The organism is Acinetobacter marinus, from assembly GCF_900096915.1.
Lineage (GTDB): Bacteria > Pseudomonadota > Gammaproteobacteria > Pseudomonadales > Moraxellaceae > Acinetobacter > Acinetobacter marinus.
In genome coordinates this window covers 56,971-114,641 of the sequence record NZ_FMYK01000005.1, presented here as the reverse complement: position 1 = coordinate 114,641, position 57,671 = coordinate 56,971, and the positions used below count along the sequence as shown (strand labels likewise).

Here is a 57,671-nt window from a genome sequence, read left to right as displayed (position 1 = left end):
TCCCATTGACCATTATTCGGTAATGAGGTCGCCGTATCTAAAGGCGTAGCAGGTGTGAAATTGGCAGGAATGACGCCCAATTGTTTTTGCTTGGCGATCCGTGCGTTACGAATCACATCATAGCCGACATCATAGACACCTTTGTATTTCTCACGATAGCTACTTGGTGCTTGGATTGGCCAATGCGGAGCGGTGTAGGCAGCATAGGCGAAGAAAGGTTGCTTTGATGCTTTATTGCTTTCTAAGAAGCCGATGAGTTTGTCGGTATAATAATCAGTTGAGAAAAAGTCATCGGGTAAATCAGAAACTGGCACCTGCACACCATCTTCGGTATAGGTGGCATTGCGTGCATAGCCTTCAGGCGTATGCTTAAAGTGCAAGTCATATCCTTGTAATAAGGTAAATGAGCGCTCAAAACCACGCGCTTTGGCATTGGTTTCAGGGGTTAAGCCGAGATGCCACTTGCCACTGATATAGGTATGGTAGCCATTGTCTTTTAAGACTTCGGCAAGCGATAACGAACGCTCGTTGAGATAACCCTCATAGCCTGGTTGACCCTGTAAATGTGCAGGCAATAACTCTGCCATTGAGCCAATACCCGCTTGATGGTGATCTGTTCCTGAGAGTAATTGCGATCGTGTTGGCGAGCAGGTCGGTGCGGTATGATAATCTGTCAACAAACGCCCTGCATTGGCAAGTGCATCTAAATTCGGCGTGCTGATTTCACTACCAAAGGCGCCAATGTCGGAATAGCCTAAATCATCCGCCATGATAAATAGCACATTCGGTTGCGACTTGGCTTCGGTGTGCTGATCGTTATCTTTGTTGTCATCATCATTACATGCTGATAATCCCAGACTGAAAAAAGCGATGGATACGCTGAGAAATAACGTTTTTTTATACATTGTGCTTTGACCTATAATTTATGGTCTGGCAAGCATAGAAAAGTCGGCTCAGCTTGAGAAATAATTAAAACTTCAAAACAAATCAATGAAATGGATAAAGCAGATGGATCGTGTAAATGAATTGAACTCTTGCCAGTTCACAAGTGCAAAAATCGAATATGATGAAATGCGCATGATCTGGATTTCATCAAACTGGGCAAGTTGCTAAGCTAATTCAAAATGTCAGAGATTAAATATCATGTCAGACACACCACATTATGCACGTATGGCAAAAGCCATCGCCTATATCCAAGCCAATGTTCAAGCACAACCATCACTTGAGCAAATCGCCGAGCAAGTCCATCTCAGTCCTGCGCATTTTCAGCGGGAGTTTAGCGAGTGGGTCGGCACCAGTCCAAAACGATTTTTGCAGTATCTCAGTTTGGATTATGCCAAAAGCCAACTGCGTCAGGACAATGCGCAGTCGGTATTGGATACGGCGTATGCGACTGGTCTATCAAGTCCAAGTCGTCTGCATGATTTATTTGTGCAGATCGAAGGCATGACTCCTGCGGAGTATAAACATGGTGGGAAACACTTGGACATCGCCTATCAATTTGCCCAGACTTTGTTTGGCGAGGTGCTGATCGGGTCAACAGCAAAAGGCATTTGTCATTTAACCTTTATTCAAGATCGAGAGAATGCACTACAACAGTTCATTGCGCAATTTCCCAACGCACAGTTTGTGGAGCAAGCAACAGAGTTTCATGGGCAAGCCTTAGCGATTTTTAAGCATGAAAATCGGTCAATTGAGCAGATTAAACTGCATCTGAAAGGCACGGATTTCCAGCTGAAAGTCTGGTCGAGTTTGCTCAAAATTCCGATGGGCGAAGTGGTGAGTTATGGCGAGATTGCGCATGATATTGCGCAAGACAAGGCAGTGCGTGCGGTCGGTTCAGCGATTGGGCGTAATCCTGTGGCGGTGTTGATTCCGTGTCATCGGGTGATTCAATCTACGGGCGGATTGGGCGGTTATCGTTGGGGGACAGATCGTAAAACGGTGTTGATCGGTTGGGAAGGAGTGCAAAAGCATGCTTCTTGATCAAGGATGTTGAAAAGTGCATGATAAATTAAACTCTATCAGGTATAAGCCTGTTGCTGATATGGTTGGGTATGTCAGCTGCAGAGTATGTGGTATGTTCTAAGTTCTAACACATACATTTCGTAGATGAGATTTTATGTGAAGAGTATATAGTTTTTAAAAGATGAGGGCTTTAAATTTGAATTAAGTTAATTTACAGTATGTATTCTTTTTTACACTTTGCTCATATAAAACTATAGGCATAAGTTAACTTATAAGTTAATATCATGACAATCAAACTGGCTCCATTAGAGTTTTCAGGTCATCCTGGACCAATAAAGCTTTTTAATGTTACTCCTTTATCATGGAAAATTTTTAAGTGTTTTTCTGATGAACATCCTGAAAGTAATTTTCATGATGATATAAAGGAATTACCTGCTAGTGAGAAAAGTAAAGCCCGAACTTTGTTTTGGACTTTAGGTCAAAAATGTGAATCTGGAACTCCTCTAGTTGATATGTATCATGGAGATCTCTTACATCAAGCATGTGAATACTCTTATACAAATCAAAAAGGGGGACATGTAGTAGATAAAATATGGCGAATTCGCCAAGGCGATTTGCGTTTATATTTTATTTACCTTTCAGATAAACGTATTGCTTTATTACATTTATGGGAAAAGCGACAAGATAAGCTATCTTCTTCTGAAGAAAATAAACTTCAAAAACTTGCGGAAGCAGTAGCTAAATCTGAAGATAATCCCTAGAGGTTAATATGACTACAAAAATTACCAATAGTTTCGATGACATTGGCGATTTTGATTTTTTTGATTTCTCTGATGTTGATCCTGTTGAAGTCAAAAAAGGAGCTATTGCTAATGACTTATGCGCATTAATAGCTCATGAACATCTTTCTCGTGCCAAACTTGCTAAGAAGTTAAAATGGAAGCCTAGCCGTTTAACAAAAGTCCTTTCTGGTGAACAGAATCTTACGGTTAAAACTATTACCGATATTGCTGTGGCATTAGAATATGATTTTCGTCTTTGTTTCCATAAAGCTTACGAAACTGTTGAATTACAGCCTTGGGAAAAGAAATTAAGATCTCTTCCTAGAGTTGTTGAACAAAAAACCTCATCTAGTAACTTTCTAATTTGGCAACTACAAACATGTGATGAAGTTGAAGAAGATATTAAAAGTGATAGAGCTAAAGATTTATATATTTCTGTAGCTGTTCCAATTCATTCTAGAAGCACTGTTAAAACAATTAATGTTCAACCAGTAGTTAATCAGTTGGAAAATAAAGCCCATTCTCTTAAAGATTTTATTTTCGATCCCTCAGAAAAAATGGTAGTTCAAAATGTCTAAAAAAGATAAAGAATCAATTTTAAAAATTAGTGAAAATCATCAAACTATTTATTGTGATCATTTATTCAGATTCGCATTAGGGCCAATTGTATCTAAATTAGATTTTGGGATGTTAATTGAACGAGGTGATTCTGAAGAACCTGAAATCACAACGACATTAATTGTTCCAACACCACATTTATTAGATGCTTTGCCTTTAATTCTACAGCAAAGTCAGAATCCTGAGATAAAAGGTGAGTTGGCAGCAAAACTGAAACAACTTTTAAAGAGCTATGAGTAGAACTGATTTCTTAGTTTTCCTGAAATTTACCTAATACAGCTTAGAGAAAAGGTACTGACTTCACCACTGATTTCAGTATCTTTGTCAATCATCACTACACGACAATGGTCACTTGTTATATCTCTCCTAACTCTTAAAACAGTTATGATGTATTTTGCTTCGCTCAACATGGAGTTACAGCATGAGCAACATGACGCTGTTTGAAGATGTTATTGATTCTACAAAGAATTATCTGCCCTATGACGGCACGGTGCTGTACTTTGGCAAAATCATGTCTGAAACCGAAGCAGATCATTATTTCCAGTGTTTATTCAATCAGATCGAATGGAAACATGATGAAGCGGTGATCTACGGCAAACGGCTGATTACCAAGCGCAAAGTCGCATGGTACGGCGACCATGCCTTTGAATATACCTATTCAGGTGTGAATCGTTATGCCTTGGCGTGGACAGAAGAATTGTTGGCATTGAAGCAACGCATCGAAGCCATCACAGGTGAAACTTTTAATTCGTGTTTATTGAATCTGTACCACACAGGCGAAGAAGGTATGGCGTGGCATAGCGATGGCGAAACTGACCTCAAGAAAAATGGCGCAATCGCTTCACTGACGCTCGGCGCAGAACGAAAATTTTGCTTTAAACATAAAACCACAAAAGAAAAAGTGGAATTACTCTTGGCACACGGCAGTTTACTGATCATGAAAGACACCACGCAAAGCCACTGGCTACATCGACTCCCACCGACCAAGAAAGTCCAAGATGCACGGATTAATCTGACCTTTCGGACAATTGTGGAAAATTCATAAAAAGCTGTGGATAACTTCTTATTTATACACAATATGTTTATTCACAAACAGCTATCCACATTTTAGTGCGAAACATCATTTAAAAAACTAGTTTTGCCACTCGTTATTACATTGACGGCATTTCCACTGCTTTTGATCTTGCATAAAGTTTTGCATGGTGATTTTAAAATCAGGCAAGACACGCCAAAATAACACACCTGAGACCAGACAGATCAGAAAGACGATGATGGTGGCACTTTGTAGAATCATGCCCGCATCTTTACCGATCACCAAAAACACGATACTAATCAATACCAACACCACTAAAAGCAAAATGCTTGGCACAAGCACCAGCAGACTTTTTGGGATATTTGGACGAGGTCCAGCGGCGGAGGCCACAGGCATAATTTTGGTACTTTGGCATTTTGGACAGCGGTAATTCATAATCTTCTCTGTGTGCTCAAATTCAATGCAATAAATCGATTGCGGTTAAAAAGTCAATTTTTTTGAGGTGAGGGCAGACGCTCGAATTTCAAGGTGCTGATGCATGATTCCTGCTGGGCAGAAGGAAAATAACTGTCTATTCAGGGGGTTGTAATCGCTGCTTTGGGAAAACGGCTTTAAAGATCGAACCGATTTGCGCTTGGGATTCGATTTCTAGATAGGCTTCATGTTGCGCCAAGACATGTTTTACGATGGCAAGTCCTAAGCCTGTACCACCAGTTTCACGACTGCGACCGCTATCGACACGATAGAAGCGTTCAGTCAAACGTGGAATATGCTCAGGGCTAATGCCGATCCCTGTATCTTGCACCGAGAAGATAGACACGTCGCCACGATCTTGCCAAGAGATGGTGATGTCGCCATTGTTCGGGGTGTATTTGATGGCGTTGGTGACCAAGTTGCCAAAAGCACTGGCAAGCTCTATATCCGAGCCGATGATGTCATTGTGACTTTCGAGATTGAGATGGACAGAATGCCCAAATTCGGTGTTGTAGCCTTGTGCATCATCAAATAGCTGATTCATTAGCTCTGCCATATTGACGATTTGATTTTTACTTTTTGAAGATTCATTTTCAAGGCGAGAGAGAAGAAGTAAGTCATTGACCAACGCATTCATACGGCGGGCTTGTTGATGCATCTGATCAAAGGCACGGCGCCAGCGCTGTGGCATATCGTCATTATCTGACAAGGTTTCGATATAGCCACTGAGTACCGTCAGCGGGGTGCGCAGTTCGTGCGAGATATTATCGACAAAGTCTTTACGCATCTGCTCAAGTTTGCGAATATGGGTCACATCATAGGCGACCAGCAAACGACTTTCATAACCAAAACGAGTGAGCTTGACTTGGATAAAGCGTCCTTCTTGGAAAGCCGATTGCAAAATCAGACCATTGGGATGATCTTCAACATGATTAAAATATTTAATAAATTCAGGATTACGCAGAATCGTCAGCACTTGACGGCGACGATCACCCAATTTTAAACCGAGCAGACGTTCGGAAGCTGGATTCCACCATTCTAGACAATGTTCTTCATCGATCAGCACCACCGCTTCTTCAAGTGCCATGAGTGAGGATTGTGCTCGATCAATCAGTCCGACCATTTCCGCTTGGAGCGTGCGTTCACGGCGCTGTGCCCGATAAACGTTGAATAATAATGCACCCCACACCCCAGAAAGTTCGGGTGGAGCTTCATGCGAATGTTGGCTAATCCATTGATTGACCAGATATAAGGAGCGAAACTGTAGCGCAAAGAAAAACATTAAGCCAAGTGCAATGAACAGAATAAAGTGTCCGATGCCCAGTCCGATCAACCCTGCGATGATCAGGATCAGAATCAGGCGTCGAATATCTTCGGAGATATAATTTTTTAAGGCACTATATTGTTCACTGCTCGGTTCATCGTGGATGTCATCTGGCAAAAATGAAGAATCGCTCATGCAGTTATTAGCCTACGGCAATATCAGTTCGGGTCGAAAAACGGTAGCCTGTGCCTCGAACAGTTTGTACATAGCGATCTGCGGCGAAAGGCTCAAGCACTTTGCGCAAACGGCGAATATGTACATCAATGGTACGGTCTTCGATATAGACATTACCACCCCAGACTTGATCAAGTAGCTGGGCACGAGTATAGGCACGTTCAGGATGCGTCATAAAGAAGGCAAGCAAGCGATATTCGGTTGGTCCCATCTCTAGACTGGTGCCTTCAAAGCTGACACGTTGGCTGACAGGATCAAGCAATAATCCATTGACGTCAATGCTTTTTTCGCCTTTTAGGGCATTTGAACGACGCAGAACGGCTTTGATGCGAGAGACCAATTCACGGGTCGAAAAGGGTTTGGTCATATAATCATCGGCGCCCGCATCCAGACCTTGCACTTTATGGTCTTCTTCACCACGTGCAGTGAGCATGATCACGGGAATTTCCAGCAAACTTTCATCCCGTTTGAGGCGACGGCATAGATCGATGCCACTGACGCCATTCGGTAGCATCCAGTCCAGCAAAATCAGCGCTGGACGTTGATCAACGATCATCTGATGGGCTTGTTTGGCATCGCCCGCTTGTTGGCATTGAAAACCTGCCATATCGAGTGCGGTATGGATCATTTCCCGAATGGGTAACTCATCATCGACGATGAGGATGTATTCATCTTTCACAGTATTAACCTATTTTATAGTGTGGCTCACGGTCAATCGATGTCGTCCAAAAAACGTCTTGCGAATTGCGCCGAAGCCTTGTTGTTTATGACAGGTATATTACAAAGCGAGAATATGACAATATTATTGCAAAAGGGCAGATTTATACAATGAATTTGCCCGAATATGTAATTAAACAATTCATGATAATGATTTTAATGGATTTTCGAGCATTCACGCTCAATCTGCAGTGTTTTGAAAATGCTGATAAATCCCCAGATAAACCAAACTACATGCTTCCAATACTTCCTCAAAAGGTTGTTTAAAATCGCTAAGTACCCAGCGCATGGCAATGTGAATCACATAGCCGTTTAACCCAGAAGCGATGAGGTTAAATTGCGACTTATTCGCTTGTTGGTCAGGAAAAACTAGGTTGAGAAAATCAAACATGGTGCGATCAAAACGCACATGCGACTCACGGATGGTATCGCCGTGCAATTCATTGACCAGCATCGCATCGACGAATAAAACGCGTGCTTTACGAGGGTCATCTCGAAAGGTGTTGAGCAGGGCAGATAATCCTGCATTAATCATCGGTTTCAGCTCTGGCGTATTTGCCATTACAGCGTTGATAATATTGTGCTGCAGTTCATCGATGAGCGTCAGATAAACCACTTTGAACAGCTCTTCACTGCGTTTAAATGATTCGTAAAAATAACGCTCGGTGAGCTTGGCTTCTTTACAAATATCTTTCACCGTTACTGCAAAAAATCCATGCGTACCATAGGCTTGTAGGCCCGCAGCGATTAATTTTTCACGGCGAATGGTTTTACGTTCTTCTAGGGATAAGCCTTTGAATTGACGAGATGCGGTGGTTTTATTTGGCTTTTTTTTCGGTGAGGCAGTGGGTGACAGTTCATCAGGCAAATCAGCAGACAAACGGTTTTGCTCGGCAGTCTGGTCGAGGTTTTTGTCACGATTTTGGTCGAGATTTTTGTCAAGAATCTGATCCATGGGCTGTGAAGTAGATGGCTTGACTGATTTTGAATTCATGGACTGCCTTGAATCTAAAAGTAAAAAAGAAATGCAAGTGGCACATTATACACGCTGGTTATAATATTGCATTGACAATCAAAATTGTCAAAAGTAAAGTGCATTGAGCTGTCGATTTGATTGCTGTAATTATTCACACGGTAATCAAGCACAAGACACCAAAATTTATACGCTTTACAACGATCGCAAAAAGGTCATGGAATAGGGATACATCATGAAAAGTTTTCAAAATAAAGTGGCAGCCATTACAGGGGCAGGTTCGGGTATCGGTCAACAATTGGCAATTTTATTGGCGAAACAAGGCTGTCATCTCTCGCTCAGCGATGTCAATGATCAAGGGCTTGCAGAGACAGTTGAACAGGCGAAACAATATGGCGTGCGCATTACTTCAAAGCATGTTGATGTTGCCGATCGTGAACAAGTCTATGCGTGGGCAGAAGACACTGTACAAAATCATGGTTCGGTGAATCTGATTTTTAATAATGCAGGTGTGGCATTGGCGGCGACCGCTGAGGGTGCAAGCTATGAGGAGCTTGAGTGGATTGTGAATATCAATTTCTGGGGCGTGGTCTATGGTACCAAAGCCTTTTTGCCTCATCTTAAAGCCAGCAAAGACGGTCATATTATTAATATCTCGAGTCTTTTTGGTTTGATTTCACAGCCATCACAGTCGGCGTACAATGCCACCAAATTCGCTGTACGTGGCTTTACCGAATCGCTTCGCCAAGAATTGGATATTCAAAATGTTGGGGTCAGTGCGACCTGTGTGCATCCAGGTGGTATTCGTACCAACATCGCAAAATCTGGGCGCATGAGCGACAGTCTAAAAAGTATCGGCATGGATCCAGTTCGTTCGGCAAAATCATTTGATAAATTGTTGCGTTGCCCACCTGAAGTGGCTGCACAAACCATCTTGAATGCGGTCAAAGCCAATAAGCCACGTGTCTTGATTGGTAATGATGCCAAGATTTTGGATGGTTTACAGCGCATCTTGCCAACGGGCTATCAGACCGTATCTCGCTTTGCCACCAAACTCTCGAAAAAACTGTAATGGCTCAGTTTTAGCGCAACAGTTTAGCTCAACAGCTCGAATTCAACAGCGTTGAGTGAATAGTTTGATTGAGCCGATGCCATGATGTGTTATCAAGTGACATGAAGAATAGCGCCTGAATTTGAATTCAGGCGTTATTTTTTTAGAGATCACATGGATGAAAATTTAGCATAAGAATGATTTGTAAATAATTCTCAATTATGTATGCTAGAGCATCATACTATGTACAATAATTCGGGGATTTTTATGTTGAAGTTTGCGCAGATCAAACCGCTTTTGATGGGATCGACGCTACTAGCGCTAAGTGCGGCTGCATCAGCACATATGCTGTGGCTGGCACCAGCTGAGAATAATCAGACACTTGCCTATTATGGCGAGTTTAGTGCGGGAGAGCTTGAAAATCAGACTGGCGCATTAAAAACCTTTAACACTGCCAAAGCACAACAAGGCAAAAAAGAATTGACTGCCAAAGTTGAATCGGATCATTTGCTCTACGCCACGACAGGTGATCAAGATGTGCGTGTCAGCCAAGATATGCTCTATGAAGACACCTTGATTAATTTCTTGGCAAAAACAGGACGCCAAAATAGCCAAACCAGTATGGAAATGGAAATTGCTCCTGTCGCTACAAATGCCAAGCAATTTACCGTGATTTTTGATGGCAAGCCGTTGGCGGGTCAAGAGGTAGTGGTCTTTGCGCCGAATCGCTGGTCGAAAACCTATTATACCGATGACAAAGGGCAGTTTAGTGTAGAGACACCGTGGACTGGACTGTATGTGATCGAAGCGGGTAAAGCGATTGAACAAGGCGGTAAATATCAAGGCAAAGCCTACAAAAGCCGTTATATCGTCTCGACATTGAGCTTTGAAATTCAATAATTTGTCTGATTGATTTTGACTAAAAGCACTACACGCAGGCATTGGCGATTGACCTAGCTGCCAGTCGCCAAAATTTGCTACACTGCAACAAATCTTCAGAATAATTTTTAAGCTATGCATTGTCCATTTTGTGATGCCGCAGACAGTAAAGTCATCGATTCCCGCCTTGCTGCACAAGGGGCGCAGATTCGTCGTCGCCGTGAATGTATCAAATGTGGTGAACGCTTCACCACCTTTGAAAGCTATGAAGTGGTGATGCCTCGGGTGATCAAATCCAATGGCAAAAATGAGCCATTTGATGAGCATAAACTGCGCCGTTCGCTGATGCACGCCCTGCAAAAACGTCCTGTGACCCAAGAGCAAATCGAAGAAACCCTGTCCAATATTCAACAGCAAATTCGCCGTCTCGGTGAGCGTGATGTCAAATCGTCGACCATTGGTGAGATTGCGATGCAGTTAATTTTTGAGCTCGATCATGTGGCGTACGTGCGTTTTGCTTCGGTCTATCATGATTTTCAAAACTTAGATGCGTTTCGTCAGCAGATCGAAATGATGCAATTGCGCAAGGATAGTGAATTATAATTCTCATCCATTTTCTCGAGAGAAAGCCACGCTATAAAATCAAATGCTCAAAGTTCCTCCCTTTTTAAGGGGAGGTTAGGTGGGGTTGAAAACTGAATTTTGAGACAGCTTTTGTATTGTGAAATGTTAGAGGAAAAAAGTTTAGACCTTCATCCAAGCGTTAATTTTTCATGGATATGTTTTCATCGATAACTTTTGTGCAGCAAAGACCACCAGCACAGCACAGAGACATAAGCTCAATGTCAGCCAGACGATCGATGTCCAGCCTTGGGCTTGCCAGAACCAACCGCCCACTGTCCCTACGATACTTGAGCCGACATAGTAAAACAGCAAGTAAATCGAGGTGGCATGACCTTTGTAGTGCTTCGCCAGCAAGCCGACTTGGCTACTTGCCATGGCATGCACAAAGAAGAAGCCTGTGGTAAAGAGTCCAATCCCAATGATAATGCACCAGAGTTGATGGATTAAAGTCATCAGAATGCCGAGAATAATCAAGCCCAAACCCAAGTAAAGCACCTGAAAACGTCCAAGCCGATCCGCCATATAGCCCGACATGCTCGACGATAAGATGCCAAAACTATAGACCAAGAAGATCAAACTGATTTGTGTGTAACTCAAGGAAAATGGCGCTTCACCCAAGTAAAAAGTCAGATAATTAAACAGGCAGACAAAGACGCTGGTACTTAAAAAGCCCAAACTATAAATCAGCAACATGCGTTTATTACACAGATGCGTCCACCACGCATGCAGGTGTAGTTGCAAGTTGATGCCTTTTTGCGCCACAAAGTTTTTTGATGCAGGCAAAAGATAATAAAAGCCAATACAGCACAGCAGACTCATTATTGCCAAGATCGACAGTGCATAGCGCCACGAAAAATACTCCGCCATGATCCCGACACTGACTCGCCCCATCATGCCACCAAAGGCAGTCCCTGCAATATATAGCCCCATGGTTTTGGCAAGATGCCCAGGATGAATTTCTTCGGCAATCCACGCCATCGCCACCGCAGGCACACCGCCTAAGACAAAGCCTTCAATTGCTCGCATCAATACCAATGCATGCCAGCTTGGCGACCATGCGCAGACCAAGTTGAGTACTGCAGCACAGCCCATAGAGCACAGCATTAAGCCCTTCCGCCCTAAAGATTGCGAGAAGGCGCTGGACAGCACAATGGAAAATGCCAAGAAAAACGTGGTAATCGACAAGGACAGTGCACTGCTTGCAGGGCTAATCTGAAAGCTCTCAACAAAAATCGGCAATAAGGGCTGCACACAATAGATCAATGAAAAACTGGCAAAACCCAATAAGAATAGTGCAATGCCAGCACGATAAAATGCCGACTCACCAAAGCGGATGCCGACAACGTCGTCTGCATCATTGTGTGCGATCATTGGCGAGCTTTGAGTGTTGATGGTTTGATTCACAGGTTTTCAGCATGTTGTATCGTGATGAGATAATTTAGCAAGTCTGGTTGTATTTGTATAATATATTCAAATCCACATCTCTATATCTAAAATATATGGAACTGCGTCATATCCGCTATTTTATCGAAGTGGCTGAAGCCAAAAGTTTTAGTCAAGCTGCCAAGAATCTAGGCATTAGTCAGCCACCACTGAGCATGCAAATCAAAGATTTGGAAGAAGAAATCGGTGCATCACTGTTTGTGCGTCATGCGCATGGGGTGAGTCTGACTGACGCAGGCAAAGCATTTTTACAGCAGATGCAACCGCTACAGCATCAACTCTTGAGCGCAATACAGCAGGCAAAACATGTCGCTGATGGACAAATCGGTGAATTACGTTTAGGTTTTACAGGCACATCGATGCTCAATCCGTTGGTGGTTGAGGCGATTCGCCATTACCAACAGCTTTATCCAGAAGTACAACTAAAGCTCAAAGAAGCCAATTCCATTGTGCTGATCGAAGCGATTCGTCGCAATGAATTGGACATTGCCATTCTGCGTCCGCCTGAACGTGCGCCAGTTGACATTCGACTACAACATTTATTGACCGAAGCCATGGTGGTGGCTTTGCCAGTGAATTTTCCACATGATGCCGACGTAATTGATTTATTGTCGCTAAAAGATCAGCCCTTTATTTTGTCCCCGCAAAATGTCAGTGCAGGTTTATATGATGCGATTATTGCAGCATGTCAACGTCGTGGTTTTCAACCGATGATCGGGCAATTTGCCCCGCAAATTGTTTCGATGCTGTCTTTGGTGGCAGCCAATCTTGGGGTGTCATTGGTGCCAGAATCGACGCAACATTTGAATATTCGTGGGGTAAAATATTGCACTTTAAGCCCTGCGATTGCACAAGTGGATTTGGCGCTGGCGCATAAAATGCAAGATTATCGTCAAACTGCGGTAAACTTTGCCAGTGTATTAAATAGCTTATGTCATAATGCGATGCACAGCGAGTCGGATACGATTGCATCGTCATTCACGATATGATTCTGGCTTATTCAGCTTTTTGTTTAATTTTTCATTGAATGGTTCCCTCACACTATGTCTAATCAAGATGCACGTTGGATGCGTGAAGCGTTACACCTTGCACGATCGGCACAATATCGCACTCGTCCAAATCCTGCGGTGGGTTGCGTGATTGTCAAAGATGCTCAGATCATTGGTCGTGGAGCAACTGCGCCAGTTGGTGGTTCGCATGCCGAAGTATTTGCATTGGCACAAGCAGGCGAGCATGCACAAGATGCAACAGCTTATGTGACCTTAGAGCCGTGTGCGCATTATGGGCGGACACCACCATGTGCAGAAGCATTGGTCAAAGCGAAAATTGCTCGTGTGGTGATTGCCACGCTTGACCCTAACCCATTGGTCGCAGGCAAAGGACAGCAGATTTTAGAACATGCTGGGATTTACACGACTGTCGGCATTTTAGAAAAAGAGTCTTTAGAATTAAATCAAGGCTTTATGAAGGTCATGTCGGGTGGCTTGCCCTATGTACGCTTGAAAGTTGCAGCGAGCCTCGATGGACGAACTGCAATGGCATCAGGTGAATCGAAATGGATCACAGGCGTTGAAGCTCGGCAGGATGTACAGCATTGGCGGGCGATCAGTGGTGCGGTGATGACGGGTGTTGATACCATTCTTGCTGATGATGCACAGCTCAATGTACGTCAATTGATGGACACTGAGACAGGCGAAAATATTGACTTAGCGCAAGTGGTACAGCCCTATCGTGTGGTGTTAGATCGACAAGGTCGCCTGCCACTCAGTGCACAGTTACTCAATCAGCCAAACACCGTGATGGTGATGACGCCATATCGAGCAGAACTTGAAGCATTGGGTGTGATACAATTGCCCGTCCAATCGTTGTCTGTACTATTGCAAACCTTGAAATCGCAATACCAAATCTATGATGTGTTGGTTGAGTCTGGTGCAACATTGGCAACCAGTTTCCTGCGTGATGGTTTGGTCGATGAGCTCATTCAATACATCGCACCAAAATATCTCGGACAATCTGCACGTGCTTTGAACCAATTTGACTTCGATGCAATGCGTCAAAGTGTTGATTTTGAATTGTTTGATGTGAAGCAGATTGGAAGCGATGTACGTTTGCGCTTAAGACCAATTGTGAAAATACCTGTTTAATTTACTCCCCCCCTTAATTGATGACTTGTTGTTGCTATGACCGCTGAAGTTTCCGTATATCACAAACGTCGCCATGCTGCCCGCACCACGGATGAATATCTATTTCATCAGTTGGTGCCTTATTTGGGGAATAAACGGCGTTTATTGCATTTGATTTTGGAAGCACTGGAGCTAACAGGCACGCTTCAGCCGAAAAAAGGCAAGTCTGCGCCGATCTTTGCCGACTTCTTTGCAGGCAGTGGCGTGGTGTCACGTCTAGCACGCCAAAATGGCTATCGTGTCATCGCCAATGACTGGGAACCTTATAGTCACGCCTTAAATCATGCGGTGTTATCATGTGTTGAAGCACCTGAGTTTAAACAATTGGGTGGCTATCAAGCTGCGATTGACTATTTAAATCGCTTACCTGCGGTCAAAGGCTGGGTGACGCACAATCTCTGTCCTCGTGATGATGATGTCTACGATCCGAGTCGAGATCGACTATTCTTCAAACGTCGCAACGGTATGCGCCTCGATGCTATGCGTCAGCAGATTGCCACGTGGCAAGCGCAGGGTACGATTGATAGTGTGGAAATGAGTGCGCTCCTTTCACCGCTTTTATATTCCGCAAGTTTTGTCAGTAATACCAGTGGCGTATTTAAAAGTTTTCATCATGGTTGGGGTGGTAAAACCAAAACTGCTTTGGAACGGATTGATTCTTTATTATTGCTTTCTCCGAATAAATTCTGCGAAGTCGGCGATCCGAGCCGTCCAGCGGCAGAAATGTGGTGCGTGGATGCACAGCATCTCGCCGATCAGATGACTGGCTTTGAAGTGGATGTGGCATATCTCGATCCACCGTACAATCAACATGCCTATAGCAGTAATTATCATGTCCTTAATGCGCTGACTATGTGGGATCAAGTGGATTTACCGTCACCTGATACCAAAGGCTTTAAAAGTGGGATTGATCGTGCGTGGCGTAAAGAGCGTCCAAGTGCTTATAATTCCTCAAAATATGCACAAGAAGCCTATGAGAAATTATTGGCAACCATCAATGCACGCTTTATCCTGACCAGTTATAGTACCGATGGCAATATTTCCCCTGTGGACTTGTTACAAGCCAATTTGGCACGAGGCAAGGTCACGCTACTGACTCAAGATGTCCCACGTTATCGGGTCAGTAAACAGCGCCAGTCTGAGCGGGCGAGAGTGCTTGAGTTTATCGTGATTACCGACACTCACGCCAAATCAGGTCCACCCCTACGACAGCTTTTGGGGCAATTGCATCATTTTGCTGAACTCGGTGGGGTCGATACTTCGGGGACGAGTACGCAATTGGCATTGTGGTAGATGTATTCTCGACGTTGAAGATACGCTAAATTGAATGTGCTTTAAATTCGGCAGTTCGCCCACATATACAGCGCATTCACAATGAAAAAATAAATAGGTCAATCTATGTTTACAGGCATCATTGAAAGTGTAGGACAAGTGCAAAGTGTACAGCCCGTTGGTGGAGATGTGCGCTTAAAAATCCAAACCAAATTGGATATGTCCGATGTGCATCTTGGCGATTCGATTGCCACCAATGGTATTTGTTTGACCGTGATTGAGTTTGGTGAAGATTGGTATGCGGCGGATGTGTCGAGAGAAAGTCTGCACCGCACCACACTTGGACAATGGAAAGCAGGGCAAACTGTCAATGTCGAAAAGGCTATGCTGCCAACTACACGCTTTGGCGGACATATTGTCAGTGGTCATGTTGATGGACTGGGTGAAATTACCCTCGTGCGTGAAGATGCACGTTCACTGTATTTTGAAGTCACGGCCCCTGTGGAGTTGGCAAAATATTTGGCGGAAAAAGGTTCGGTCACTGTCGATGGCATTAGTCTGACCATTAACCATCTGCGTGGTAATGTGATCAGTCTAAATCTGATTCCGCACACCGCAGAGCGCACCAATATTGGCTCATGGAAACAAGGCACGCAGGTCAATCTCGAAGTCGATGTGTTGGCACGTTATATCGAACGACTGATGCTCGGAGATAAAGCCGCTGAACAGACTGCGACTTCGAATATTAGTATGGACTTTTTGGCGCAAAATGGCTTTTTGAGATAAGCCTAAAGTCTAGCTCTAAAGCCTGAAAATTACGACAAAAGCATAATATTCTTCACGCAATAGACCTCCTAAGCTGACAGGATGACTGTGGCTCTGGATTGTATTGCGACAATGCGACGATTGATTTATATCACTTTATTTAGCCTGATATTTTTATTAGTGGCATTGTATGTGTTGAATTTTGGCTTTTCTGAAGCCCTGCCGATTACGTTACTGGGTGGCTGTTTGGGCTGGGCATTGGCTGAGTTTCAACGAGAGGTTCGTGCTAAAAAGAAAATGCGCTAATGGACAAAGCGCATTCGGGATCACAAATTTTCTAAATCGACATCAGAAACAAAAACGCATTGGACGATCCCAATGCGTTTTTTTCGTACCTTATATATGTAGCATTGATCGTTTAAGAAGATGTCTTATTCAATGTTTTGCTCGAGTCAGGAGCATTTGCTGAGTCAGAGGCGCTCGCTGTTGGTATCGTTTCTTTTTGCGTTGCTTCGGCAGTCGTGTTTGCAGATTTTGGCATTTTCGCCATACATGCCTGATATTTGCCTGCTTTGAAATCATCCATGGCTTTTTCTTTATCGACTTGCTGGACGAAAGCAGGCGTTTGATGGGCTTGCTTGACCAGTTGCTCAAGCATGTCACGCTCTACACCAGCTTGAATTTTCTCAATGTGTTCAAGTGCTTGCTTCTCGGTAATTTGATGTTGGCGATCGGACATGATGTTGTAAGCCGCATCTTCATAGGTATAGCAAAAGCGTTGCCAGTTTTCTTCTGGACTCATCGGTTTTCGTTCACCACAGCCAGAAAGTAACAACACCGCAGTACAGCTCATGAGAATCAATCGGGGAGAGGACTTAAACATTGCGAACATGTGCTTTGCCAAATTATCAAAAATTAGCCGATATTTTAGAATATCCAAGACACTTAGGGCAAATTGAATCGGCAGAGTCTTTTGCTTGAATTTTTTGCTACGATTTTTGTTTCGGTTTTTGTTTCGGTTTTGCATTTTGGTGCAATGCAAAAAATTGCCGTACGATTTGCTATACTATGCGCCTTAATTTTGAGCGATGCCATATTGTGTGGCAAAAGAAGAACACGTTATGAATTTTTCAAATTTTGGAAAAAAATTTATTCAACCCTCAGGCATTTCCCAGTTGATGGATGATCTCGGTGATGCGCTAAAAAGTGAACAGCCCGTGAATATGCTGGGTGGTGGTAATCCTGCACGGATTGATGCGGTGAATCGTGCCTTTTTAGATGTCTATCAGTCACTTGGTGAAGGTGAGCTGGGTTCGACGGCGATTGAAAATATTGGTAATTATTCCAATCCGCAAGGTGACAGCAAATTTATTGATGCCTTGGTACGCTTCTTTAACCGACATTATGGCTGGGGCATTAGCAAAGCGCATATTGCCCTGACCAATGGTTCGCAGAATGCCTTTTTTTATTTATTCAATCTGTTTGGCGGACAGTTTAGTGATGGCAAAGACAAATCGATTTTGTTGCCACTTGCACCTGAATATATCGGCTATAGCGATGTGCATATTGCGGGCAAGCATTTCGTGGCGGTGAAGCCAATCATCGAAGACAGTGAATATAATGGTGAGCAAGGTTTCTTTAAATATCACGTCGATTTTGAAGCCTTAAACAATCTGCCTGAGCTTAAACAAGGCAAAATTGGCGCAATCTGCTGTTCTCGTCCGACCAATCCTACGGGCAATGTGCTGACCGATGAGGAGATGGCGAAGCTCTCAGATTTGGCGAAAGCGCATGATATTCCACTGATTATTGATAATGCCTATGGCATGCCATTTCCCAATATTATCCATACCGATGCCACACTGACGTGGGATGATCACACGATTTTGTGCATGAGCTTGTCGAAAATCGGCTTACCGGGTGTGCGCACAGGCATCATCGTAGCAGACCCGAAAGTGATCTCGGCAGTGAGTGCCATGAATGCAATCGTCAATCTTGCGCCGACTCGCTTTGGTGCGGCGATTACCACGCCACTGCTTGAAAATGATGCTTTAAAACAGCTTGCGGATGCGGAAATTCAGCCTTTTTATCAAGCCAAAGCCAACTTTGCAGTTACATTGCTGAAAAAAGAGTTGGGCGATTATCCGATGAAAATCCATCAGCCTGAAGGGGCAATTTTCCTGTGGATTTGGTTCCAAGGTTTGCCAATCAATACGGTCGAGCTCTACCAGCGATTAAAGGCAAAAAACACGCTGATCATTCCAAGTGAGCACTTTTTCCCAGGCATTGATACTACAGTGTATACGCATGCACATGAGTGTATTCGCATGAGTATTGCGCAAGATGATGCGACCTTAGAGAAAGGTATTGCGGTGATTGGCGAGGTGGTGCGTGAGTTATATGACACAGCGAATTTGAATGTGTCGCAATCGAGCTAAAGCAAGGTTCTTCATCAAGTGAACTACTCGAAGCGGACAGCTTTATTTGTCCGCTTTTTTTATGAATTTTTGTGGCTTTTGACGTGTTGCAATACGATGCTTTTGCAACATTTGCTTAACATTTTGCAGTGTATGATGGGGTGCAACAGCCCACAACATACGCTACAGCATTGATGACGCTTGCGTCACGCCTTGATACAACTTGTGGGGCAAAATTTCGATATAGTTAGCGTAAGATGTGCTAAGCGTCGTGCGCCTTGCGTATGACAATGAAATTCAACATAAGTCCTCCAAAACAAGGAGATCAGGCATGATCCACAATGGCAATGCCATTACCGTCCAATTACTTTCGGATGGAATTGCAGAACTACGCTTTGATTTACAGGGCGAGTCAGTTAACAAATTCAATAACGTCACTTTGCAAGACCTTAAGGCTGCGACTGAAGCGATCAAAGCGAACAGCGATGTCAAAGGTTTGATCGTGACCAGTGGTAAACCTGTATTCATCGTGGGTGCAGATATTACTGAGTTTGGTGCGTACTTCTCTTCTGGCGCTGAAAAAATTGCTGAAGTCACCATGGGTGCACATGCGATTTTCAATGCATTTGAAGATTTGGATATGCCAAAAGTCGTTGCAATCAATGGTATTGCATTGGGTGGCGGTTTTGAATTGTGCTTGGCGTGTGACTATCGTGTGATGTCTACAGCGGCACAAGTTGGTTTACCTGAAGTTAAACTCGGCATCTTCCCAGGTTACGGCGGTACAGTCCGTTTGACACGTGTGATCGGTATCGACAATGCCCTTGAGTGGATTGGTACTGGCGCACAGAAAAAGCCTGCCGCAGCACTTAAAGATGGCGCAGTCGATGCGGTAGTTGCACCTGAGCAACTGCAAGATGCAGCGATCGATTTGGTGAAAAAAGCCATTGCGGGTGATCTAGACTGGAAAGCAAAACGTCAAGAAAAACTTGATCCAGTGAAGTTGAACCAACTTGAACAAATGATGGCGTTCAACTCGGCCAAAGGTGTAGTCCTTGCCAAAGCAAATCCTGCACAATATCCAGCACCAAAACTTGCGATTGATTCAATCCAAGCATCTGCAACACAAACTCGTGACGACGCAGTAAAAACTGAAGCACAATTCTTCGGTCAAGCTGCAGCAACGCCACAAGCAGAAGCATTGATTGGTCTCTTCTTAAATGACCAAATCGTTAAGAAAACCTCTAAAAAATATGAGCAAGGCGCACATCCTGTCAACCAAGCGGCGGTACTTGGCGCTGGGATCATGGGTGGTGGTATTGCTTACCAAGCAGCAAGCAAAGGCACGCCAATTATCATGAAAGATATTGGTAATCCACAGCTTGCACTCGGTATGAAAGAAGCGAATGGCTTGCTCACCAAGCAAGTTGAGCGCAAAAAATTAAAGCCTGCGCAAATGGGTGAAACCCTTGCACGTATCCGCCCAACGTTGAGCTATGACGAGTTCACAGAAGTGGATATCGTGATCGAAGCAGTGACTGAAAATCCAAAGGTCAAAGGCATCGTGCTGGCTGAAACTGAGAAAAATGTTCGTGACAACACGATCATTGCTTCAAATACTTCTACAATTTCGATCACTCGTTTGGCTGAAAACCTACAACGTCCTGAAAACTTCGTGGGTATGCACTTCTTCAACCCAGTGCACATGATGCCTTTGGTCGAAGTGATTCGTGGTGAAAAAACTTCACCTGAAGCGATTGCAACAACTGTGGTTCTTGCACAAAAAATGGGTAAAACGCCAATCGTTGTTAACGACTGCCCAGGCTTCTTGGTCAACCGTGTCTTGTTCCCTTACTTTGGTGCGTTCAACCTTCTTCTTAAAGACGGTGCGGACTTCCAACAAGTGGATAAAGTCATGGAGAAATTCGGCTGGCCTATGGGTCCTGCATATTTGATGGACGTGGTCGGTATTGATACTGGTGTTCATGGTGCAGAAGTGATGGCAGAAGGTTTCCCAGACCGTATGAAGCCAGACTTCAAAGGCGCTGTTGACGTAATGTATGAAAACAAGCGTCTTGGTCAGAAAAATGACGTTGGTTTCTACAAGTATGAGCTTGATCGTAAAGGCAAAAAAGCCAAAGTGGTTGATCCAGTTGCTTATGAACTGGTTGCTTCTGTGGCAACTGCTGAAAAGCGTGAGTTTGATGCACAAGAAATCATTGATCGTATGATGATTGCATTCTGTAATGAAACAGTTCGTTGCCTAGAAGACAACATCGTAGCGACTGCAGCAGAAGCAGACATGGCGATGATCATGGGTGTTGGCTTCCCGCCATTCCGTGGTGGTCCATGCCGTTACATCGATCAAACAGGTGTTGCTGAATACGTTGCGCTTTGCGACAAGTACGCACACTTAGGTAAGGCTTATGAAGCGCCACAAATGTTGCGTGACATGGCTGCAAACAACAAAAAATTCTACGGTTAAGGAGCAACGTGAATGGCTACTTTAAATCCACGTGACGTTGTCATCGTTGATGGTGTACGTTCAGCAATGGGTAAAACCAAAAACGGTATGTTCCGCAATGTTCGTGCAGATAACTTGTCTGCTGAATTGGTTCGTGCATTGGTTGCACGTAACGAGTTTGATACCAATGAAGTTGAAGATGTGATTTGGGGCTGTGTTAACCAAACGCTTGAACAAGGTATGAACATTGGTCGTAACATTGTATTGTTGGCTGATCTTCCAAAAACAGTTGCAGGTCAAACGGTCAACCGTCTTTGCGGTTCATCAATGCAATCGATCCACACTGCTGCGGCGCAAATCGCAACTAACCAAGGTGATGTGTTCATCATCGGTGGTGTAGAGCATATGGGTCACGTTGGCATGATGCACGGCATCGATATCAACCCACAAGCATCTAAGCACTATGCAAAAGCATCGAACATGATGGGCTTGACTGCGGAAATGCTCGGTCGTATGAACGGTATCTCTCGTGAAGAGCAAGATGCGTTTGGTGTGGAATCGCATCGTCGTGCATGGGCTGCAACACAAGAAGGTCGCTTTAAAAATGAAATCATTGCGATCGAAGGTCACGACCAAAATGGCTTTTTGCAAAGCTGTGCTATCGACGAAGTGATTCGTCCAGATGCAAACCTTGAAGCATTCCAAGCATTGCGTCCAGTATTCGATCCGAAAGGCGGTACAGTGACGGCGGCAACATCTTCAGCATTGTCTGATGGTGCTTCTGCGATGCTACTCATGTCTGCTGAACGTGCGCAAGCATTAGGCTTGAAGCCACGTGCTGTGATTCGCTCGATGGCGGTTGCAGGTTGTGATGCGGCGATCATGGGTTATGGTCCTGTTCCTGCAACACAAAAGGCGCTGAAACGTGCTGGCTTGACGATGGACGACATTCAAACGATTGAATTGAATGAAGCATTTGCTGCACAAGGTCTATCAGTGATGAAAGGCTTGGGTATCTATGACAAGCAAGACATCATCAACTTAAATGGTGGTGCAATTGCGCTTGGTCACCCATTGGGCTGTTCTGGTGCACGTATCACCACAACATTGCTCAACGTGATGGAGCAACAAGACACACAAATCGGTCTTGCGACCATGTGTATCGGTCTTGGTCAAGGTATTGCGACCATTATCGAACGTGTTTAATTGCTAAATTAAGCGCATTAAAAATCCTCGCCAAGTGCGGGGATTTTTTATATAAAATAGAAGTTGCAAAAATACAAAAAATATACATAATCTCACACTTCAGTACATAATTACTAAAGATGTTCTTTATGAAAAAAATCCTTTTAACATTGGCAATGAGTATTCTGGCTACAGGCTGTGCAACCACGAAAATTACGCCAGAAGCTCGCAATCAACTCAATCAAATGCAAACTAAACTCAAGCAGGCGCCTGTGGCAACGATCGTTGATAGTTGTTTGCTACATAGTGAATTAGGGACGAGTCTGATTGTTGGTGAACAGTCACGCATGACGGCAAAAAAGTTTTCAGAACAGCTTCGCACACAGTTGACAGAGCAAGGTGTAGCGGTTGGTCAGGAATACACGCCTTTCGTCTGTGGATTCATGCCTGAGATACAGCTTAAAAAGTATGATTTTAAAGCGAGCAATGAGGATAAACGTCAGCCAATTTCAAATTTTCCTGTATTAAATAGCGAAAATGCAGAGCTTACTCCAGCGCAAAAGATCGCATTGTTAAATTTGAATCAAAGTATCAATAAATATCAACTCGATGTTGTTGAAGCATTAAAAAAGAAAACTACAGCGACCAATATCTTAAACTTGAACGATGAGGATGTGTTGACGTTAAAAGCATTAACACAAGCCGATCAAGTGTTTTTGGCATCGACTACAGCGGTAGACGCATCTTTTGGCAAAAAGTTTGCGACAGGTGCACTGAGTGTTGGCGTGTCTTTGGCGACAGTTGGTGTTGGCGCAGGATTTTATACAGTGATTATGCCGAAAGAAGGGCAACATTATGCATTGTATTTGGTTGATTTAAATAGCAAGGAGCTGAGTTGGCAGAAAACAATGCCGCTCAAGGGTAATCTCTATTCAAAGAAAAATCACACAGTAATTGCTGAAAAGATTTTAGATCCGCTTTTTGAAATCAAAGCACAATAAATGTCAATCCCCGCCGAGTGCGGGGATTTTTTGATCATGGATTGGAAAAATCTCAATGATCGTCTTGGAGATATTCAGGTTCTTTGGGTAGTTTGAAACTACATAAAAAGCAGATTATCAGCATGATAATGACATAAACAAAGAAGGTATTTTCAATGCCAGCGGCTTTGAACTGTAGTGCCACAGATGGCGCAGAACCACCAAATAATGCATTCCCGACGGCATATGAAAAGCCCACACCCAAAGCACGCACATGTGGCGGAAACATTTCAGCTTTGACAATGCCACTGATTGAGGTATAAAAACTCAGAATCATCATGAGGAAGATTAATAAGAGCGCAACAATGATCGGCGAGCCACTAAAGTAAGGCATACCCACCGCCATCACAGGATAAATAAAAATCGCCATTAAACCGCTAAACGCAAGCATCGATGTGCGACGACCAATCCGATCTGAGAGCATCCCAAAAATCGGCTGTGCAACCATGAGGATAAAAATACAGATGGTCATGATAAAGCCGACCGTTTGGCTGCTGATGCCCAAATTGGTCAGGTAAGTTTTTGAATAGACTGTGATCACATAAAAGCTCAGTGAGCCTGCCGAGGTATAGCCGACCACCAATAGGAAGGTTTTCCAGTGGTTTTTGAACAGCTCTCGTAACGTGCCTGATTCTTCTTTATCACTGTCCTCATGATTCAGGGTTTCTTCCAAGCGACTACGTGCCAACAACGAAATAATGGCAGAAATACCCCCGATCACAAATGGAATCCGCCAGCCACCATCGAGGAGCTGCTGCTCAGTCATCGCCGCCAAGAGAATCACGCCTAGTAAACTTGCCAATAATTGTCCGCCAGTTAATGTGACATATTGGAATGAGGAGAAAAATCCACGCTGACCTTTTAAGCCGAGCTCACTCATATAGGTCGCCACCGCACCATATTCCCCGCCAACGGATAAGCCTTGTAATAGGCGCACCATCAACAATAAGAATGGTGCTAGCATGCCGACTTGTTCATAGGTTGGTAGGCAAGCAAATAAGAATGAACTGATCGCCATCAAGATAATCGAAATCACCATTGATTTTTTACGACCATGCTTATCGGCGATACGTCCAAACAGCCAACTACCGATGGGTCGCATAAAGAAACTTGCTGCAAAGACGCCCCAAACATAAATCGATTGGTAAGTAGAATCCATGCTTGGTGCGGTCAATGCCTTGGTAAAATACACAGCGAACACGGCGTAAATATAAAAATCGAACCATTCAACTAAGTTGCCCGATGCCGCACCAATAATGCCACGAATACGACTGCGCTTTTCAGCCGCAGTATATGCCTGAGTCATTGAAAAATCCTTCTTGTGATTTTTTGGGAGAAAGTAACGACTGACTCAATACATCGACAATGTCTCATGAGGTCATACATATTTGAATAATGTTTAATCATATGTAATATCTAAAAAAAGACTATTAAATCAATTGAATGAGTAAGATTGCAGAGTCTACGCTATAGATAAAGTTCAAGATATATGACTAATTGCTGAGGCGGATTATGGATATTTTTATTGAAAAATTCTCAAATAATGATCATTTGATTAAAAGTTTATCCTTTTTGAAATATTGGATGAATTATTCTTAATGATCAATTTTCGCATCAGCATCAAAAGTCTGAGAAATTTTGTCGATATTCAGGCTTTTCGCCATCGCATCAAAGATATTTTTATAAGCACCATGCTGTCCATACAGCTGATGATGTTCGCCGTGCTCGACAATTTCACCATCTTGCATGACATAGGTGTAATCCGCATCGATAATTTGCGACAGACTATGCGAGATAATCACCACCGTACGCCCTTGCTTGATCTCATCTAGGCTGTGTTTGATTTGCTCGGTGGCAATGGCATCCAGACTCGCTGTCGGTTCATCAAGGAAAATAATTGGCGGATTTTTTAAGAACATTCGTGCGATGGCAATACGTTGCTGTTGTCCGCCAGACAGTAGCAGTGCATCAGCTTGATAAGTATTCGGAAGTTTTAAAATTTGCTCATGAATCGAGGCTTTTTTTGCGGCAGCGATGATTTCAGCTTGGCTGGCGTCCATCTTGCCATAGCGAATGTTTTCCTCAATCGTGCCTTGAAAAATATGATTTTTTTGTAGCACCAAGCCGATATTGTCCCGTAAAAATTGCGTATCGAGATCATTTAACGGTACACCATCTAAGCGAATTTCGCCTGATTGTGGCAGATAAAATTTATCTAACAGGCTGATCAAGGTGGATTTTCCTGCACCAGATAAACCGACCAAAGCGGTGATTTTGTTGGGCAAAATGGTCATGTTGATCGACTTGAGCGCCTGATAGCCATTCGGGTAGCTGAAATTGACCTGATCCAGCTCAAAGCGTCCGAGCACGGGTGTTGGACGAAGCGCACCTGTGGTTTCGATTTCTTGGTCTGCTTCTAAGATTTTAAAGAAACTCTCCGCATAAATCATGGCATCATTGACTTCATCATAGATGCGATGCAGCGAGCGAATTGGCGCAGAAACATTATTAAACAACAAGATATGGAACATGATCATGCCGATGCTCATGTCGCCGACCAAGACAAAATACGCCGTCAAGATGATGATAAACACCACACCAATCTGTTCAATAAACGTCTTTAAGCCGTCAAATAAGAAACTGAGCTGACGAGTATGCATCTGATTTTCAGTCAATTGTTTTTGTAGTGTGAGCTGTTTTTCAGCTTCGATTTGTTCACGGTTAAAGGATTTGATCACCGTAATCGAGCTGATAATACTCAGAATGCCCTGACTTTTGCGCTCTCGACCATCTCGTAAATTGCGCCGAGTGCCACCGAGTTTTTGCGCTTGTTTAAAGGTGATCCAAAAGTAGATCGGCACGATACACAAAGCCACCAGCCCAATCCAAAAGTTCGCCGAAAACATCAGAGCCAGCGCAATAATAGCACTGCTAAATAGCGGTAAAATATCAATAAAAAAGATTTGCACCAGTCGGGTGATGGAAGCAATGCCTCGATCAATACGGGTTTGTAATTTTCCCGCTTGATTGTCCTCTTGGCTAAAGAATGCCAGCCTATATTGCAAGAATTTGACAATGATCGACTGGGCGACATCTTGCGCAATTAAAATTCGTAGCTTTTCACCAAAGAGTTTTTGCCCGAATTGCACCAGTGTATTGATCACTTCCTTGCCAATCAGAATCGCCGAAATGGTCACTAAAATCGACCAGCCTGCGTCCAATCCTTGTCCTGCTTCGACAAGGCGATTGATGCTATCGACCGCATATTGCAAGGTCAGCGCATTGACTTGTGCGGTGAGTGCACCGATCAAAGTCAACGCCAAAGTGATGATCACAAGCCGTTTGTATGGCGCAACGAAAGGTTTGACTTTATTGAACAGTTGCCAAAGATTCATAAGTGATTGTTATGATGAATGTCTTTTAAGCATAGCGCTTTAGATAGTACTTGACTAGAATTTTCCCGTGCTCAGATCACAAGCTGATACATTTGATGCGCTGATATTCTCATCATTATGATTTTCGAGCACATTTGAAATTGTCGAATTAATAGCCGTTAAGTCCTTTTTGGAGCTGTTGCTGTAGTCGAAGTGCATCATTCATATTGATTTGCAATGTGCCTTCTCGAATCGCATCAATATTGCCTCGGTTGATATTCAATGGCGCCAACATATTAAATAAACCATTGGTCGGATCGGCAGATTGTAGACCTGAAGCTACCGACATGATGTACATGCTTAAAGCTGGTGAGTATTGATTCATATTTGGCATAGCGGTCATCGGCTGATAGCTATAGGCGAGGCTGGTACTGCCATTGGCGCTGGTATTTTGAATGTCATTTTCCAGTTTGTAGATGTGATATTGCAGGGCGGCTTTGGTTTCTGCCTCCTCTTGATAGGGCAAGATGCCGACAAATTCATCTCGTAGCTCATCTTCTGCCATGACGGTAATGGTCGGTAATGCAACCACTTCTTCATTCGCCATAGCCCACATCGGTGCGCCGAAGGTAAGGGGTAAGATCAAAACTGGGGCGTATTTTAAATTGGTCATTGTTGTGCTCCAAAGCTCGATACTTCATCCACAGGTAGGACAAACAGTCAGGACTCATCGACAGGACAAAGACATGACAGCGAGAGAAAAATATCGAGCCAATCAAACATAGGCATTAATTTAGCCTACAACAAAGCGCTGCAAAATACTGTACAGCTCAGATAAGCGGTAAATGGAATGTAGACTGTACTTGAAAACTTAGGTGTCAAGAGTAGTTAAATAGATTACTCAGCCTTTCAATTTGGCTAAATGAGCTGATAAAAACGTAAAAAATACACGATCAGTATGCTTAGTCCGAATATTCCAATCCAGCGGTCTGTGTCGAAAGTGATAGATTGTCCTGCTTTGTGCATTCGGAGCAATGCCTCTAAGCGAATATATCCATTGATTAAGAAAATACTCCCACCAATAAATAGTAAACTCGGTACACTTTGTTTAAATATAAATAATACCCAAAATAGAATTAATGCGATTCATCCGATAAGAGTTGTGACGTGTGTAAATGTATACAGAAATTCTGTACGTTGGATTTTAAACTGTCCGAAAAGATTTAAAATAAAAAATCGGAAAGTACTCAGATAGCTTAAAAAATCAGCTTCTAATTTTGTTCTCATTGATTCTTGATATCTACGTCTTTCCATATGATTTTCAATAGTAGTGGTTACACCGACTTTTTGAAGCCCGAGTAGTATTGAAATGTTAAAAAATTATTGGAAAAGTAAGCTAATAAAAATTCATCAAGATATTCAAAACTGTTTTCATAAAATAAATATTCTCTTGGATCGGGAGAATATTCGACAATGGTAATCTTTGTACCATCCACGATGACGTGTTTTGCACTGTGTCTTCCTTTGAGATACTCATAGTTTTGTTTATCAAAAACTTTAACGTGCTTTATTTCTTTGAAGCGGAATTGCTTTTGTGCTTGGATTAAAATGCGTTCTAATATTTTGGCTTTCATGTTCAAGGATTTAGTTGTTTTGAAACATATTACATTCCAACTATAGGTCAGACAACCCTTTAAAAACTAAATTTCAACCCTATTTACAGCTTAATAATGAAATTTGAGAAAAGTTATGCGTGTAGATATTTGGTCGGATGTAGTATGTCCATTTTGTTATATCGGCAAGAAACGCCTAGAAAAAGCCACCGAGCAAGCAGGTGTCGAGCTTGAAGTGCATTGGCATAGTTTTCAGCTTGATGCAGATGCGCCGAAACGTCAGGAGATTTCCAATAGCGAACGACTCGCACAGAAATATGGACGCAGTCTTGCAGAAGTGGAAGAGATGCAACGCAACATCGCCGAAATGGCAAAAGCGGAAGGCATTGAGTTCAATTGGCAAAATGCCAACTCGGGTAATACCTTAGATGCGCACCGCATTATCCATTTGGCACAAAGCAAAGGTCTGGGTTCGGAAGCGAAAGAGGCTTTTTTCTATAGCTATATGACCGATGGCTTGGCGATTGGTGAGCGTGAAACCTTGGAAGATGTGGCATCACGGATTGGCTTAAATCCTGTGGAAGTCGATGATGTGCTCGATTCGGATGAATATGCCGATTTTGTCAAATTCGATGAAGCGACTGCACGTGATCAGCTCAATGTCACAGGTGTGCCATTTTTTGTATTTGATCAGCGTATTGCTTTATCGGGTGCACAGCCGACAGAAGTCTTTGTACAAGTGTTGGAAAAGGCTTTAGAACCAGTTGATACGAATACTGAAACGAATCAAGCAGAACAATGTGATGATGCGCAGTGTGCGCCTAAGCAATAATTGCAGATCAAACAATTGATTAATATAAAAAAGACCAGTTCGCATGAGTTGGTCTTTTGCTTTGAAATTTTGCTTTTAAATAGATGCTAAGCGTTAAGCCAATGATTTCGATTTAAACCACACTTTTTGACTGATAAACACGATTGCAAAAAGCACCGACATGGTGAGTACAATACTCAGCCCTGTGGCAATATCGAGCCATGCACTACTCCATAAGCCAACGGTAATTGCCAACTCTGCAAGGATAAATGCCCAAATCACCATTTGTCGTGGCGAATGCGCAAGAAGTCGTGCGGTCAGCGCAGGAATTACCAGTAATGCACCCATGAGCAAGGAGCCAACCACTTTAAGCGCAATCACAGTAAACAGCGCAAGCACGCCCATGAAAATCAGCCGTTGCCAACCTGCATGAATGCCTTCACTTTGGGCAATGTCTGAGGCGAGAGCAAGGCGCAACTGCGAACGCCAGTGATAGGCGAGTATTGCACCTGCACATAAAATCGTAACGATTAAAGCAGGTAGGCTTTGCCATGTCACTGTCAGTAAATCGCCGAAAAGATAGCTCATCAATTCTGGGCGCAAAGTTGGTAATTGTTGAATCAGCAATAAGCCACTACACAGCAAAGTCGCAGAACATAGCGCTAGCAAGGCGTCATTGGGCAAACGACGATCATGCAAAAACCATAAGATGCCCACCAAAATTACCGCTAACAGTGACACGCCAAGCCAAATCGGTAAACTTAATAAGCCTGCGATGGCAACACCGAGCAAAGTGCCATGCGCCATCGTGTCGGCAAAAAACGACATGCGACGCCATAGCATTAGACAACCCAATGGCGCAGTTGACAAGGGCAATACACAGCCCATCAACCATGCAGGCGCAAGTAAAATCAGCCACTCATACATGGATTACGGCTCCGCTTCGGGATGGATGTGAGGATGCGGGATGTGCAAACACGGCTCGGCGTGATCACCATGCGCACAGTGGTCATGATGATGCTGATAGGGCACACGCTGTTGACCGAAGATCGCAACATATTCAGGATGTTTTTGGATATTTTCAGGTGTGCCAGTACAGCAAATATGATGATTCAGGCAGATCACACGTTGTGTACCTTGCATCACCCATTGTAAATCATGTGACACCATCAATACGGCACAGCCGAGTGTCGTTGGTAAGGTGCGCACATAGGCATACAGCTCTTCTTCGGACTGAATGTCTAAACCTTGCATTGGTTCATCTAAAACCAAAAGCTGTGGTTTGCGCAGTAAAGCACGAGCCAATAACACCCGTTGTCGTTCACCACCAGAGAGTTGATGCAGTGCGGTCGATTGCAGTTTGGCGATGCCCGTGTCTTGGATAATTTGTGCTTGATAAGCACCATCACACTTTTCCAAAGCCAATAAATCTTTAACCCGCATTGGTAGGCTTTCTGAAGGATGAAATTTCTGTGGCACATACGCCATTTTCATGTTGCGCTGATACGCCACTTGTCCTTGATCAGCTTTACTGATGCCGAGTAAGACTTTGATGAGGGTGGATTTACCTGCGCCATTGGGGCCAACCAAAGTGACGATTTCTTGTGGATAAATGTGCAGATCGACATTTTTCAGCACTTGCCGACCTGAAAAGCTAACATTGATTTGATTCAACTGCACCAGTGGTGCACAGTCACTCATTGACATTGCTGACACATTCCAGAGATTTCAATCACGCTGTTTTGTGCTTGGAAATGCCCTTGATCGGCGATACTTTTCAGTTGATCAAACAGATCGTTGGCAGAGGTTTCTTTGACACTATGACAATTTTGACAAATGAGAAATGCCGCTTGATGCCCTTCACGAGGATGACAACATGGAATAAAGGCATTGATCGAGGTCAAGCGATGGACAAAACCGTGCTCTAATAAAAATTCTAAACTGCGATACACCGTAGGCGGGGCAGCAGGACGTTCATTGCTATTTTTGAGTTTGGCGAGCAAATCATAAGCACCGATCGGCGCTTTCGCAGAGAGTATCAAGCTCAGCACCTCTTTGCGTAACGGGGTCAGGCGTGCGCCAGCCTCATTGCAAATTTGCTCAGCTTGTTTAACCCGCTCGTTGACACTACCGTGTTCATGCACGCCATGTAGGCGATCGTCATCATGATGCGTATGTGAGCATGTGTTCATGCCGAGAATCCCCAGTTGCGCTTGAAAAAGCAGTATTTTAAATCGCTTTGAAAAAAACCGACAGCGATAGTGGAAAAAATAGCATATTGTTATATTATAACGCCAGTTTTTATTTGGGAAATTGCTGTGCGTATCCTTCAATCGTTGTTTTTTGCAACTTTAATCACATTTTTAGCGCCAAGTTTCGCTTGGTCTAAAGATTTGGTGCTTTCGACTTATCCTTTATATTTGATTGCTAAAGATGTCACGCAAGGGGTGGAGGAGCCGACGTTGTTGTTGCCACCACAACAAACGGGGCATGATGTGCAAATTACCCCGAAAACCAGACAGCTTGCGAGTAATGCTGAGCTGGTGCTTTGGTTTGGGGTAAAGCATGAAGCACCACTGCAAAAACTCTTGGGTCAGCAAAAAAATGCGATTTCGATACTGGACAGTCACTTAATGCAAACCTTGCCTTTGCGAGATGTCAAAGGGCAGGCGATTTCAGGCAGTTTGGATACCCATGTGTGGCTGGAGCCGAATAATGCGATTCGTATTGCGTTTTTTATTGCTTCACTTCGCTCACAGCAACATCCTGAAAATAAAGACAAATATTGGGCAAATGCACGACAATTTTCCAAACGAATGATGGATGCAACCAAGCTCTCGCAAGCTGGACGAAATTTACGCCATTATTGGGCATTTCATGATGCATTTCAATATCTTGAGCGTTCAATGCAACTCAAGTATGCGGGGGCGTTGAGTCCTGATCATGATCAAGCACCGACCATTGCACAACTGAAATATCTAAATGACCATCGTCCACAAGACAGCATGTGTTTGATTTTAGGACATGGCAGTGCAGACAATGTGGTACAACGCTTGGCGCCAGTAAATGTGGTGGAAGCTAACGAAAGTATGTCGGATCAAAACGATTTTGTCACAGGGTGGATCAAATTGGCGAATGCAATTCAGCAATGCTTGCCACGCCAGTAAAAAGCTGTTTTTAGAACCGATTTTGTCATAATTCTTTCGTAAAATAGTCTAATGTTGTCAAAAAACGGTAAAAAATCGCAAACCCTTTCTCGGATAAAGATTGCATGTTATGGGGTGTAACTCTATAATGCCTCCGTTTAATAACAATCATTCACGTATGCTGATCGAGAGATTGATGTACAAAAGGACGTGATTGCGAAAGGGTATTGTTAAAACATGTGACGTGTTTTAACGATTTGTTGTTGAGATAGAAGGTTATGCGTCAGTCTGCTCGACTTATTGATCGTCGATTGGCGAAAGCTGTGGTGCTATTTCAAGCATTGATGATTCCTGTGGCTGCAGTATTGGCATGGCTGATACAGGATGCAGTGGCTGCCAAAAGTGCAGCGTTGGGTGCATCAGTATATTGGCTTGCTAGTAGTTATATGGCATGGCAATCCTTTCGCTCCTCTGGCGCTCGTGCCTCAAGACAGATATTGGGTAATATGTATCTGGGTTTGATTGGCAAGTTTGTGATCGTGGTTGTTGGATTGATTTTGATTTTAAGCTGTGTTTCACCGATCTCTATGGTGGCGGTTTTAGGTGGGTTCTTGCTGGTGCAAGCTATGTCGTGGGTGGCGCCGTTTTGGCTCGCTCGGCATCAAGCCTAACTGCTTTGACAGCGAACAAACAGATTTTGTTAGAGAGTTGATGTCGTGCAGCGTGCATCAGTTTTCTTTAAAGAGTAATTTACATTAACCAGGTGTGATTTATGGCTGCTGAAGAACATGCCCTTACGTCGACTGAGTATATCAAGCACCATTTGACCAACATGACCTATGGCAAAATGCCAGACGGCACATGGAAATTGGCTGAATCGGGTGCTGAAGCTCAGCAAATGGGGTTTACTGCAATACACTTGGATTCAATGGGTTGGTCTATCGGTCTCGGGATCATTTTTTGTTTGATTTTTTGGTTGGTTGCACGTGCAGCAAATAGCGATGTGCCAACTAAGTTCCAATCAGCAATTGAGATGATTATCGAGTTTGTAGACTCAAGTGTCCGTGATACTTTTCATGGCAAATCACGTTTAATTGCACCACTGGCATTGACCATCTTCGTGTGGATTTTCCTCATGAACTTGATGGATTTGATTCCTGTTGACTGGGTTCCTTACCTAGCACAACAGATCGGTGCAAGCGTATTTGGTATGGATCCACATCACGTTTATTTCAAAATTGTCCCTTCTACCGACCCGAACATCACTTTGGGGATGTCGTTATCAGTATTCGTGTTGATTCTATTTTATAGTTTCCGTGAAAAAGGGGTGGCAGGTTTTGTTGGTGAATTGGCACTCAATCCATTTAACCCAAGTAATCCTATCGCGAAGGCGTTATTGATTCCTGTCAATTTGATTTTGGAATTAGTCACCTTCTTAGCTCGTCCAATTTCATTGGCACTTCGACTATTTGGTAACATGTATGCGGGTGAGTTGATCTTTATCTTGATCGCTTTGCTTCCATTCTGGATCCAGTGGGCGTTGTCTGTACCATGGGCGATTTTCCATATTCTTGTAATTACACTGCAAGCCTTCATTTTCATGATGTTAACCATCGTGTACTTGAGCATGGCGAGCGAAAAACATTAATGGCAATGCCTAGCTACGTGGTGTAGTTGGGCAAATTTTTTATTTAATTGGTATAACCTAACCTTTGAGGAATTATCATGGAACTAGGTCTTGGTCTTGTTGCGATTGCAGCTGCTATCTTAATCGCTTTCGGTGCTTTGGGTACTGCGATTGGTTTCGGTCTTTTGGGTGGTCGCTTCTTGGAAGCTGTTGCTCGTCAACCAGAATTGGCTCCACAACTTCAAACTCGTATGTTCTTGATTGCGGGTCTTCTTGATGCTGTGCCTATGATCGGTGTTGGTATTGGCTTGTTCTTCATCTTCGCTAATCCATTTGTAGGTTAATCGGCTTAATTCTCAAATTAAACTATTGAGGAATAGCGAAATGAATATCAACCTCACATTGATTGGTCAAGCGATTGCGTTTGCGATGTTTGTCGCATTCTGCATGAAGTTTGTTTGGCCACCACTAATCAATGCGATTAGTGAGCGTCAGCGTAAAATCGCTGATGGCTTAAATGCAGCTGAAAAAGCCAAAGCTGATCTTGCCGATGCGCAAGCTCAGGTAAAAGCTGAATTAGATGCAGCAAAAGCACAAGCGGCGCAATTGATCGAACAAGCCAACCGTCGTGCAGCACAATTGGTCGAGGAAGCTCGTACTCAAGCGTCTGCAGAAGGTGAGCGTATTCGTCAGCAGGCTCAAGAGTCTGTGGATACAGAGATCAACAGCGCACGCGAAGCACTTCGTCAACAAGTGGCTGCTTTGGCAGTCGATGGTGCAGAGAAGATCCTTGCACAACAAGTTGATGCACAAGCTCACGATGCCATGCTCAAAGAGCTGGCTGCGAAACTTTAAGCGAGGCGAAAAATGGCTGAACTCTTGACGTTGGCACGCCCATACGCCAAAGCGGCATTTGGTTTTGCAATAGAGAAAGGCACTGTTCCTGCATGGTCTTCTTTACTGCAAAAACTTAGCCTTATGGTTCAGGATGATGCATTCGCAAGACATATCAATCAACCAGATTTATCAAAGTCTGAAAAAGTTGATACATTCTGGAAAGTAATCGGGGAAGATCATTCACAGAATGTGAAAAACTTCCTCACAGTGCTTGCAGAAAATGATCGTTTGGCATTGCTCCCTGAGATTTCAGCAGAGTATGAATTATTGAAAGCACAAGGTAATAACGCAGTTGACGTTGTTATCGAATCTGCATTCCCACTTTCTGCAGTGCAAGAGCAGTTGTTGACCAATCGTTTGGAAAAACGCTTCAACAAATCTGTAAATACCACAGTAGAAGTTAACCCAAGCCTTATCGCTGGGGTGGTGATTCGTGCAGGCGATCAAGTCATCGATGATTCTGCGCTGGACAAGCTTGAAAAAATGCGAACTCGTCTTCTTGCTTAAATCACAAGAATGAACATACAAAGAATTGAGGTAATAGCGCAATGCAACAACTGAATCCATCCGAGATCAGTGCGCTCATTAAACAGCGTATCAGCGATCTGGACACCAGTGCGACCGCGAAAAACGAAGGTACCATCGTCATGGTATCGGACGGTATCGTGCGTATTCACGGCTTGGCAGATGCCATGTACGGTGAGATGATCGAATTTGAAGGCGGCTTATTTGGTATGGCACTGAACCTTGAAGAAGATTCAGTGGGTGCCGTAGTTCTTGGTAACTACTTAGGCTTACAAGAAGGTCAAAAAGCACGTTGTACTGGTCGTGTACTCGAAGTACCAGTAGGTCCTGAACTTTTAGGTCGTGTCGTGGATGCCTTAGGTAACCCGATCGATGGTAAAGGCCCTATTGATGCAAAAATGACTGACAAAGTCGAAAAAGTTGCGCCTGGCGTAATTTGGCGTCAAAGTGTTGATGAACCTGTACAAACTGGTTATAAATCAGTAGATACCATGATCCCAATCGGTCGTGGACAGCGTGAATTGATCATTGGTGACCGTCAAACAGGTAAAACAGCAATGGCTGTTGACACTATTATTGCGCAGAAGTCTTCTGGCATTAAATGTGTGTATGTAGCGATTGGTCAAAAACAATCTACGATTGCCAACGTCGTGCGTAAGTTAGAAGAAACTGGCGCAATGGCGTACACCACTGTGGTTGCAGCGGCAGCAGCTGATCCTGCAGCGATGCAGTATTTGTCAGCTTATTCTGGCTGTACAATGGGTGAATACTTCCGTGATCGTGGTGAAGATGCGTTGATCATCTATGATGATTTGTCTAAGCAAGCAGTTGCTTATCGTCAAATCTCATTGCTTCTTCGTCGTCCACCAGGTCGTGAAGCGTATCCAGGTGACGTATTCTATCTTCACTCACGTCTTCTTGAGCGTGCTTCTCGTGTATCTGCAGACTATGTTGAGCAGTTCACAAATGGTGAAGTCAAAGGTCAAACGGGTTCATTGACGGCATTGCCAATCATTGAAACCCAAGCGGGTGACGTCTCTGCATTCGTACCAACCAACGTAATTTCGATTACTGATGGTCAGATCTTCTTAGAAACTTCATTGTTTAACTCGGGTATCCGTCCTGCGGTCAACGCAGGTATTTCGGTATCACGTGTTGGTGGTTCTGCACAGACTAAGATCATCAAGAAATTGTCTGGTGGTATCCGTACTGCACTTGCACAGTATCGTGAATTGGCTGCATTTGCGCAGTTTGCTTCTGACCTTGACGAAGCGACTCGTAAGCAACTTGAACACGGTCAACGTGTGACTGAGTTGATGAAGCAAAAGCAATATGCACCTTACTCAATTGCTGATCAAGCGGTTTCTGTTTATGCATCGAACGAAGGCTATATGGCTGATGTTCCTGTAAACAAAATCGTTGATTTTGATGCAGCATTGATTGCATATTTCCGCTCTGAAAAAGCTGCATTCATGCAAAATATTGATGAAACTGGTAACTACGACAAAGACATCGAAGCTGAATTTAAAGCAGGTATTGAGAGCTTCAAAGCGACTCAGGCTTACTAATTCATTTTTTAATGATTTGGGTTAGTTAAGTTTGTTTCACGGATCAACCATCGAAAGCCTGTTGATTCAGGTTTTCGAGAATTAGGTTAAGCGTATGGCAAATTTAAAAGAAATTCGCGCCAAAGTAGCTAGTATCAAAAGCACGCAGAAAATTACTCGCGCGATGCAGATGGTGGCAGCTTCTAAGATGCGTCGTGCGCAAGAGCGCATGGCACAAGGTCGCCCGTATGCCGAAAATATGCGCCGTGTAATTGCTCACTTGGTACAAGCCAATCCAGAATACAAACACCGTTATATGGTCGATCGTCCTGTGAAACGCGTTGGTTACATCGTGGTTTCATCGGATCGTGGACTTGCAGGTGGTTTGAACATTAACTTGTTCAAAAAAGTGGTGCAGCATGTACAACAACAACGTGCGCAGTCAATTGAAGTCGAATTTGCTTTAATTGGTCAAAAAGCGGTTTCGTTTTTTAAAAGTTACGGCGGTAAAGTGGTGTGTGCAGCTACCCAGTTGGGTGATGCGCCAGATACGGAACAGTTGACAGGTTCGGTTCAAGCGATGCTTGATGCTTATGATAAGGGCGAGATTGATCGTATTTATTTGGTATCAAACCGCTTCATCAATGCGATGACACAAAAACCGACAGTCGATCAACTTGTTCCACTTGCACAAGCTGACGAAAGCGAAGATCTAAACCGTCAATACGGTTGGGATTATCTCTATGAGCCAGAAGCAGAAGAATTGCTCAATGGTTTATTGGTTCGCTATATCGAGTCGATGGTCTATCAGGGTGTGATTGAAAATATCGCCTCTGAACAGTCTGCACGTATGGTTGCGATGAAAGCAGCAACTGACAATGCGGGTGGATTGATCAAAGATCTACAACTCATCTATAACAAGCTGCGTCAAGCCGCGATTACTCAGGAAATTTCTGAAATCGTTGGCGGTGCCGCTGCCGTTTAACAGTATTTATTTGAATTGAGGAGACAGCAATATGAGTAGCGGTCGTATCATTCAGATCATCGGCGCGGTTATCGACGTCGAGTTTGAACGTAATAGCGTTCCAAAGATCTATGACGCACTTCATGTTGATGGCACAGAGACTACGCTCGAAGTGCAACAACAGCTCGGTGATGGTGTTGTTCGTACCATCGCAATGGGTTCTACTGAAGGTTTGAAACGTGGTCTGCCAGTATCTGATACTGGTGCGCCGATTTCAGTACCAGTGGGTACAGCGACACTTGGTCGTATTATGGATGTGCTTGGTCGCCCGATCGACGAAGCTGGTCCAGTTGCGACTGAAGATCGTTTGCCGATTCACCGTGAAGCGCCTTCTTATGCTGAACAAGCAGCTTCTACTGACCTACTCGAAACTGGTATTAAAGTCATCGACTTGCTTTGCCCGTTTGCAAAAGGTGGTAAAGTTGGTCTGTTCGGTGGTGCGGGTGTTGGTAAAACCGTAAACATGATGGAATTGATCAACAACATCGCAAAAGCGCATTCAGGTTTATCTGTATTCGCTGGTGTTGGTGAGCGTACTCGTGAAGGGAATGACTTCTATCACGAAATGAAAGATTCTAACGTTCTTGACAAAGTAGCAATGGTCTACGGTCAGATGAACGAGCCACCAGGTAACCGTCTACGTGTTGCGTTGACAGGTTTGACCATGGCGGAATACTTCCGTGATGAGAAAGATGAAAATGGTAAAGGTCGTGACGTACTACTGTTCGTTGACAACATCTACCGTTATACACTAGCGGGTACAGAAGTATCTGCACTTCTTGGTCGTATGCCATCTGCGGTAGGTTATCAGCCAACACTTGCAGAAGAAATGGGTGTACTTCAAGAGCGTATTACATCGACGAAGTCTGGTTCGATCACGTCAATCCAAGCGGTATACGTACCTGCCGATGACTTAACCGATCCATCACCTGCAACAACATTCGCCCACTTGGACGCAACAGTTGTATTGAGCCGTGATATCGCATCTTCTGGTATTTATCCAGCGATCGATCCACTTGACTCGACTTCTCGTCAGCTTGATCCTTTGGTTGTAGGTCAAGAGCATTATGAAATTGCACGTTCTGTACAGAACGTATTGCAACGTTATAAAGAGCTGAAAGACATCATTGCGATCTTGGGTATGGACGAATTGGCTGAAGAAGACAAATTGGTTGTTTACCGTGCACGTAAAATCCAACGTTTCTTCTCTCAACCATTCCACGTTGCTGAAGTCTTTACTGGTGCGCCAGGTAAACTTGTACCGCTTAAAGAAACCATTCGTGGCTTTAAAGGTCTGTTAGCTGGTGAATACGACCACATCCCAGAACAAGCGTTCTATATGGTTGGTGGCATTGACGAAGTGATTGCGAAAGCTGAGAAGCTGTAATTAGCATCTCTAATTAAGGAGGCTATCTTATGGCAACGATGCAATGTGACGTGGTGAGTGTCAAAGAGTCAATTTACTCTGGACAAGTCAGCATGTTGATCGCAAAAGGCGCAGGCGGTGAGCTCGGTATTTTACCGGGTCACGCTCCGCTGGTGACTTTACTTCAACCTGGACCGATTCGTGTTCAGCTTGAAAATGGTACAGAAGAAATCGTTTATGTATCAGGCGGTGTGCTTGAAGTTCAACCGCATGTGGTGACTGTCCTTGCAGACACCGCAGTGCGTGCAGACAACTTGGATGAAGCAGCAATTATCGAAGCACGTAAAAATGCTGAACAATTGCTTGCGAATCAAAAGAGTGATTTGGATTCTGCAGCAGCTTTGGCTGCCCTTGCTGAAACAGCGGCACAGCTTGAAACATTACGCAAAATCAAAAATCGTGCAGGTTAATACCGTCATGATTTAGAAAAAGCCATCCGTAAGGGTGGCTTTTTTATTGCCTTTGACAAAGCGAATTGATTTCGCCTCACTGCCTTCGGCAGTGAGGCGAGGAGGGGATTTTGGGGACTTCGTCCCCAAACCCCGTACGCAATTTTGGTTGGCGTAGCCAACCAAAATTGCCAAAATATAAGTTTATGAAGTACTTAATGTGATAGCTATGCTTTTATAAAGGTTGTGAAAGGCGTATTTGTATGAATTTATAAACAGTGCAGTTCACCGTAGAAAATGCTAAAATACAGCGCTTAATTTCTCGCCTTGTATAAGTTGTAGCTGATGACGACCAATACTCAAATTACCGAAGACCGTATCCTTATCCTTGATTTTGGCTCGCAATACAGCCAGTTGATCGCTCGCCGTGTCCGTGAAGCAGGCGTGTACTCTGAGATGTACGCCTATGACATGACCGAAGCGGAGATTCGTGCCTTTAATCCAAACGGTATCATCCTCTCAGGTGGTCCAGAAAGCGTGCATGTCGAGGGTAGCCCTCGTGCACCACAAGTGGTATTTGAGCTTGGTGTGCCTGTGCTGGGTATTTGCTACGGCTTCCAAACCATGTCTGAACAATTGGGCGGAAAAGTCGAAGCAGGCACAGTGCATGAGTTCGGCTATGCAGAAGTCGATATTCAAATCCGTGACCAATTGATTGGTAACTTGCAAGATCGTGAAGATCAATTGCACGTGTGGATGAGTCACGGCGATAAAGTGGGTCAATTGCCACAAGGGTTTAGCACCACAGCAAGCACACCAAGCTGTCCGTATGCGGCGGCATCTGATGAAACACGTCGTTTCTACGGTGTGCAGTTCCACCCTGAAGTGACGCATACCGCAAAAGGCGCAGAGTTACTTTCAAACTTTGTGCATAAAATCTGCGGTTGTGGTGGTCTGTGGACACCTGAACACATTATCGAGCTTCGTGTTGAACAACTCCGTGAACAAATCGGCGATGAAAAAGTCTTGCTCGGCTTGTCAGGTGGTGTGGATTCATCTGTGGTTGCAGCCTTGTTGCATAAAGCGATTGGCGATCAATTGACCTGTGTATTCGTCGATAATGGTTTGCTTCGCTTAAACGAAGGCGATCAAGTCATGCAAATGTTTGCGGACAACATGGGTATTCGAGTGATCCGTGCTGATGCAGAGGAGCGTTTCTTGACTGCGCTTGCAGGTGAAGTTGATCCTGAGAAAAAACGTAAAATCATTGGTCGTGAATTCATCGAAGTCTTTGCAGAAGAAGCACGTAAGCTCGATGGCGTGAAATTCTTGGCGCAAGGCACGATTTATCCTGATGTGATCGAATCGGCGGCAAGCAAACAAGGCAAGGCGCATGTGATCAAATCGCATCACAATGTCGGCGGATTACCTGAAGATTTGGCATTTGATTTGGTTGAGCCATTACGTGATTTGTTTAAAGATGAAGTGCGTAAACTTGGTACGACACTTGGCTTGCCACATAGTATGATCTATCGCCATCCGTTCCCAGGACCGGGCCTTGGCGTGCGTATCTTGGGCGAAGTGAAAAAAGAATATGCAGACATTCTGCGTCTTGCGGACGACATCTTTATGCAGGAGCTTCGTGCCAGTGGTTGGTATGACAAGACGGCGCAAGCCTTTGCGGTATTCCAACCTGTGAAGTCTGTGGGTGTGGTTGGTGATGGTCGTCGTTATGCGTGGGTGATTGCGCTTCGTGCAGTGGAAACAGTGGACTTTATGACAGCGCGTTTTGCGCATCTGCCGTATGATTTGGTTGATCGTATCTCAACTCGCATTATGAATGAAATCAAAGATGTATCTCGTGTCGTCTATGATGTATCGAGCAAGCCACCTGCAACGATTGAATGGGAGTGAGCTAGGTCTTTCAAGATGCATTGCGTCTTGCCTAGGGAACGCCAAGAGCTACGCTCGCGGCAGTTCGGAAATTACTTTACAAAGAGCACTTCGGTGCTCTTTTTTTATGTGGCACCAATACTTTCGAGTAATGAGTTGTATTGTTCTGGGTTACATTCATTTAATTTAGTTAATATAAGTTTGGCATTTGCGTTAATTTCACTGAAGTCTCGTAAGGTTAGTTTTCCTTCTAGAATCGTAACGGCATGGGAGCCATCATGATTGATCCTTTCGCTAAAAATTCTTGGTAGCCTTTCTCCCCAAAATTTTTGTAGCCTTTGTCTATCTTTTAGTATTGGGTTCGGAAATAGATAATATGTATAAATTTCAAGAAATTTTCGAGCGTTGTTAGCAAAATTATAAAAATAAAGATGATTATCATCATTCACCTCATTTGCTAAGGAGCATTGATAAATTATCTCAAATAAATAGGTGAATTCACTTGAGTTTTGCTCTAAATGATAAGCCATCTTTTTAATTTTAGAGCCTAAGAAATTTTTTTCTACTTGATAAAATGCTCGTTCCCTTTTTAATCTATGATCTATTTTTCCCATTGCTGTAAGCTGTGTTAAATATTTGAGGAAATCTAAATTATGTGTAGAGATGAAAATCTGAGAATACTTATTTTCTAAGCAAATATTTTCAAGTAATGAGTAGATAAAATAAATATGATTATTGTCTAAGCTGCAAATAGGGTCATCAATCCAGAGAATAGGCTCTTTATTTTGATTCAAATCATCTTGAATTTTAGCTAGGAAATAGCAAAATGAAATTAGGCTTTGTTCACCTTCACTTAAGTTGTGAGCTTTAGCTCCATTGCGTTGAATCTCAAAGTGAATATTTTGGGTATTAGGTGTTTCGATGGCTTTTAAACTAAGTGCTTGATGACCAAAATCATGATTAAGAATATTATTGATGCGTTTACAAGCTTCACCCTCAGATTTTAATTTATCTTCTTCACTCTTAATTTCAGTTTTTCGATTCTGAAGTGCTGAAAGTTCAATTTCTAATGGGGCAATGGCTTCAAAAGCTAGATCTATATCTGTATTTTGTTGAGTGTAATTAATATCCTGTAAGAAATGATAAATGTGGTTCAGACGTAAAGCTTTTTTAGCCTCTTTTTGTTGATTCTCAAGAAGATCATTTTGTTGAATACATTCAGACCGAATTTTAGAAATTTTCCCAAGAATAATTTTAATCGCAGTTGAACAATCTTGCGGATATGTGGCTTCTAATTCAGTAAAGAGCTTTCCATTTTTTTGTTCCAATATAGTTATAATTTCCTTAATAGATTTTTTTGTTGGTCTAAAGTAGATTGTAGATCTATTTTTAGTTGTAAAAGCTCAGCATGATATTGTGTGTAATATTGATCGATATCAATATTGATTTTAAAGTTTTCTCCATCAATTAAGCTTGTTAAGTGTTCAATACTTTTCGTAATACGATTTTGAAGATTTTGAGTTTCTTTATCGAAATGGTTTCTTAATTCTATTTGTCGATTTTCAGTAATTTCATTAGTACAGAATGCACAAGACCTTCGATCTTTATGCAATTGATGACCTGTTTGTACCCATGAATTCAAAATACTATTATTGACTAATTCCTCAATTTTTTGAGAGCCACCAACAGTGGTTTTCAAAATTTCATTTGTTAATTCTATGAGTTGTGAAAAATCTAGTGTGTATGTTGATAGTTCTGGAGGGTCGGGTAATTCATTTTGGTTTATTAAAGCTTTTTGTACGTTTATTTGAGCCTCAGTCAAAATTTGAAAGCTAGAATTTTGAACTTCAATGATCTCATTTTTTAGTTTCGTTACATTGTAATTAATATCACCAAATAAGGAATGCTGATTCTTAATTGAATCTGAATTACGTGTTGCTCTATCAGTGAGTAATTTTTCTAAATCACGATATTTATTGCTATGATTTTCTTTAGCATTTCTGACATTTACTTCTTTATTCTGAATATTGAGAAAGACACCGGATTTAGTATTCTCTTCATTTGAGCCTAACTCATTTTCTAATTCTTGTATACGGTCTAAAATCTGTTGATTGTTACCGCCTAAGGTTACTGAGAAAGCCTCAATGTTTGCATTTTCATCGTGAATAAACTTGAGGTTTTCTTTGACAAAATCTGAATTATATACGTGAATTGGGTGGGTAAATGCCGATAGATTATTCTGAGAAATGATAGAACTATCTGAAAGCTCAATTCTAAAATTAGGATTTTCGTATTTGATTGAAAGTGTTTTAGTTTCTAACGCTCGGATAATTTTAGAAAGGCTAGTTTTCCCAGAGTAGTTTCGACCATAAAAAATATTGATATCTTTGAAATCATAAATTTCATCTTCTCCTTTATTATTTTTATAGGTCAAATTTGCATTCCAATCGAAATTCTTGAAAACAGCAAAATTTTGAATTTTAGCGATTTGAGATATTTTTGTCATGAAAGTTTTAATTTCCGATTATTGTAAAAATAAATAATACTAATAAATAAATTGTGATGACATACAGTTTGTCAGAAATGATGTAAAACTTTATGTAAATGGAAGCAAAGTAAACACAGCGTTGCAAAATCGAACTGTGAACTATCGCACAAATTCGATATTCTATAAAAAAGCCAGTTGAAAACCAGCAATACATAAGCTAGAAATAAGGAAATAACATGACCAATACCACGACAGATAGCGTGTCGCAATCTTCAGATTGTCCATTAGCCAAACCAAATAGCATCAAAGAAGTCCATCTACGTTCTGCCATCGTCGGGACAAGTACCACGATCAAACGTGCATTGCCGAGCAAAGACAAACGTATGATTGGCGCATGGTGTTTCCTTGACCATGCAGGACCTGTGCAGTTCGCACCGAATGATGGCATGGATGTCGGACCGCATCCGCATATTGGATTGCAGACCTTTACATGGATGATCGAAGGCACAGTGATGCACCATGACAGCGTGGGCAGTGAGCAATTGATCCGTCCAAAGCAAGTCAATCTGATGACCGCAGGACATGGTATTTCCCACACCGAAGTCACACCATCGACGGAAACAGGCTTACATGCGGCACAGCTTTGGATTGCATTGCCTGAGGCACATCGCCATATGGCGCCGAAGTTTGAACATTATCCTGAGCTTCCAACCATTGAACAAGATGGCGCAATATTTTCAGTATTGGTCGGTGATTTTCTTGGCACGACGTCGCCATTGCAAGTCTATAGCAAGATGCTGGGTGTAGATGTCGAAGCGGTGGATGATGTCGAGGTGATTTTAGATTTAAATCCTGAGTTTGAATATGGGCTGTTGGCGATGGAAGCGGACGCGGAAATCAACGGTCATGCGCTGACACAGGACAATATGGTGGTGCTCGAAGTCGGCAATGAAAAAATGCACCTCAAAATGAAAAAAGATGCACGAGTGCTATTGATTGGTGGTGAGCCGTTTGAAAGTGAAATTCTGCTGTGGTGGAACTTTGTAGCACGCACCACGGAAGAAATGAAAGAAGCACGTCAGCAGTGGATTGATCATGATGCACGTTTTGGAGAAATTCCATCGTATCAGGGCAAACGTCTGATTGCACCTGAGATTCCAGATCAGATGCGGGCTTCAAAATAAACCTGCGTGAGCTAAAACTGTAAAATGCAAAACGCAAAATACAAAACCTAGAATACAAAACCTAGAATACAAAACGAGGAAGACAACATGGCGAGCATCGCAAATACAAAAATCTCTAGTCTAGACGCACCGTGGGCAGGTGAACTGACCAGTGGGAAACATCACTATATTACCGATAAGCCTGAGAGTTTTGGCGGTGGTGATACAGGTCCTGCACCGTATGACTATCTGCTTGCGGGATTGGCGGCGTGCACGATGATCACACTGCGCATGTATGCCAAACATAAAGAAATAGATTATGGGCATTTTTCCATTGATCTACACTTCAATATGAATAAGGAAAGTGAAGAATGGATTACTCGGGAGCTGACTTTTGACAAGGATTTTGATGAGGCAACCAAAACTAAAATTCTTGATATTTGTCAAAAGACACCTGTGACCAAAACCTTGCTACGTGGCACACGGATTGATACGTCGATTAAGTCATAAAGCTGTTTAGGTGGCTGAAAGAAAACATTTTTAAGCAAGGTCTTGCAGTTTATACGCTTATGTCGGGATTAACCTTCGGTTCGACCTACTTTCCTTTCGGGGAAAGTAGGCAAAGCCATTTGTCAGTCGCAAACTCGGTCATACACTAAAATTTATCCAATACCTTGAAAAACGTCATCTTGCTAAAGTTGTTCTGCCCTCGAACAATGCGACTGACGCTCCCATGAATCAGATAATTTTTACTCATCTTATGCCGAACTAAGATTAATTAATGTAGTCGGGGAGTTGAAGTCATCCGACTAAATCCCGAATCTCGGCAAAGTCAGCGCTCAATACTTTGCTGAGATCATTCGGTGCAAGTGAAATATCTAAACCACGCTTGCCACCACTGACATACATTTTCTCAAAGTGGTGTGCAGAATCATCAATCACGGTTTTTAGGCGTTTTTTCTGACCAAGCGGACTAATCCCACCGACTAGATAACCTGTTAGGCGTTCGGCATCTTTGATTTCTGCCATTGCCAGTTTTTTACAACCCAAAGCGCTTGCCGCTTTTTTGAGATTGAGTTGATAGGCGACTGGAAGCACGGCGACATAATGATTTTTACCGTCTGTGACCAATAAAGTCTTAAAGGTTTCCTCGAGCGTCAGTCCGAGTTTTTCTACTGCTTCCAATCCAAAATTATGATTATTCGGATCATGCTCGTATTCATGCTTGCGATAAGCAATTTTTTGTTGATCGAGAAGTTTGCAGGCAGGTGTCATGTTGAATCAATATGTACAAAATGTTTAGGCAAGTTTAAACCCATTAAACTCAGGATGAAAGCTGATCAGTAGCGATTATTTTGCAATTACTCAGTAAGAATGTCTTGGGACGAGATGCGCTGTACACCCGCATCGTTCATGGCTTGCCAAGCGTTATCGAGTGAGCCATTCAGATCAATGGCACGGCAGGCATCTTCAATCACATAACTGGCAAAGCCAAGTTTTGCTGCATCCATCGCCGTCCATGCCACACAAAAATCTGTCGCCAAACCCACCACATAGACCGTATCAATGCCACGAGATTGTAGGTAGCCTGCGAGTCCAGTCGAAGTTTGTTGATCTGCTTCCAAGAAAGCCGAATAGCTATCGATATGTTGATGGTAGCCTTTGCGGATAATCAGTTGTGCGCTTGGAATGTCCAAGTCGGGATGTAGCTCGGCATCCTGCGAGCCTTGCACACAATGCGTCGGCCATAGCACTTGTGTGCCATAATCCAGTTCGATGGTGTCAAAAGGCTGTTTACCCACGTGATTTTCTGCAAAAGAAATATGATCGGCAGGGTGCCAGTCTTGGGTCAACACAATATTTTGAAAATGTTTCGCCAATTGATTGATGATCGGTACGACTTCATCGCCATTCGGCACAGCAAGATTGCCATTCGGACAAAAGCCATTTTGCACATCGACGACGATCAAAGCAATATTTTTTACGGGTTTCATTTGCAAAATCCAAAAATGGAAAAGTATATTTTGAAATTATCCTAACACAGAATTTTGGCATTAAGTTTTGCTATTGAGCTTGCATAGCATCCTTGTATCGAATCTCAATATAGAAGCTGAGACGACGATGCTTAAAGTAAAAAAAGTCCTTTGGATAATCTTGTGGGAATAACGAAATAAGAATGATTGTCTTTATATTTAAGAATATCTACAAAATATAAAATAAAATGAAAAATAATTAAATTAATGCTTGCTTTTTATACCGAAGATGTCTAATATACGCCCAACTCATTCGGTGTCTGCAATCTCTCTCCTCAATTGTTTGATTATTTATTTCATTCAATTGTTTTTAAAAGATTTCACAGTTGTGATTTTATAGCTTATCCCCCTCGGATAAGCTTTTTTTTGCCTAAAACATTGCTGTCTATTACACTGCAATTAATGCTTAAGCATTGGCTCGCAGGACTCAAAAAATGGGTAGAAGCTACTCCACTCAAGATATCAGAGCACAAGATATTACGGCACAAGATCGTTTCGATTATTGGAAGGACGTTGTCGAAAGTACCTATGCGTCATCGTCGACAAATAAGCAATTAAATGAGGGGGAGTTTGCGGGGGAATTATCCGTTAAAAGTCTCGGTTCGAGCGCACTGATTACTCGCATTCAGTCCACCCCGATCGAATATCAAGAAACCATTTTAGGTCAGCGCACCGAGGATTATTTTATTTGTTTGTCCTTATGTCCACGTGCATTACTTTCACAGAATGGGCTTTCGTCTGTCCAATTGGAAAAAGATATTGTCGTGTATGATAATAATTTGCCCTTTTGTTATGCCTTTCCTGAAGGTGATAATCAAATTGTCATTTCAGTTCCGCATGCTGTACTGAGCCAACATTTCCCAGAAGTTCAGTCCTATTTAAATCAAACACTGCATCGTAAGACGCCACTAAGTACGCTACTGGTGACCATGATTCAAAGCACATGGGAAACAGAAGAATTGGAAGATGTGTTTGGCGATCGAGTGCTGATTACGCTATTGCATTTGCTCAGAACTGCTTTTGAGGCAAACGAACCTTCATCCATCCAAGCAGTGCAACAATATAAATTTGATAAATTGGCACTTGCTAAGGAATTTATTCTAGCCAACTTGGTGGATTCAGAACTTAATGTCGAAAAAATATCTCAACAATTACACATATCAGCACGTACCTTGAGCCGTTTATTTGCTCGTGAGAACACCACAGTGATGCGATGGCTTTGGCAGCAAAGATTAAATGCCTGTCATCGGGCGTTACTCATGAAGACCAATTTGCCAATAAGTAAAATTGCCTATGATTATGGATTTTCCAATCTTTCACATTTCAATAAATTATTCAAAGAAGAATACGGCATCACCCCATCAGACTTACGCCAACAATAATTCAGTTTAAATCCATTTTGTCTTTCTCAGCGAAATGGTTGGCGGTTAGAGCATAACACTACTGCCTTAAATGACCGCATCATTACACCATACTTAGTAAGCAAAGATCTCGATCATCCTTTTTAGATCTTTAACAGTGGAGTAAAAATGAAAGCATTAGTCGTTCATCAATTTGGCGATACGCCGAATATGCAGATAGAAACACGACATATTCCTGAAATAAAGCCTGGATATTCCTTAGTGAAAATGCATGCTGCAACCGTCAATCCATTGTCTCATCTGATCCGTTCAGGCGTTATTCCGCAGGCACAGCCACCGCTCGTGCTCAGCAATGATGGCTCTGGTATTGTGGAAAAGAGTCAACGCTTCGCAGAAGGAACTCGTGTAGCAATTTATGGTGGTGGTCAGCTTGGTATTACGGAAGATGGTCTTCAACAGCAATGGGTCTTGGTCGAAGACAAACGACTCATTGAGTTACCTACTGATTTTGATCTAGATGAGGGCGCTGCCTTGCCAATCAATTATGTTACTGCATATCAGGCATTAACTCGCATAGGTCAAGTCAAAGTGGGTCAGAAGGTATTGATTTCAGGTGCTTCTGGCTCGGTCGGACATGCTTTGATTCAAACTGCAATTGCTCTCGGTGCGATCCCAATAGCGATCGTATCAACGCCTGAAAAAGTTGATCGGGCTCAGCGCTCAGGGGCACAGATCGTGATAGACCTATCGACACAAGATTTACTCCAAACCGTACTCGATGTGACGCAAGGTCAGGGTGCTGATCTTGCTTTTGATCCTGTTGGTGGTGCATTGCTTGGACAGCTACTCAAAGCGCTTCGCCCAAGAGGAGCTTTAGTCAGTATAGGTTTCCTTGGTGGTATAACAGGAAGTTTTGACCTTCCAGATTTAGTGATTCACGAAAAACAAGTATTGGGTTATGACGCTTGGATGGAAACAGACGCTGATGTAGAACATGCATTTACCGCACTGACTCAATTCATCGCTGAAGGTCACTTGAAACCATCAATTGACAGTTGTTTTCCCCTTGAGCAATACGATGCTGCTTATAAGCGTCTGGCTTCTCGTGAAGCAACAGGCACCATTCTGTTACATCTTTAATGAATTCTTTGGAGAACTGAAAAATGAATAATACGCATGAAAAAACACTACGATTATTGTTTCCACAATGGCAGGGTGGCAATAACGCACCTTACTATTTTGGTGCTCAGCTGTTAGCTTGGCTTGCACCAGAACACAATGGCACGACAGCAGAAGTGCAAGTAGAGCAACCCACCAATGTGCCTTTAAAATTAGAAAATGGCATTATGGGGCGATCGGTATTATTGCAACAAGCACAGCGAGCGCAGGCACTCATTGACGCACATCAACCCGATAAAATCATCGTTTTGGGTGGTGATTGTTTAGTTGATTTAACGCCATTTGCTTATCTCAATGAAAAATATCAAGATGACTTGGCTGTACTGTGGGTTGACGCACACCCTGACGTGATGACGCCAAACGAGTTTCAACACGCCCATGCCATGGTACTTGGTAATTTACTTGGGTAAGGTGATGCGGATTTTACCCGTTTTGTGAAACATCCTTTACAGCCGAGTCACGTGATGTATGCGGGTGTACATGATTTATTAACCTTTGAAAGTGAATTTGTGGAAAAGTTTGGTATTCAAAATGCCACAGCAGAACAGCTTGAGCATTCCAGTGATCCGATTTTAAATTGGTTCAAATCAACAGGGGCTAAACATTTAGCCATTCATCTGGATTTGGATGTGCTTGATGCGACTCAATTCCGTTCCTTATTATTCGCTGAGCCCAATGTTCCTAAAAATAAATATGACGGCGTTGCTCAAGGCAAAATGAGTATCGAGTTAGTGATTAAAGTTTTAAATGATATCGCTCAAATTGCCGATGTGGTCGGTATAGGAATCGCAGAGCACTTGCCATGGGATGCGCTGGCGCTAAAGGATATGCTGACAAAATTGCCGTTAATAGGTGGGCAAGCCAAAAAATGAATCTTCCCACGTAATGTCTTTGTTCAAACTTGATCGAACAGTATGCTGACCAGAGGGATGGCACGGATCGTACACTAGATTCTCATTTTTCAGGGAGTAAAAAGGCTTCTCTTATTTGCTCAATAAGAGAAGCCTAATTTTATGCTTAACTATTTGAGTTTAAATAAAATTCAATCAAACTCAAATAACTTAACAAATAATTTAAAGACATGATTTAGAACGGCAAATCATCATCAGGATCATTACCACCTTGTTGTGGTTGCGCTTTCGGGGCTTGATTGCCAGCGTATCCACCAGCCGCAGGTGCTGCATAGTTTGGATTGTTGTAGCCACCTTGATTGTTGCCTGAGTTATTGCCCTGATTAAAACGTGGTGCATCAAAGCCACCATTGTTCTGAGCATAGTTTTGATTGTTATAACCGCCATCTTGCTGTGGACGTGAGTCGAGCATCTGCATCTGATCGCCACGAATTTCGGTGGTATAACGCTCTTGACCATTTTGATCCGTCCATTGACGGGTACGCAATGAGCCTTCGATATAGACTTTTGAACCTTTTTTCAAATATTGTTGAGCGATTTCGCCGAGTTTATTGTTTAATGTAATACGATGCCATTCGGTATTTTCCTTGCGTTCACCTGTATTTTTATCCGTCCACGACTCACTGGTGGCAATGGAAAAATTACAAATTGATCCGCCATTTGGAAAGGTTTTTGACTCAGGGTCACGTCCTAAGGTACCGACTAAAATGACCTTATTCACTCCGCGCATGCGCTATTCCTCTTATCGATGTCTATTTTTGAATACTTTAATCGAGATTGCCTTAGATCGCTAGCTCTTGATTGAGCAAGCGCGACAATTCTTGTCTCTCTGTATCTGTAATTTGTTGTTTATCCACTTTGATGTAGGCGACCTGTTTTTCAGGCATGACTACGACCTCTTCAATACCATGAACAGCCAGTAAAAGGGAAGTCCAATCATCCATTTTTTCTGTATCAGGCAATGTCACCACGATTGAAGATAGATAACGTGGCTGATTGAGCTGAAAAGTGACCAAAAGCCAAATGATCGCAATACCTGCCAAGATCGCCCAGCCCAGCCCAATCTGGTGCATACTCAGTAAAATACCGCCCAATGCCCCACCGAAAAATGCCCCGAGAAACTGAAAACTGGAGTTCACACCCATTGCAGTCGATTTGGATTGGATCGGTGCAGACTTGGATAACCAAGATGGTAATAAGGCTTCCATGACATTAAAGGCAATAAAAAATAAGGCTAAGCCACAGAGCAGACCATATTTATTGTCATAGCCAAGTGCCATGACGATTAAACCCAAGACGATAGCCACCACAGCAGTGATAAAAATACCACGCATCTGACGGTATTTTTCCGCCAAGATAATACTTGGAAAAGCAAAAAATAAGCTGATCAATAAGAGTGGCAAATACACCCAACCATGATGCGCAAGTGGTATCCCTGCATATTCAATCAACTGAGATGGAATAAACACAAACATCGCTGTGAGCAATAAATGCAACATAAAAATCGACACGTGCAAACGGTTTAAGTCTGCCATGCCAAGCACTTGTTTGAGTTGAGTGAGATAACCTTGAGGTGCGACTCGATAATGTCGAGTGACTTTCGGTACAAGCAGTAACATCAGCATTGCCGATGTACCCATAATCGTAGTGACCCAAAACAGCCCTGAAATCCCCACTTGTTCGGTCAGCCACGGACCAAGGCTAAACGCAATCATGAACGATACGCCGATGCTCATGCCCATAAATGCCATCGCTTTGGAACGTTGTTCTTCTCGGGTGACATCGGAAAGCAGTGCCATCACCACCGCAGAGACTGCACCCGCACCTGCAATCGCTCGACCAATGATCACGCCATAGATCGAATCAGATAAGGCGGCAATCGCACCACCAATGGCAAATAAGGCAAGTCCCAGAACAATCAGCGGCTTTCGGCTAAAACGGTCAGCCAATAAGCTAAATGGAATCTGTAAAAAGGCTTGGCTCAGTCCATAAATCCCGACTGCTAAACCAATCAGTGCAGGTGTTGCACCATGATATTGCTGACCTGCAACCGAAAACACAGGAATAATCATAAATAAACCCAACATTCGCAGTGCAAAAATGCTACTGAGTGCAAAGGTTGAGCGGGTTTCCAATGAGTTCATATCAGGCGGTCGTGCAGGTGTTGAAAAAACGCAGTAATTATAAAGCAAAACCCAGCCTGTCCAAAGCAACCGTTCGGACAAATCAGGATATGAAATCGACATCTTGCACAAAACGCTTACTTTTTATATTTGCACACAGCCGTTTAGGATGATCTTGATTGAAAATGGTCAGCAGATGTAAGCGTTGATAGCTTTGTCATGTATTTGAAAAAAATTCCATATATGGTAATCCGAAATTTTAAGCATACTAGATATAGTAGCTTTGTTGAAAATGATCATTCGGTTTAGTGCAATATGCGCTTGCAAAATGGAGTAAATTTTTGCATCATTAATACAAACGATAATCATTATTGATTGTGTCTATTGATATGATTCGCCCCGTGATCTGATGAAATGCTATTTTTCATCGAAGTGATGGATTGTGAATCGATTGGCAGACTGCATGATGACTTGCGATTTAGGTTGAAACAAGGCTTTTAGGAAACAAGGCATTTAGAGAGGCATATGATGCAACAGGATACGTTAGGCACCGAGGCGATTCGTGCGTTTTTTACATTGCAATGTTGTTGGTTGAATAATGAGGAAATTTATCTCGATCAGGGGTGCTTGCATTGTGGTTCGGCGGCGAGTTATTTGATTTATTACAGCAATCGCCATATCCAAGACCTGATGCTTCAGTTTATTGGCAAATATAATTGTCATCATAGCGATCGAAATGATTTGATGGATTTAGCGCATTTTGCCAGCGACTATGAGCAGTTTTTAGAGCAGCTCGAAATGGAAGTCAATCATTATGCACGGCTACATCATAATGTCGTGTCTACACTGCCATTTGAACAGGTTGAGTCGATTTTTGAGCGTCCTTATGCGCTCGCTTGCTAATCTATCTTTGTCGCAATACGCCAATCACAATCTCTTGATTTGACACGGTTTTTTGGTGGCTGTGATTGGACATAGCGACGCATGATTTGGCATAACAGGCGATACTATCATTGATCCGCATCAATATCTTTTTCTTTAGATTCAATGCCTTGCTTAAATTGCACCGCCGTACTGGTCGGATCCCAAACCAGCTGACGCATTGGAAACGGAATGCTGATGCCTGCTTTAAATAAAGCGGGTTTGACCAAGGTCAGCACTTCGTCACTCAGCTCAACTTCTTCTTTACGATTCGGTGGGCTAATCCAAAAACGAATGTCTAAGTTGACACTGGAGTCGCCCATTTCTTTGACCAAAACTTTCGGCTCGGGAATATCCAGTACGCCTTCGATATGTTGCAACTGTTCCAGAATCACCTTTTTCGCCAGTGGAATATCATCATCATAGCCGATGCCCACCCCAACGCTGATGCGACGATGGCGATAATAGGTATTGACCACGATGCGGTTGGTATACAGCTCACTGTTGGGAATCACCACCAAGCGGTTGTCATAGGTGCGGATGGTGGTGGCTCGGATTTCAATATCTTCAACCGTACCTTCATGACTTTGGGAAATAATTTGATCGCCGATATGAAAAGGACGTGTGATTAAAATCAGTAAACCCGCCAACAGATTCTGGAAAATATCTTTAAAGGCAAAACCAATCGCTACACCGCCAATACCGAGCGCCCCAAACAGCGAGCCTGCATTGAGTGATGGGAAAATAATGGTGATGGCGATCAATGCGCCAATCACGATCACCGTCCAACGTGCGATACGCCCAAGCACAATGCCCACTTCGCGCGCTTGTCTGGATTTGACTGCCAGTTGAATCACCAACTTTTTTACCCCACTGGCAACAAACCAAAAAATCAGCAACACCACCAATGCCACCAAGATATTTGGCAGGATTTTTAAGAAATCATTCATCATGCTGGTGATTTTGGTCATGGTGACAGAGAGGTCTGGTAACATCGGGGGCTCCTTTATATTTGTTTTGCGCTTTATGTCTGAAGCGCTACGGCTCGGGACATTGGGAAGTGAGCATACGTTGCAAATCAACTTGCTTTTCAAATTAACATAATTTTCACCTGTGCGTCATTTCACCTTCTATAGCAAAATCGTAAAGTGCTAGACGAGTCATGCTAAGGTGATATTCGCCTGATCGAGAACGGTGAAATCAAGCAAATTGCGCTAGAAATTCTTGAACATTGCAGAATCATCTCCATATACAATACTGTTTTTCGCCAATAACAACAGGACAGCAGAATGAGTCAAAGTCATATTCGCATTCGTGGTGCACGTACCCACAACTTGAAAAATGTGTCTTTGGACATTCCACGTGACAAATTTGTGGTGATTACTGGGCTCTCAGGTTCAGGTAAATCATCCTTGGCATTTGACACCTTATATGCCGAAGGTCAGCGTCGCTATGTCGAATCGCTATCCGCTTATGCACGTCAGTTTTTATCACAGATGGAAAAGCCCGAAGTCGATGCCATCGAGGGTTTAAGTCCTGCGATTGCGATTGAGCAAAAATCGACCAGCCATAATCCACGTTCGACGGTCGGTACGATCACGGAAATTTACGATTATCTGCGTTTGCTCTATGCTCGTGTCGGTACGCCATATTGTCCTGAACATGACCTACCGATGGTGGCGCAGACAGTTTCGGAAATGGTCGATGAAATCCGTGCGCTTCCTGAAGATACGGCGATCATGCTCCTTGCGCCAGTGGTGCGTGAGCGCAAAGGCGAATACAGCACTTTATTTGAAAAGCTCCAAGGACAAGGCTTTGTCCGTGCTCGGGTTGACGGTGAAATCATTGATATTGATACGCCACCCGAACTCGATAAAAAGAAAAAGCACACCATTGAAGTGGTGGTCGATCGCTTTAAAGTCCGTGATGATTTGGGCAATCGTATCGCAGAATCCATTGAAACTGCACTACGTCTTGGTGGCGATCTAGTTACTTTGTCATGGATGAAAGGCGAACATCCTGACCGTATTTTCTCGGCGAAACATAGCTGTCCGCAATGTGATCGTGCGGTGGCTGAGCTTGAGCCACGACTATTCTCATTTAACAATCCCTTTGGCGCATGTCCTGTCTGTGATGGCTTGGGGACACGTAGCCATTTTAGCCCTGACAAAATTATTCCAAATGCAGAGCTTAGCCTCAGCCAAGGTGCAATACGTGGTTGGGATCGTCAGCGTCCGTATTATTTCACCATCGTGCAAAAAGTCGCTGAGCATTTCCAAATCCCAATGGATCAGCCGTGGCAAGACTTGGATAAAGTACAACAAAAAGTCATTCTGCAAGGCTCAGGCAAAGAAAAAGTCGATCTGTCCTATGTCGATGAGCGCGGTCGTAAGCACAATCGGGTGTCGCCATTTGAAGGCGTGTTGCCTTACATGGAGCGTCGCTACCGTGAAACCGAAAGCAACTACGTGCGTGAGGATTTGGCGCAATATTTATCGAATGCGGCGTGTAGTAACTGTGAAGGTTCACGACTGAATGAAATCTCACGCCATGTGCGAGTACTCGACAAAACCATTGCCAATATCACGCAAATGTCGATCGGCGAAGCGGAAAATTATTATCAAGGCATTGAGCTAGAAGGTGCAAAAGGTGAAATCGCCGATAAGATTTTTAAAGAAATTCGAGAGCGTTTACAGTTCTTGGTGAGTGTGGGTTTGAATTATTTGAGTCTTGCTCGTTCCGCAGAAACTCTATCAGGCGGTGAAGCACAGCGTATTCGTTTGGCGTCGCAGATTGGTGCAGGCTTGATGGGCGTGATGTACGTGCTCGATGAGCCATCGATTGGACTGCATCAACGGGATAATGATCGCTTGCTACAGACTTTGATTCGCTTGCGTGATTTGGGCAATACGGTATTGGTCGTTGAACATGATGAAGATGCGATACGAGCAGCGGATCACATCATTGATATTGGACCGGGTGCGGGTGTGCATGGCGGTGAGATCATTGCCGAAGGCACAGCGCAAGATTTGGCTGATCATAAAGACTCGCTGACAGGACAATATCTTTCAGGCAAATTGCAAATCGCTGTACCGAAAGAACGTAAAACCTCGCCACGTCCTGATGAAACCATTCGCCTTACAGGTGCGAGCGGACATAACCTGAAAAATGTCAGCTTAACCTTGCCGACTGGGGTGATGACCTGTGTTACAGGTGTGTCAGGTTCAGGCAAATCGACTTTAATTAACCGCACTTTATTGCCACTGGCTTTGACACAACTTAACGGCGCAACCACACTCACAGCAGAAAAGTTTGAATCGATTGATGGTTTGCAGTTCTTAGATAAAGTGGTCGATATTGACCAAAGCCCGATTGGTCGTACACCTCGTTCGAATCCTGCAACCTATACAGGATTATTTACGCCGATCCGTGAGCTGTTTGCGCAAACCCCCGAAGCACGTGCGCGTGGCTATGCCGCAGGGCGATTCTCCTTTAATGTCAAAGGCGGTCGTTGTGAAGCCTGCGAGGGTGACGGCATGATCAAAGTGGCGATGCACTTCTTGCCTGATATGTATGTGCCGTGCGATGCCTGTCATGGCAAACGCTATAACCGTGAAACTTTAGAAGTGCATTACAAAGGTAAAAATATTTCTGAAGTGTTATCAATGACCGTGGAAGATGCTGCGCAATTCTTCGATGCGATTCCGACCATTCACCGTCGTTTAGACACCTTGAATGATGTGGGCTTGGGTTATATCCGACTTGGACAAGCAGCGACCACGTTATCAGGTGGTGAAGCTCAACGTGTAAAATTAGCAAGAGAGCTTGCCAAGC

At 43.2% G+C, this 57,671-nt stretch carries 57 protein-coding genes (2 of these 57 only partly in view); 37 read left to right on the top strand and 20 right to left on the bottom strand.

Annotated features, from left to right (window positions below; all coding sequences use genetic code 11):
* Positions 1-905: the 5' portion of an arylsulfatase gene (locus BLQ60_RS10300; RefSeq protein ID WP_092619889.1), read on the bottom strand. 769 nt of this gene lie to the left of the window's left edge; only the first 905 of its 1,674 coding nucleotides appear in the window; it begins with the start codon at positions 903-905; its stop codon lies off the left edge, out of view.
* 238 nt (positions 906-1,143) lie between these two features.
* On the opposite strand from BLQ60_RS10300, the gene BLQ60_RS10295 reads away from it, so the two are divergent.
* The 5 genes from BLQ60_RS10295 to BLQ60_RS10275 all read left to right on the top strand — a co-directional run bounded on the left by BLQ60_RS10295 (position 1,144) and on the right by BLQ60_RS10275 (position 4,413).
* Positions 1,144-1,986, top strand: a complete 843-nt coding sequence (locus BLQ60_RS10295) for a bifunctional transcriptional activator/DNA repair enzyme AdaA (RefSeq protein WP_092619886.1) — start codon at positions 1,144-1,146, stop codon at positions 1,984-1,986.
* A gap of 266 nt (positions 1,987-2,252) precedes the next feature.
* The gene (locus tag BLQ60_RS10290) at positions 2,253-2,729 is read left to right on the top strand and encodes a hypothetical protein (protein WP_092619883.1); all 477 of its coding nucleotides are present in this window, start codon (positions 2,253-2,255) and stop codon (positions 2,727-2,729) included.
* A gap of 8 nt (positions 2,730-2,737) precedes the next feature.
* Positions 2,738-3,328, top strand: a complete 591-nt coding sequence (locus BLQ60_RS10285) for a helix-turn-helix domain-containing protein (protein WP_092619880.1) — start codon at positions 2,738-2,740, stop codon at positions 3,326-3,328.
* Entirely contained in the window at positions 3,321-3,608 is a 288-nt protein-coding gene (locus BLQ60_RS10280; RefSeq protein ID WP_092619877.1) for a hypothetical protein, read from the top strand. The genes BLQ60_RS10285 and BLQ60_RS10280 overlap by 8 nt, the downstream gene beginning before the upstream one ends.
* Before the next feature lie 190 nt (positions 3,609-3,798).
* Entirely contained in the window at positions 3,799-4,413 is a 615-nt protein-coding gene (locus BLQ60_RS10275) for an alpha-ketoglutarate-dependent dioxygenase AlkB family protein (RefSeq protein WP_092620036.1), read from the top strand.
* An 87-nt stretch (positions 4,414-4,500) separates the two neighbouring features.
* Here BLQ60_RS10275 and BLQ60_RS10270 read toward each other — a convergent pair whose 3' ends face one another.
* The 4 genes from BLQ60_RS10270 to BLQ60_RS10255 form a co-directional block, all read right to left on the bottom strand.
* Complete coding sequence (locus tag BLQ60_RS10270) at positions 4,501-4,836, bottom strand: hypothetical protein (protein ID WP_092619874.1); 336 nt, start codon at positions 4,834-4,836, stop codon at positions 4,501-4,503.
* A gap of 136 nt (positions 4,837-4,972) precedes the next feature.
* Entirely contained in the window at positions 4,973-6,334 is a 1,362-nt protein-coding gene (gene phoR / locus BLQ60_RS10265) for a phosphate regulon sensor histidine kinase PhoR (protein ID WP_092619871.1), read from the bottom strand.
* Between the two features lie 7 nt (positions 6,335-6,341).
* A complete protein-coding gene (phoB, locus tag BLQ60_RS10260; RefSeq protein ID WP_092619868.1) occupies positions 6,342-7,052 on the bottom strand; it encodes a phosphate regulon transcriptional regulator PhoB in 711 nt (236 codons plus the stop codon).
* A 219-nt stretch (positions 7,053-7,271) separates the two neighbouring features.
* Positions 7,272-7,946: a TetR/AcrR family transcriptional regulator gene (locus tag BLQ60_RS10255; protein ID WP_244516027.1), complete on the bottom strand. Its 675-nt coding sequence runs from the start codon at positions 7,944-7,946 to the stop codon at positions 7,272-7,274.
* A gap of 352 nt (positions 7,947-8,298) precedes the next feature.
* Here BLQ60_RS10255 and BLQ60_RS10250 point away from each other — a divergent pair, with 352 nt between their 5' ends.
* The 3 genes from BLQ60_RS10250 (at position 8,299) to nrdR (ending at position 10,596) form a co-directional block, all read left to right on the top strand.
* The gene (locus tag BLQ60_RS10250; RefSeq protein WP_092619862.1) at positions 8,299-9,135 is read left to right on the top strand and encodes an SDR family NAD(P)-dependent oxidoreductase; all 837 of its coding nucleotides are present in this window, start codon (positions 8,299-8,301) and stop codon (positions 9,133-9,135) included.
* 246 nt (positions 9,136-9,381) lie between these two features.
* Positions 9,382-10,014, top strand: coding sequence for a DUF4198 domain-containing protein (locus tag BLQ60_RS10245; RefSeq protein ID WP_244516023.1), 633 nt, complete (start codon positions 9,382-9,384; stop codon positions 10,012-10,014).
* A 114-nt stretch (positions 10,015-10,128) separates the two neighbouring features.
* Positions 10,129-10,596: a transcriptional regulator NrdR gene (gene nrdR / locus BLQ60_RS10240; protein WP_092619859.1), complete on the top strand. Its 468-nt coding sequence runs from the start codon at positions 10,129-10,131 to the stop codon at positions 10,594-10,596.
* A gap of 168 nt (positions 10,597-10,764) precedes the next feature.
* Here the strand turns inward: nrdR and BLQ60_RS10235 are convergent, their stop codons facing one another.
* On the bottom strand, positions 10,765-12,009 hold the full coding sequence (locus BLQ60_RS10235; RefSeq protein WP_378235182.1) for an MFS transporter: 1,245 nt from the start codon (positions 12,007-12,009) through the stop codon (positions 10,765-10,767).
* A gap of 107 nt (positions 12,010-12,116) precedes the next feature.
* Between BLQ60_RS10235 and BLQ60_RS10230 the strand changes: the two genes are divergently transcribed.
* The 5 genes from BLQ60_RS10230 to BLQ60_RS13975 all read left to right on the top strand — a co-directional run bounded on the left by BLQ60_RS10230 (position 12,117) and on the right by BLQ60_RS13975 (position 16,586).
* On the top strand, positions 12,117-13,049 hold the full coding sequence (locus BLQ60_RS10230) for a LysR family transcriptional regulator (RefSeq protein ID WP_092619856.1): 933 nt from the start codon (positions 12,117-12,119) through the stop codon (positions 13,047-13,049).
* Positions 13,050-13,103: 54 nt separating this feature from the next.
* Complete coding sequence (ribD, locus tag BLQ60_RS10225; RefSeq protein ID WP_092619853.1) at positions 13,104-14,204, top strand: bifunctional diaminohydroxyphosphoribosylaminopyrimidine deaminase/5-amino-6-(5-phosphoribosylamino)uracil reductase RibD; 1,101 nt, start codon at positions 13,104-13,106, stop codon at positions 14,202-14,204.
* Between the two features lie 36 nt (positions 14,205-14,240).
* A complete protein-coding gene (locus BLQ60_RS10220; protein WP_092619850.1) occupies positions 14,241-15,536 on the top strand; it encodes a DNA adenine methylase in 1,296 nt (431 codons plus the stop codon).
* A gap of 105 nt (positions 15,537-15,641) precedes the next feature.
* Positions 15,642-16,301: a riboflavin synthase gene (locus BLQ60_RS10215; protein ID WP_092619847.1), complete on the top strand. Its 660-nt coding sequence runs from the start codon at positions 15,642-15,644 to the stop codon at positions 16,299-16,301.
* An 81-nt stretch (positions 16,302-16,382) separates the two neighbouring features.
* Positions 16,383-16,586 (top strand): hypothetical protein, encoded by a 204-nt coding sequence (locus BLQ60_RS13975; RefSeq protein ID WP_143005213.1) that lies wholly within the window; start codon positions 16,383-16,385, stop codon positions 16,584-16,586.
* 112 nt (positions 16,587-16,698) lie between these two features.
* Here the strand turns inward: BLQ60_RS13975 and BLQ60_RS10210 are convergent, their stop codons facing one another.
* Positions 16,699-17,172, bottom strand: a complete 474-nt coding sequence (locus BLQ60_RS10210; RefSeq protein ID WP_143005212.1) for a hypothetical protein — start codon at positions 17,170-17,172, stop codon at positions 16,699-16,701.
* Between the two features lie 229 nt (positions 17,173-17,401).
* Here BLQ60_RS10210 and BLQ60_RS10205 point away from each other — a divergent pair, with 229 nt between their 5' ends.
* The 4 genes from BLQ60_RS10205 (at position 17,402) to BLQ60_RS10190 (ending at position 23,347) form a co-directional block, all read left to right on the top strand.
* Positions 17,402-18,718 (top strand): valine--pyruvate transaminase, encoded by a 1,317-nt coding sequence (locus tag BLQ60_RS10205; protein WP_092620026.1) that lies wholly within the window; start codon positions 17,402-17,404, stop codon positions 18,716-18,718.
* 310 nt (positions 18,719-19,028) lie between these two features.
* Positions 19,029-21,182 (top strand): fatty acid oxidation complex subunit alpha FadB, encoded by a 2,154-nt coding sequence (gene fadB, locus BLQ60_RS10200; RefSeq protein ID WP_092619841.1) that lies wholly within the window; start codon positions 19,029-19,031, stop codon positions 21,180-21,182.
* A 12-nt stretch (positions 21,183-21,194) separates the two neighbouring features.
* Positions 21,195-22,367, top strand: coding sequence for an acetyl-CoA C-acyltransferase FadA (fadA, locus tag BLQ60_RS10195; protein WP_092619838.1), 1,173 nt, complete (start codon positions 21,195-21,197; stop codon positions 22,365-22,367).
* A 128-nt stretch (positions 22,368-22,495) separates the two neighbouring features.
* A complete protein-coding gene (locus BLQ60_RS10190) occupies positions 22,496-23,347 on the top strand; it encodes a hypothetical protein (protein ID WP_092619835.1) in 852 nt (283 codons plus the stop codon).
* 52 nt (positions 23,348-23,399) lie between these two features.
* Here BLQ60_RS10190 and BLQ60_RS10185 read toward each other — a convergent pair whose 3' ends face one another.
* The 3 genes from BLQ60_RS10185 to BLQ60_RS10175 all read right to left on the bottom strand — a co-directional run bounded on the left by BLQ60_RS10185 (position 23,400) and on the right by BLQ60_RS10175 (position 27,433).
* Positions 23,400-24,692, bottom strand: coding sequence for an MFS transporter (locus BLQ60_RS10185; protein WP_092619832.1), 1,293 nt, complete (start codon positions 24,690-24,692; stop codon positions 23,400-23,402).
* A gap of 289 nt (positions 24,693-24,981) precedes the next feature.
* Entirely contained in the window at positions 24,982-26,781 is a 1,800-nt protein-coding gene (locus BLQ60_RS10180) for an ABC transporter ATP-binding protein (RefSeq protein ID WP_092619829.1), read from the bottom strand.
* 148 nt (positions 26,782-26,929) lie between these two features.
* Positions 26,930-27,433 carry a hypothetical protein gene (locus BLQ60_RS10175; RefSeq protein ID WP_092619826.1) on the bottom strand — a complete coding sequence of 168 codons (504 nt, stop codon included), beginning with the start codon at positions 27,431-27,433 and terminating at the stop codon, positions 26,930-26,932.
* A 1,076-nt stretch (positions 27,434-28,509) separates the two neighbouring features.
* On the opposite strand from BLQ60_RS10175, the gene BLQ60_RS10165 reads away from it, so the two are divergent.
* Positions 28,510-29,205, top strand: coding sequence for a DsbA family oxidoreductase (locus BLQ60_RS10165; protein WP_092619820.1), 696 nt, complete (start codon positions 28,510-28,512; stop codon positions 29,203-29,205).
* A 93-nt stretch (positions 29,206-29,298) separates the two neighbouring features.
* Here the strand turns inward: BLQ60_RS10165 and BLQ60_RS10160 are convergent, their stop codons facing one another.
* Genes BLQ60_RS10160 through BLQ60_RS10150 form a run of 3 tightly spaced genes read right to left on the bottom strand, consistent with a single transcriptional unit; the run spans position 29,299 to position 31,376 of the window.
* Complete coding sequence (locus BLQ60_RS10160; protein WP_092619817.1) at positions 29,299-30,111, bottom strand: metal ABC transporter permease; 813 nt, start codon at positions 30,109-30,111, stop codon at positions 29,299-29,301.
* Between the two features lie 3 nt (positions 30,112-30,114).
* Entirely contained in the window at positions 30,115-30,885 is a 771-nt protein-coding gene (locus BLQ60_RS10155; protein ID WP_378235171.1) for an ATP-binding cassette domain-containing protein, read from the bottom strand.
* The gene (locus BLQ60_RS10150) at positions 30,882-31,376 is read right to left on the bottom strand and encodes a transcriptional repressor (RefSeq protein ID WP_092619811.1); all 495 of its coding nucleotides are present in this window, start codon (positions 31,374-31,376) and stop codon (positions 30,882-30,884) included. The genes BLQ60_RS10155 and BLQ60_RS10150 overlap by 4 nt, the downstream gene beginning before the upstream one ends.
* Positions 31,377-31,508: 132 nt before the next feature.
* Between BLQ60_RS10150 and BLQ60_RS10145 the strand changes: the two genes are divergently transcribed.
* The 11 genes from BLQ60_RS10145 to guaA all read left to right on the top strand — a co-directional run bounded on the left by BLQ60_RS10145 (position 31,509) and on the right by guaA (position 41,679).
* Positions 31,509-32,351 carry a metal ABC transporter substrate-binding protein gene (locus BLQ60_RS10145; RefSeq protein ID WP_213030474.1) on the top strand — a complete coding sequence of 281 codons (843 nt, stop codon included), beginning with the start codon at positions 31,509-31,511 and terminating at the stop codon, positions 32,349-32,351.
* Between the two features lie 257 nt (positions 32,352-32,608).
* Positions 32,609-33,001, top strand: a complete 393-nt coding sequence (locus tag BLQ60_RS10140; RefSeq protein WP_092619808.1) for an ATP synthase subunit I — start codon at positions 32,609-32,611, stop codon at positions 32,999-33,001.
* A gap of 101 nt (positions 33,002-33,102) precedes the next feature.
* Positions 33,103-33,978 (top strand): F0F1 ATP synthase subunit A, encoded by an 876-nt coding sequence (gene atpB / locus BLQ60_RS10135; protein ID WP_092619805.1) that lies wholly within the window; start codon positions 33,103-33,105, stop codon positions 33,976-33,978.
* Positions 33,979-34,055: 77 nt separating this feature from the next.
* A complete protein-coding gene (gene atpE / locus BLQ60_RS10130; protein ID WP_016654735.1) occupies positions 34,056-34,301 on the top strand; it encodes a F0F1 ATP synthase subunit C in 246 nt (81 codons plus the stop codon).
* Positions 34,302-34,341: 40 nt separating this feature from the next.
* Positions 34,342-34,812 carry a F0F1 ATP synthase subunit B gene (locus BLQ60_RS10125; RefSeq protein WP_092619802.1) on the top strand — a complete coding sequence of 157 codons (471 nt, stop codon included), beginning with the start codon at positions 34,342-34,344 and terminating at the stop codon, positions 34,810-34,812.
* A gap of 12 nt (positions 34,813-34,824) precedes the next feature.
* A complete protein-coding gene (locus BLQ60_RS10120) occupies positions 34,825-35,361 on the top strand; it encodes a F0F1 ATP synthase subunit delta (protein WP_092619800.1) in 537 nt (178 codons plus the stop codon).
* A 41-nt stretch (positions 35,362-35,402) separates the two neighbouring features.
* Positions 35,403-36,947: a F0F1 ATP synthase subunit alpha gene (gene atpA / locus BLQ60_RS10115; RefSeq protein ID WP_092619797.1), complete on the top strand. Its 1,545-nt coding sequence runs from the start codon at positions 35,403-35,405 to the stop codon at positions 36,945-36,947.
* 94 nt (positions 36,948-37,041) lie between these two features.
* On the top strand, positions 37,042-37,911 hold the full coding sequence (atpG, locus tag BLQ60_RS10110; protein WP_092619794.1) for a F0F1 ATP synthase subunit gamma: 870 nt from the start codon (positions 37,042-37,044) through the stop codon (positions 37,909-37,911).
* A 31-nt stretch (positions 37,912-37,942) separates the two neighbouring features.
* Positions 37,943-39,337, top strand: a complete 1,395-nt coding sequence (gene atpD, locus BLQ60_RS10105) for a F0F1 ATP synthase subunit beta (protein WP_092619791.1) — start codon at positions 37,943-37,945, stop codon at positions 39,335-39,337.
* 29 nt (positions 39,338-39,366) lie between these two features.
* The gene (locus tag BLQ60_RS10100; RefSeq protein WP_092619788.1) at positions 39,367-39,786 is read left to right on the top strand and encodes a F0F1 ATP synthase subunit epsilon; all 420 of its coding nucleotides are present in this window, start codon (positions 39,367-39,369) and stop codon (positions 39,784-39,786) included.
* A 324-nt stretch (positions 39,787-40,110) separates the two neighbouring features.
* Positions 40,111-41,679, top strand: coding sequence for a glutamine-hydrolyzing GMP synthase (gene guaA / locus BLQ60_RS10095; RefSeq protein WP_092619785.1), 1,569 nt, complete (start codon positions 40,111-40,113; stop codon positions 41,677-41,679).
* Between the two features lie 104 nt (positions 41,680-41,783).
* On the opposite strand, the gene BLQ60_RS14205 is transcribed toward guaA, so the two are convergent.
* Both BLQ60_RS14205 and BLQ60_RS14200 read right to left on the bottom strand, forming a co-directional pair.
* Positions 41,784-42,986 carry an AAA family ATPase gene (locus BLQ60_RS14205; RefSeq protein WP_280137880.1) on the bottom strand — a complete coding sequence of 401 codons (1,203 nt, stop codon included), beginning with the start codon at positions 42,984-42,986 and terminating at the stop codon, positions 41,784-41,786.
* Positions 42,987-42,991: 5 nt separating this feature from the next.
* Positions 42,992-44,164, bottom strand: a complete 1,173-nt coding sequence (locus BLQ60_RS14200; RefSeq protein ID WP_280137879.1) for an AAA family ATPase — start codon at positions 44,162-44,164, stop codon at positions 42,992-42,994.
* 218 nt (positions 44,165-44,382) lie between these two features.
* On the opposite strand from BLQ60_RS14200, the gene BLQ60_RS10085 reads away from it, so the two are divergent.
* Positions 44,383-45,330 (top strand): pirin family protein, encoded by a 948-nt coding sequence (locus tag BLQ60_RS10085; RefSeq protein ID WP_092619782.1) that lies wholly within the window; start codon positions 44,383-44,385, stop codon positions 45,328-45,330.
* A gap of 87 nt (positions 45,331-45,417) precedes the next feature.
* The gene (locus BLQ60_RS10080; RefSeq protein WP_092619779.1) at positions 45,418-45,819 is read left to right on the top strand and encodes an OsmC family protein; all 402 of its coding nucleotides are present in this window, start codon (positions 45,418-45,420) and stop codon (positions 45,817-45,819) included.
* Positions 45,820-46,110: 291 nt separating this feature from the next.
* Here BLQ60_RS10080 and ybaK read toward each other — a convergent pair whose 3' ends face one another.
* Together ybaK and pncA are read right to left on the bottom strand one after the other, a co-directional pair.
* Positions 46,111-46,584, bottom strand: a complete 474-nt coding sequence (gene ybaK, locus BLQ60_RS10075; protein WP_092619776.1) for a Cys-tRNA(Pro) deacylase — start codon at positions 46,582-46,584, stop codon at positions 46,111-46,113.
* 86 nt (positions 46,585-46,670) lie between these two features.
* Positions 46,671-47,303, bottom strand: coding sequence for a bifunctional nicotinamidase/pyrazinamidase (gene pncA / locus BLQ60_RS10070; RefSeq protein ID WP_092619774.1), 633 nt, complete (start codon positions 47,301-47,303; stop codon positions 46,671-46,673).
* A 473-nt stretch (positions 47,304-47,776) separates the two neighbouring features.
* On the opposite strand from pncA, the gene BLQ60_RS10065 reads away from it, so the two are divergent.
* The 4 genes from BLQ60_RS10065 (at position 47,777) to BLQ60_RS14155 (ending at position 50,754) form a co-directional block, all read left to right on the top strand.
* Positions 47,777-48,724 (top strand): AraC family transcriptional regulator, encoded by a 948-nt coding sequence (locus BLQ60_RS10065; protein ID WP_092619771.1) that lies wholly within the window; start codon positions 47,777-47,779, stop codon positions 48,722-48,724.
* 147 nt (positions 48,725-48,871) lie between these two features.
* Positions 48,872-49,843: a quinone oxidoreductase family protein gene (locus BLQ60_RS10060; RefSeq protein ID WP_092619768.1), complete on the top strand. Its 972-nt coding sequence runs from the start codon at positions 48,872-48,874 to the stop codon at positions 49,841-49,843.
* A gap of 23 nt (positions 49,844-49,866) precedes the next feature.
* Positions 49,867-50,292, top strand: coding sequence for an arginase family protein (locus tag BLQ60_RS14160; RefSeq protein ID WP_244516022.1), 426 nt, complete (start codon positions 49,867-49,869; stop codon positions 50,290-50,292).
* Positions 50,293-50,316: 24 nt separating this feature from the next.
* On the top strand, positions 50,317-50,754 hold the full coding sequence (locus BLQ60_RS14155; RefSeq protein ID WP_244516021.1) for an arginase family protein: 438 nt from the start codon (positions 50,317-50,319) through the stop codon (positions 50,752-50,754).
* 214 nt (positions 50,755-50,968) lie between these two features.
* Here the strand turns inward: BLQ60_RS14155 and ssb are convergent, their stop codons facing one another.
* Both ssb and BLQ60_RS10045 read right to left on the bottom strand, forming a co-directional pair.
* Positions 50,969-51,523, bottom strand: coding sequence for a single-stranded DNA-binding protein (ssb, locus tag BLQ60_RS10050; RefSeq protein WP_092619765.1), 555 nt, complete (start codon positions 51,521-51,523; stop codon positions 50,969-50,971).
* A gap of 52 nt (positions 51,524-51,575) precedes the next feature.
* Positions 51,576-52,937, bottom strand: a complete 1,362-nt coding sequence (locus tag BLQ60_RS10045; RefSeq protein WP_092620018.1) for an MFS transporter — start codon at positions 52,935-52,937, stop codon at positions 51,576-51,578.
* Positions 52,938-53,444: 507 nt separating this feature from the next.
* On the opposite strand from BLQ60_RS10045, the gene BLQ60_RS10040 reads away from it, so the two are divergent.
* Positions 53,445-53,819 (top strand): hypothetical protein, encoded by a 375-nt coding sequence (locus BLQ60_RS10040; RefSeq protein WP_092620015.1) that lies wholly within the window; start codon positions 53,445-53,447, stop codon positions 53,817-53,819.
* A 107-nt stretch (positions 53,820-53,926) separates the two neighbouring features.
* Here the strand turns inward: BLQ60_RS10040 and BLQ60_RS10035 are convergent, their stop codons facing one another.
* Complete coding sequence (locus BLQ60_RS10035; protein WP_092619762.1) at positions 53,927-54,832, bottom strand: mechanosensitive ion channel family protein; 906 nt, start codon at positions 54,830-54,832, stop codon at positions 53,927-53,929.
* Positions 54,833-55,126: 294 nt separating this feature from the next.
* Between BLQ60_RS10035 and uvrA the strand changes: the two genes are divergently transcribed.
* Positions 55,127-57,671, top strand: partial view of an excinuclease ABC subunit UvrA gene (gene uvrA / locus BLQ60_RS10030; protein ID WP_092619759.1) — the 5' portion only. 287 nt of this gene lie beyond the right edge of the window; only the first 2,545 of its 2,832 coding nucleotides appear in the window; it begins with the start codon at positions 55,127-55,129; the stop codon falls past the right edge of the window.

Coding starts and splice junctions, on each gene's coding strand:
- pncA (WP_092619774.1), bottom strand. CDS start 47,303: ATGAAACCCGTAAAAAATATTGCTTTGATCGTCGTCGATGTGCAAAAT.
- BLQ60_RS10125 (WP_092619802.1), top strand. CDS start 34,342: ATGAATATCAACCTCACATTGATTGGTCAAGCGATTGCGTTTGCGATG.
- BLQ60_RS10205 (WP_092620026.1), top strand. CDS start 17,402: ATGAATTTTTCAAATTTTGGAAAAAAATTTATTCAACCCTCAGGCATT.
- guaA (WP_092619785.1), top strand. CDS start 40,111: ATGACGACCAATACTCAAATTACCGAAGACCGTATCCTTATCCTTGAT.
- ybaK (WP_092619776.1), bottom strand. CDS start 46,584: ATGACACCTGCCTGCAAACTTCTCGATCAACAAAAAATTGCTTATCGC.
- phoR (WP_092619871.1), bottom strand. CDS start 6,334: ATGAGCGATTCTTCATTTTTGCCAGATGACATCCACGATGAACCGAGC.
- BLQ60_RS10215 (WP_092619847.1), top strand. CDS start 15,642: ATGTTTACAGGCATCATTGAAAGTGTAGGACAAGTGCAAAGTGTACAG.
- BLQ60_RS10245 (WP_244516023.1), top strand. CDS start 9,382: ATGTTGAAGTTTGCGCAGATCAAACCGCTTTTGATGGGATCGACGCTA.
- BLQ60_RS10230 (WP_092619856.1), top strand. CDS start 12,117: ATGGAACTGCGTCATATCCGCTATTTTATCGAAGTGGCTGAAGCCAAA.
- BLQ60_RS10180 (WP_092619829.1), bottom strand. CDS start 26,781: ATGAATCTTTGGCAACTGTTCAATAAAGTCAAACCTTTCGTTGCGCCA.
- nrdR (WP_092619859.1), top strand. CDS start 10,129: ATGCATTGTCCATTTTGTGATGCCGCAGACAGTAAAGTCATCGATTCC.
- atpD (WP_092619791.1), top strand. CDS start 37,943: ATGAGTAGCGGTCGTATCATTCAGATCATCGGCGCGGTTATCGACGTC.
- BLQ60_RS10220 (WP_092619850.1), top strand. CDS start 14,241: ATGACCGCTGAAGTTTCCGTATATCACAAACGTCGCCATGCTGCCCGC.
- BLQ60_RS10190 (WP_092619835.1), top strand. CDS start 22,496: ATGAAAAAAATCCTTTTAACATTGGCAATGAGTATTCTGGCTACAGGC.
- BLQ60_RS10080 (WP_092619779.1), top strand. CDS start 45,418: ATGGCGAGCATCGCAAATACAAAAATCTCTAGTCTAGACGCACCGTGG.
- BLQ60_RS10150 (WP_092619811.1), bottom strand. CDS start 31,376: ATGAACACATGCTCACATACGCATCATGATGACGATCGCCTACATGGC.
- BLQ60_RS10285 (WP_092619880.1), top strand. CDS start 2,738: ATGACTACAAAAATTACCAATAGTTTCGATGACATTGGCGATTTTGAT.
- BLQ60_RS10270 (WP_092619874.1), bottom strand. CDS start 4,836: ATGAATTACCGCTGTCCAAAATGCCAAAGTACCAAAATTATGCCTGTG.
- atpG (WP_092619794.1), top strand. CDS start 37,042: ATGGCAAATTTAAAAGAAATTCGCGCCAAAGTAGCTAGTATCAAAAGC.
- BLQ60_RS10160 (WP_092619817.1), bottom strand. CDS start 30,111: ATGTATGAGTGGCTGATTTTACTTGCGCCTGCATGGTTGATGGGCTGT.
- BLQ60_RS10040 (WP_092620015.1), top strand. CDS start 53,445: ATGCAACAGGATACGTTAGGCACCGAGGCGATTCGTGCGTTTTTTACA.
- BLQ60_RS13975 (WP_143005213.1), top strand. CDS start 16,383: ATGACTGTGGCTCTGGATTGTATTGCGACAATGCGACGATTGATTTAT.
- ssb (WP_092619765.1), bottom strand. CDS start 51,523: ATGCGCGGAGTGAATAAGGTCATTTTAGTCGGTACCTTAGGACGTGAC.
- BLQ60_RS10290 (WP_092619883.1), top strand. CDS start 2,253: ATGACAATCAAACTGGCTCCATTAGAGTTTTCAGGTCATCCTGGACCA.
- BLQ60_RS14160 (WP_244516022.1), top strand. CDS start 49,867: ATGAATAATACGCATGAAAAAACACTACGATTATTGTTTCCACAATGG.
- BLQ60_RS10280 (WP_092619877.1), top strand. CDS start 3,321: ATGTCTAAAAAAGATAAAGAATCAATTTTAAAAATTAGTGAAAATCAT.
- BLQ60_RS10250 (WP_092619862.1), top strand. CDS start 8,299: ATGAAAAGTTTTCAAAATAAAGTGGCAGCCATTACAGGGGCAGGTTCG.
- BLQ60_RS10045 (WP_092620018.1), bottom strand. CDS start 52,937: ATGAACTCATTGGAAACCCGCTCAACCTTTGCACTCAGTAGCATTTTT.
- BLQ60_RS10120 (WP_092619800.1), top strand. CDS start 34,825: ATGGCTGAACTCTTGACGTTGGCACGCCCATACGCCAAAGCGGCATTT.
- fadB (WP_092619841.1), top strand. CDS start 19,029: ATGATCCACAATGGCAATGCCATTACCGTCCAATTACTTTCGGATGGA.
- BLQ60_RS10065 (WP_092619771.1), top strand. CDS start 47,777: ATGGGTAGAAGCTACTCCACTCAAGATATCAGAGCACAAGATATTACG.
- BLQ60_RS10275 (WP_092620036.1), top strand. CDS start 3,799: ATGACGCTGTTTGAAGATGTTATTGATTCTACAAAGAATTATCTGCCC.
- BLQ60_RS10185 (WP_092619832.1), bottom strand. CDS start 24,692: ATGACTCAGGCATATACTGCGGCTGAAAAGCGCAGTCGTATTCGTGGC.
- BLQ60_RS10175 (WP_092619826.1), bottom strand. CDS start 27,433: ATGACCAATTTAAAATACGCCCCAGTTTTGATCTTACCCCTTACCTTC.
- BLQ60_RS10295 (WP_092619886.1), top strand. CDS start 1,144: ATGTCAGACACACCACATTATGCACGTATGGCAAAAGCCATCGCCTAT.
- BLQ60_RS10140 (WP_092619808.1), top strand. CDS start 32,609: ATGCGTCAGTCTGCTCGACTTATTGATCGTCGATTGGCGAAAGCTGTG.
- BLQ60_RS14200 (WP_280137879.1), bottom strand. CDS start 44,164: ATGACAAAAATATCTCAAATCGCTAAAATTCAAAATTTTGCTGTTTTC.
- atpA (WP_092619797.1), top strand. CDS start 35,403: ATGCAACAACTGAATCCATCCGAGATCAGTGCGCTCATTAAACAGCGT.
- BLQ60_RS10155 (WP_378235171.1), bottom strand. CDS start 30,885: ATGAGTGACTGTGCACCACTGGTGCAGTTGAATCAAATCAATGTTAGC.
- BLQ60_RS10165 (WP_092619820.1), top strand. CDS start 28,510: ATGCGTGTAGATATTTGGTCGGATGTAGTATGTCCATTTTGTTATATC.
- atpE (WP_016654735.1), top strand. CDS start 34,056: ATGGAACTAGGTCTTGGTCTTGTTGCGATTGCAGCTGCTATCTTAATC.
- ribD (WP_092619853.1), top strand. CDS start 13,104: ATGTCTAATCAAGATGCACGTTGGATGCGTGAAGCGTTACACCTTGCA.
- BLQ60_RS10060 (WP_092619768.1), top strand. CDS start 48,872: ATGAAAGCATTAGTCGTTCATCAATTTGGCGATACGCCGAATATGCAG.
- BLQ60_RS10100 (WP_092619788.1), top strand. CDS start 39,367: ATGGCAACGATGCAATGTGACGTGGTGAGTGTCAAAGAGTCAATTTAC.
- BLQ60_RS10210 (WP_143005212.1), bottom strand. CDS start 17,172: ATGTTCGCAATGTTTAAGTCCTCTCCCCGATTGATTCTCATGAGCTGT.
- BLQ60_RS10035 (WP_092619762.1), bottom strand. CDS start 54,832: ATGTTACCAGACCTCTCTGTCACCATGACCAAAATCACCAGCATGATG.
- BLQ60_RS10085 (WP_092619782.1), top strand. CDS start 44,383: ATGACCAATACCACGACAGATAGCGTGTCGCAATCTTCAGATTGTCCA.
- atpB (WP_092619805.1), top strand. CDS start 33,103: ATGGCTGCTGAAGAACATGCCCTTACGTCGACTGAGTATATCAAGCAC.
- fadA (WP_092619838.1), top strand. CDS start 21,195: ATGGCTACTTTAAATCCACGTGACGTTGTCATCGTTGATGGTGTACGT.